We start from the raw sequence: 49,109 nt of genomic DNA on the forward strand, positions 1-49,109 counted from the left end.
CCGACTCGCTCGCGGAGGCGGAGCGCAGCTGCTCGGCGTGCTCGGTGGCCTCCTGGGCCTGCGTGGAGGCGGCGTTCAGCAGCCGCTCGGCCTCCGCGCGGGCGCGGCGCAGGATCTGGTCGGCCTCCGCGCGGGCCGTCTCCGCCTCGCCCTGCACCCGCTGGCGGGCCTCGGCGGCGACCCGCTCGGCCTCCGCGCGGGCGGCGGCCAGCGCCTGCTCGGCCTCGGCGCGGGACTCGTCGAGGAGCCGGCGGGCCTGCTGCTCGGTGCGGGCGCGCAGCTGCTCGGCCCAGGCGACGTTCTCGTTGACGTGGGACTCGACGGTCTGCCGGCGCTCGGCGAGCTCCTGGTCGAGCTGCTGGCGGCGGGTGACCGCCTCCTGGTGCAGCTCCGCCTGGAGCCGGGCCGCCTGCTCGGCGTGCTCCTGGAGGATGCGCTGGGTCTGCGCGCGGGCCTGGCTGAGCTCGCGCTCGGCCTCGGCGCGCAACTGGTCGGCCTGCACCTGCGCCTGGCGCAGCATCTGCTCGGCCTGGTACCCGAGGTCGCCGCCGTCGTAGGCGGGCCGGGACATGAGGGAGCGGCGCGCCTCGTGCAGCTTGGCGCGCAGCACCTCGACCTGGTAGCCGAGGTCCTCGGCGTGCTGGATCGCCTTTTCCCGCTCGGTCTTGAGCCGATCCATCTCGGCCTCGAACCGAGAGAGGTGGTCGACGTCAGCCGCCGGCTCTCGCTCCTGGCGTTCGTAGCCCCGCACTGCGCGGTCCCATCCGTCCCCTGGTCGCAAGCTTCTGGAATACGAGCTCCGTCCAACCGCCGAACGGGGCCCCCGGGGGAATGGTGTCAGATCAACGGCGGAGCGGGCTCGCGCCCTCGCCCTCGTCCCCCGAAACCTGGACCCCGGCCCTCGGATCCCGGCGTCCTGAGTACGGCGGAACCCCGGCCGTCCCCGTGACGGAGGACGGCCGTCCCCAACCCTACCGGCCCTTATGTACGGCGGTCAGTGCTCAGTCGACTCAACTGGCGCCGATGTGACCAGTTCTGTCAGAACGCCATGACAATCCTTCGGGTGCAGGAAGGTGATCCGCGACCCCATGGAGCCGCGCCGCGGCTCGTCGTACAGGACGCGCACGCCCTTCTCCCGGACGTCCGCCGCGTCGGCGTCCACGTCCGCCGTGCCGAAGGCGATGTGATGCACCCCCTCACCGTTCTTGGCCAGCCACTTCGCGACGGTGGAGTCCTCCCGGACCGGCTCCAGGAGCTGGAGGTAGGAGGCGCCGCCGTCATCGGTGCCGTTGATCCTGAGCATGGCCTCGCGCACGCCCTGTTCCTCGTTGACCTCGGTGTGGAACACCTCGAAGCCGTACGTGGCCCGGTAGAACTCGACTGTCCTGTCGAGATCGAAGCAGGCGATCCCGATGTGGTCGATTCGCGTCAGCATGCTGTCAGTGCAGCGCTCCCGGGGCGGTTACGCAACGTGCGCGCGATCACACTCACCGCCCGATGACGGGGTGGCGTACCGCTCAGTACATTCGAGTAAACCCTCGTTCACTCCTCGGCCGCGCAGGCTGGAAGGGGATCGCACCTCATGTCTGGAACGAACGGCAACACCTCGGTGATCGTCGCGGGCGCGCGTACGCCCATGGGGCGCCTGCTGGGTTCGCTGAAGTCCTTCTCGGGAGCCGACCTCGGCGGCTTCGCGATCAAGGCCGCCCTCGACCGTGCGGGGATCACGGGCGACCAGGTGCAGTACGTGATCATGGGCCAGGTGCTGCAGGCCGGGGCGGGGCAGATCCCGGCGCGTCAGGCCGCGGTCAAGGCGGGCATCCCGATGAACGTGCCCGCGCTGACGATCAACAAGGTGTGTCTCTCCGGTCTCGACGCGATCGCGCTGGCCGACCAGCTGATCCGCGCGGGCGAGTTCGACGTCGTCGTCGCGGGCGGCCAGGAGTCCATGACCAACGCCCCCCACCTGCTGCCGAAGTCCCGCGAGGGCTTCAAGTACGGCGCGGTCCAGATGCTCGACGCCATGGCGCACGACGGGCTGACCGACTCCTTCGACGGCGTCGCCATGGGCGAGTCCACCGAGAAGCACAACACCCGGCTGGGCATCGGCCGGGCCGAGCAGGACGAGATCGCCGCCCTGTCGCACCAGCGCGCCGCGGCCGCCCAGAAGAACGGGATCTTCGACGCGGAGATCACGCCTGTCGAGATCCCGCAGCGCAAGGGCGAGCCGGTCGTCCTCGGCAAGGACGAGGGCATCCGCGGCGACACGACACCCGAGTCCCTCGCCAAGCTGCGCCCCGCCTTCGCGAAGGACGGCACGATCACCGCCGGCTCGTCGTCGCAGATCTCCGACGGCGCGGCGGCCGTGGTCGTGATGAGCCGGGCCAGGGCCGAGGAGCTGGGCCTCTCCTGGATCGCGGAGATCGGCGCGCACGGGAACGTGGCCGGGCCGGACAACTCCCTGCAGTCACAGCCGTCGAATGCGATCATGCACGCGCTGGGCAAGGAGGGGCTGCAGGTGGCGGACCTCGACCTGATCGAGATCAACGAGGCCTTCGCCGCGGTCGCGGTCCAGTCAATGAAGGACCTCGGAGTATCCACGGAAAAGGTGAACGTCAACGGCGGCGCCATTGCCCTGGGTCACCCGATCGGCATGTCCGGCGCCCGTCTCGTGCTGCACCTGGCACTGGAGCTGAAGCGGCGCGGCGGCGGTGTGGGCGCGGCGGCGCTGTGCGGGGGCGGCGGGCAGGGCGACGCGCTGATCGTGCGGGTGCCGAAGGCCTGAGCGCTACCGCACGCTGTCGTACGCCCCTCCTCGGACCTCCTCGGAACGGAGCTGTGATGCAGGACGTCTCCTCACTGGTCGCCCAGGCCAGGGAAGGCCGGCCGCGGGCGGTGGCCCGGCTGATCTCCCTGGTGGAGGGGGCGTCGCCGCAACTGCGCGAGGTCATGGCGGCGCTCGCCCCGCTGACCGGCGGGGCGTACGTCGTGGGGCTCACCGGTTCGCCCGGCGTGGGCAAGTCCACGTGCACCTCGGCGCTGGTGACCGCGTACCGCAGGCAGGGCAGGCGGGTCGGCGTCCTCGCGGTGGACCCCTCCTCGCCGTTCTCCGGCGGTGCGCTCCTCGGTGACCGGGTGCGGATGTCCGAGCACGCCTCCGACCCCGGCGTCTACATCCGCTCGATGGCGACGCGCGGCCACCTCGGCGGGCTGGCCTGGGCGGCCCCGCAGGCGGTGCGGGTGCTGGACGCCGCGGGCTGCGACGTGATCCTGGTCGAGACGGTCGGGGTGGGCCAGTCCGAGGTGGAGATCGCCTCCCAGGCCGACACCTCGGTGGTGCTCCTGGCGCCCGGCATGGGCGACGGCATCCAGGCGGCCAAGGCCGGGATCCTGGAGATCGGCGACGTGTACGTCGTCAACAAGGCCGACCGCGACGGCGCGGACGCCACCGCGCGGGAGCTCAACCACATGCTGGGCCTGGGCGAGGCGCGCGGCCCCGGCGACTGGCGCCCGCCGATCGTGAAGACGGTCGCGGCCCGGGGCGAGGGCGTCGACGAGACGGTCGAGGCGCTGGAGAAGCACCGGGCGTGGATGGAGGAGCGCGGGGTGCTGGCCGAGCGGCGGCGGGCGCGGGCCGCCCGGGAGGTCGAGACGATCGCCGTCACCGCCCTGCGGGAGCGGATCGGCGACCTGCGCGGCGACCGCCGTCTGTCCGCCCTCGCCGAGCGCATCGTGGCGGGCGGACTGGACCCGTACCGCGCGGCGGACGAACTGGTGTCGGGGCTCACCGAGGGCTGAGGGAGCCGTGCGGGACGGGCGGGGGCGGCCACCGGTCGGGTGGCCGCCCCCGCCCGTGGCGGCCGCGGCCGCGTGGCTCCCGGCCCGTCCGGCGCCGGCGTTCACCGGGCAGGCCCCGGACGAGGCCCCGCCGACGGCGCTCCCGCCGCCCGCCCGAGCACGGACGTGCGTCAGTCGTCGGAGTCGTCCGAGTGGTCGTCGGAGGCGTCGTCGTCCGTGTCGTCGTCGGCCCGGTCCGCCGTGACCTTCGACGTCTTCAGGTCCACGTCCCACTCGCTCTCCGCTCCGTCGGCACCCGTGGTCTCGATCCGCCACGCGTGGCTGCGGCCGTCGTCGTCCAGGTCGACGGAGGTCACGACGCCCTTCCCGGCGGCGGCCTGCGCGGCCTCGGCGGCCGAGACCGACGTGCCCTTCAGCGCGGCGCGGGCCTCGGCGGCGTCGTCGGCATCGTCGTCGCCCGTCTCGGTGCGGGAGTCGAGGACCTTGCCCGTGCCCGGGTCCACCAGGACGCTGTGCCAGGTCGTACCCGAGGACAGGACGTCCACGTCCCACACCAGGTCGCGGCCCTCGCTGTCCAGCTCGGCGCCGACCGCCGTGCCGGAGGTGTGCTTCAGCGCCGCGTCGATCGCGTCGGCCGCCGTCACCTTCGCCGCGCCGGCCCCGGCCGCGTCGTCGTCCCGGTCGTCCCGGCCGTCCCGTCCGTCGTCGCCGTCGTCACGGTCGTCGTCCCGTGTCTGCACGCTCGACCGCTGCGCGGGCGCCTCGTCGTCGTCCGAGACCGCGAGGGCGGTCGCGGTACCGCCGCCGATCAGGGCGGCTGCCGCGACGGTGGCGATGACGATGTTGCGCTTCATGGTGGTTCCTCCCGAGTGCGACCGATAGCGTTTGCTTTCGACGGGAACCAATCTCCCTGAGGCATGCTGAAGCCGGGCTGAAAGCCCCTGAAGGGTTCTTCAGGTTCCGTTTGGGACGCTGTCCCCATGCGTCTGTTGATCGTCGAGGATGAGAAGCGACTCGCCCTGTCGCTGGCCAGGGGCCTGACGGCCGAGGGGTTCGCCGTGGACGTGGTCCACGACGGCGTCGACGGGCTGCACCGGGCCGGTGAGGGCGGTTACGACCTCGTCATCCTGGACATCATGCTGCCCGGCATGAACGGCTACCGCGTGTGCGCCGCCCTGCGCGCCGCCGGTCACGACGTGCCCATCCTCATGCTCACCGCCAAGGACGGCGAGTACGACGAGGCCGAGGGGCTCGACACGGGTGCCGACGACTACCTGACCAAGCCCTTCTCGTACGTGGTGCTCGTCGCCCGGGTGAAGGCGCTGCTGCGGCGGCGCAGGGCGGCGGGCGTCTCCCCCGTGCGGGTCGTCGGCGACCTCAAGGTGGACACCGCCGCCCGGCGCGTCTTCCTCGGAGAGGACGAGGTCACGCTGACCGCCAAGGAGTTCTCGGTCCTGGAGCAGCTCGTCGTCCGGGCCGGCCAGGTGGTCTCCAAGGCCGACATCCTGGAGCACGTCTGGGACTTCGCGTACGAGGGCGACCCGAACATCGTCGAGGTCTACGTCAGCACCCTGCGGCGCAAGCTCGGCGCCGGGCTGATCAAGACCGTGCGCGGCGCCGGGTACCGGCTGGAGAAGAGGTGAGGCGCCTGCTGGGGTCCGTACGGGCCCGCGCCACGCTGGCCGCCACCCTCGTCGTCGCGGTCGCCCTGGTCGCCGCCGGGGCCGCCGTCCTGATCTCGCTGCGGACCAACCTCATCGACGTCGCCGACGCCCAGGCCGAGAGCCAGGCCCGCAAGGTGGCCGCCGACCTCACCGCCGGCCTGCCGTACGACCAGATCGACCTGCCCGACGGGGACGAGCACCCCGTCCAGGTCGTCGACGAGCGGGGGCGGCTCGTGGCGGTCGCGGACGGTGTCGAGCACATCAGCCTGGTCGACACCGTGCCCGGACCGCCTGTCGAGGGCCCGGCCACGGAGGGCGGCCGGGACGACGCCGACGACGCCGACGACGGGGACGACGACGAGGACCTGCCCGGGGCCGGCGAGATCTCCGATGTGCGGCCCTCCGAGGGCACCGCGACGGTCGACGGCGAGACCGAGGACTACCGGTTCGCCGTGGTCGGCGTGACCACGCCCCACGGGGTCCCCCTGACCGTGTACGCGGGCGCCCCCCTCTCCGCCGAGCAGAGCGCCGTCGGCACCGCGCAGACGGCCATGCTGATCGGGCTCCCCGCGCTGCTGCTCACGGTGAGCGGCGCCACCTATGTCGTGACCCGGCGCGCGCTCCGGCCCGTGGAAGGCATCCGCGCCGAGATGGCCGCCATCACGGCCTCCGAGGACCTCTCCCGCCGGGTGCCCGAGCCCGCCACGCACGACGAGATCGCCCGGCTGGCCCGTACGACCAACGAGACCCTCGCCGCCCTGGAGTCCTCCGTCGAGCGGCAGCGGCGGTTCGTCGCCGACGCCTCGCACGAGCTGCGCAGCCCGATCGCCTCCCTGCGCACCCAGCTGGAGGTGGGCGCCGCGCACCCGGAGCTGCTCGACGTGGAGGGCGCCGTCGAGGACACCGTACGGCTGCAGCGGCTCGCCGCCGATCTGCTGCTGCTGGCGCGCCTGGACGCGGGGGAGCGGCCGCAGGACGCGCGGTTCGACCTGGCGGAACTGGTGCGGGAGGAGACGGAGGGGCGGGACGGCGTCCGTCTCGACGGCGTGACGTCCGTGACGGTGACCGGATCACGCGGGCAGCTGGCGCGCGTACTCGCCAATCTGCTGGACAACGCGCGCCGGCACGCGCGCGAGCGCATCGACGTGGCGCTGCGGGCCGAGGGGGAGTGGGCCGTGCTGGAGGTGGCCGACGACGGCTCGGGTGTCCCGGCCGACCAGCGGGAGCGCATCTTCGAGCGGTTCGTACGGCTCGACGAGGCCCGCAGCAGGGACGACGGCGGGGCCGGTCTGGGCCTCGCCATCGCCCGTGACGTCGCCGCGGGGCACGGGGGCACCCTCACGGTGCGCGAGGCGCCGCGTGGCGGCGCCCTGTTCGTGCTGCGGCTGCCGCTGGGCCGGCCGCCGGGCTGACGCCCGAACGGCGGTCGTTACGGCTTGCCCCGGTGGCCGCGCAGGTGTTCGGCGATCGGGGTGAGGGACTTGTGGAGCTGTTCCAGTGCCTCGGGCGACAGCAGGTCGATGAAGTGCCGCCGCACGGACGCCACATGGTGCGGCGCCACCTTCCGCATCGTCTCCTCGCCGTGCTCGGTCAGCACCGCGAACAGCCCGCGGCGGTCCGACTCGCAGTTCTCCCGCCGCACCAGGTTGGCGTTCTCCATGCGGGTGATCTGGTGCGAGAGGCGGCTCTTCGACTGGAGGGTGGCGGCCGCGAGGTCGCTCATCCGCATGCGGACGCCCTCCGACTCGGAGAGGTTGACCAGGATCTCGTAGTCGTTCATTGTCAGGCCGAACGGCTGCAGATCCCTTTCGAGCTGGTACGTCAACAGCCTGTTGACCTCCAGGTGGGTGCGCCAGGCGCACTGCTCCGCATCGGTCAGCCAGCGGGTGGCCGTCTCGGTCTCCATGAATGAAGTCTACCTAAGAAGTTGAAAGGCGAACTAGTGAGGGTGGCGTGACCCTGTGCACGCGTTCGAGGTCACACTCCGCAGACTACCGCTCACAGCCCGAAGCGACGCTGGAGGTCTCCCAGCTGTCCGGGAAGGCGCGGTGTGCCGCCTTGCTGTCCCGGGTGACCTGTGGTCGCCCCCGACCCCGGTACGCCCGGCTCGCCCGGCACGGCTCCCGTGGCCTGCTCCGCCATGAGGGTCTCGGAGGACTGGAGCAGTACGGTGCCCGCCCCCACGAACTCGAACTGGTGCTCCTCGCCGGAGACCCCGCCGATGCCCGTCATCGCACGTAGACCGCCCATCACGCCGGTCATGTACCCGTGGTCGTAGTGGTGGCACGGCGAGGGGCAGTCGGCCCAGCCGACCAGTGCCTGCGGGTCGACCCGGAGCGGCGGTTCCATGAACACGACGGGCCCGTTCGACGCGGCCACGAACTTGCCGGTACCGATCAGCGTGAGGAACCCCGGAACGATCGACTGCTTGAGCGCGAGACTTGGCTGAAAAGCGAGGAGATTGCCCGAGCGAATGGTCAGATTGCCGTCGTCCAGGTCATAGGAGTTCACGTCGAATGCCCGGTCGGCGAGGAGCATCTTGCCCGAGCCCTCCGCCACGACCCAGTCGCTCGCGTGCAATGGCGAATGAAAGGAAGTGCGGACGAGACGGTCGAGACGCCCGTGTCCGATGCCCTCGAACCGGATGTCGCCGTAGTAGGCGATCATCTTCCCCTTCTGCAGGAACCACTGGCTCCCCTTCAGCTCCACACAGAAGGTGTAGTGATCGACGTTGTCGTCGCTCGGCAGCGTCGTCGGGTCGTGGACGACGGGCCCCGCGCCCGCGTACGTGCTCACAGCTTCTCCTCCGACGCCTGGACGAACACCGCACCGTCGCCGCTCAGCTCCAGCTGGAACGCCTCACCCGAGGAGCGTCCCACCATGTCGCGCCAGCCGAGCGCGGCGGACAGCTTGTTGCGCACGTCGCCGTGGTGGGCCACGTACGCCTGCGGATCCACGTGCACCGGCCGCTGCGGGGTGACGGGCACCTCGATGACCCCGCCGTGCGCCATGACGGCGACCGACCCGTGGCCCTTCAGGGTGGTCGTGAACAGCCCCTGCCCGGTCACCTGCCCCCGCACCATGCCCATCACACCCCCCTGCGATCCCATGAACATCGTGCCCTGCTCCAGCGTCCCGTCGAACGCCAGCAGCCGGTCCGCCTCCACGTACAGCGTGTCGCCCGCCAGCTCGATCACCTGTACATGATGGCCGCCGTGCCCGAACAGCACGGTCCCGTTGCCCTCGACGGTCATCAGCGGCGTGGCCTCCCCGGCCACCCGCCGCCCGATCATCGACATGACCCCGCCCTGCCCGCCCTGCAGATTGGGCGTGAAGGACACGTCACCCCGGTAGGCGAGCATGGCGCCCCGCTGGCTGAACAACCGCTGCCCGGGCGCGACGACAGCCTCGATCATCTTGGAATTGATCTCCCGGAAGGGCATCTCACACATCCCCCGCGATGGTGTTCCGCTCACTCGGCTGCACGTACACCAGCCCGTCCCCCTCGAACCGGATCTGGAAGGCCTCGCCACCGCCCTCGCCCACGAAGGTGCGGAACGTCACGCCCGACTGGAACGACTGCCGCACGTTCCCCTGGTGCGCGATGTACGCCCCCGGGTCCACCACCAGCGGGTACTGCGCGCTCACCCGCAGCACCACGGCCGGCCCGTCCGACAGCAGGGCCGCCTGCCCGTGCCCCTCCACGGTGGTCGTGAACAGCCCGTTGCCCTGCGAGGCGCCGCGCAGCCCGGTGAACGACGTCCCCGTCCTCAGCCCCGCGTCCGTCGCCAGCAGATTGCTCGACTCGACGAACAGCCTGTCCCCCTGCAGGCTCACCAGATTGATCTCGGACGCCCGGTCCGCGAACCAGCACGTCCCGTGCCCCTTCACCTCCATCACCGTCATCTGCTCACCGGTGATCCGCCGGGTCACCATGCCCCGGATCCCCTCCCCGCCGCCGCTGAGCTTCTTGAAGGACATCTGCCCGTCGTACGCGACCATCGAGCCGTTCTTCGCCTTCACGGCGTCCCCGGTCATGTCGACGGCCAGCACCTTGCTGCCTTGAAGTCGGAACATCGCCACGCTGCGACGTTAGCCGCCGCTCCGGCGGGCGCGACAGGTACCGCGGGAGGATCCCGCCCCGGAGGCGACCCGGACGGGTACCCCCTTGCGGCCCCGGCCACGCTCCTGATGTCACAATGGGCGCGCTTGTGCTTGCGTTCACAAGAACGAGAAGCGACGACACTCCCACCGACCGAAGGTGATCCGTGGACATCAAGACCGCCTCCGCCCTCCGCCGTCTGCGCCTCGTCTCCACCGTCGAGGCCGTCTCCTTCCTGCTCCTGCTCGTCTGCTCGGTGCTCAAGCGGACCACGGACTTCAACGCGGTGCCCACCATGGGCGCGATCCACGGCATTCTCGTCGTCCTGTTCCTCATCTTCTGGGCCGACGCCTGGAACCGCACCAAGTGGCCCCTGAAGACGGCGGCGCTCTACCTGGTCCTCTCCGTCATCCCGTTCGGCGGCTTCTACGCCGACCGCAAGCTCAAGCGCGAGGCCGAGGACGCCGTGATCGCCTCCCGCGCCCGTCAGGAAAGGGCCGTCAACGCATGATCGTCGCCTTCTCCGTGACGCCCCTCGGCGTCGGCGAGGACGTGGGGGAGTACGTCGCCGACGCGGTCCGCGTCGTCCGCGAGTCCGGCCTGCCGAACCGCACCGACGCGATGTTCACGTCCGTCGAGGGGGAGTGGGACGAGGTCATGGACGTCGTGAAACGTGCCGTGGCCGCCGTCGAGGCACGCGCCCCCCGCGTCTCCCTGGTCCTCAAGGCGGACATCCGCCCCGGCGTCACGGACGCCCTCACGGCCAAGGTCGAGACAGTGGAACGCCACCTGTCGTCCTGAGCGGCACCGCATGAAGCCCCCGGCCCCGAAGGCCGGGGGCTTCCGCGTACGCCTCCACGGACCGGCAGCCGCGTACGGCGGAAAGGGGGCGTGTCGGGGGGTGTCCGCGCGCAGCGGCCGGCGGTCCACCACGGAGCACTCTCCCAAGGCGGCACGGCACCCCGCCGGACCGAGCACGGACACCCCCCGGCGCGTCCCCGACCCACACCAGACCCCAGGCGCCCCGATCGCCGACCGCCGGAGGTGCACCTCATCGGACCTCCCCAGTTCGACACGCCCCCGTTCGTCCACTTCTGTGGACACAACACCTCGTTCGATCACTGGAGGGTGCTGTGCGGCCGGAGGGCTACGACTACGACACCCACAGCCGACTCGCCGGCCCCCTCACGGAGCCGGAGCCGGAGCCGTCCGGGTCGGCGTACCGGGTGCAGTACACCAAGCTCCTCTCACGTGAGCCGCGCCGAATACGAGCCGTCGCGCTCATGACCCTCGCGCCGCTGCTCACCGGCGCCCTCCTCGTCTACCTCGTCTGGCCGGCCCACTGGGTCGAACGCGAGGGCGGTGACACCTGGCTCATCGGCCTCGACGTCACCATGCTGGTCTCTATCGGGCTCATCGAGCTCTTCATGCTGGTGAACGTCGTCTCGATCGCCCACGCCACGATGGCCGCCCGCGACCCCGTCCCCGTGGCCCCCCTCCCCGGCACCCGCGTCGCCTTCCTGACCACGTACGTCCCCGGCAAGGAACCGCTCTCCATGGTCCGCGCCACCCTGGAGGGCGCCGTCCGCGTCCGCCACGACGGCCCGCTGGACGTCTGGCTGCTCGACGAGGGCGACGACGCCCGCGCGAAGGCCCTCTGCGCGGAGCTCGGCGTCCGCCACTTCACCCGGCACGGCGTACCCGCCTGGAACCGCTCCGCAGGCGTGCACAAGGCCCGCACCAAGCACGGCAACTACAACGCGTGGATCGCGATGCACGGCGACGACTACGACTTCTTCGCCTCCGTCGACACCGATCACGTACCGCTCCCCGGCTTCCTGGAGCGGATGACGGGCTACTTCCGCGACCCGGACGTCGCGTTCGTCGTCGGCCCGCAGGTGTACGGCAACTACACGGCCGCCGTCACCAAGGCCGCCGAGTCCCAGCAGTTCCTCTTCCACGCCCTGATCCAGCGCGCGGGCAACCGCTACCACGCCCCCATGTTCGTCGGCACCAACAACGTCGTCCGCGTCGCCGCCGTCAAACAGATCGGGGGCCTGCGCGACTCCATCACCGAGGACATGGCCACCGGCTTCGAGCTCCACCGGCACCGCAACCCCCGCACCGGCCGGCACTGGCGGTCCGTCTACACCCCCGACGTGCTCGCCGTCGGCGAGGGCCCCGCCACCTGGACCGACTTCTTCACCCAGCAGACGCGCTGGTCGCGGGGCACCTACGAGACGCTCTTCACGCAGTACGGGAAGGCACTGCTCACCATGCCTCCCGGGCGGCTCTTCTCGTACACCCTGATGCTCGTCTACTACCCGATGACGGCCGTCAACTGGTTCCTGGGCATCCTCAGCTGCTTCCTGTTCCTGTGGTTCGGCGCCTCCGGGACCCAGGTGGCCGCGTCCGTCTGGCTGATGCTCTACAGCGACGCCGCCGCCCTCCAGATCGGCCTCTACCTCTGGAACCGCCGGCACAACGTCAGTCCCCACGAGCCGGCGGGCTCCGGCGGTCTCGCCGGCATGGCGATGTCCGCGCTCTGCGCGCCCATCTACCTCAAGTCCCTCGGCGCCGCGCTCGTCCGCAGGCCCTGCCGCTTCGTCGTCACCCCGAAGGGCGGCGACGCCAGCACCGACCGGCTGCGGACGTTCCGCGTGCACCTCTTCTGGGCGGCGGTCCTCGTCGTCTCGCTCGCCGGGTCGTCCGTCCTCGGCCACAGCCATGTGGCCATGCGCACCTGGGCGGTCCTCGCGACGGCGATCTCGCTGGCGCCGGTGGCGGTCTGGACGGTCACGGCCCGGCGGGCGGCGCGCCCCGCACCGGCACCGGAGACGAAGCCGCACCCCGAACCGGCGCCGAGGACGAAGCAGCCGCAGGCCCCCGCGCCCAGCCCCGCCCCCGCACCCGCCCCCGCCCTCATCGCCCCCGCCCCGACCGCGGTCACCGGCACCCCGACAGGAGGCAACTAGCCCATGGCCTACCAGCCCTCGCAGAAGACCAAGAGGACCGTGCTGGGCATCGGCGGTTTCGCCCTGCTCGCCGGACTCAACGCCCCGGCCGCGCTCGGCTTCGCGCAGGAGCGGTACCACGAGTGGAGGATCGCGCAGCCCGCCTACAGGGCGAAGTACGGCTCCTGGGCGCACGTCGACATCCCCGAGAAGTACCGCACGAACGCCATCCACGCCGCCCTGCTGCACACCGGCAAGGTGCTGATCGTCGCGGGCTCCGGCAACGAGCAGCGGAAATTCGACGAGGGCTCCTTCGACACCGTTCTGTGGGACCCGCGGAAGAACACGTTCCGCAAGATTCCGACCCCCGAGGACTTCTTCTGCTCCGGGCACGCCCAGCTCCCCGACGGCCGCCTGCTCGTGGCGGGCGGCACGGCCCGGTACGAGCTGCTCGACGGCGAGGTGGAACGGGCCGGCGGCGCCATGCGGGTGAAGAACGAGAACCCCGCCAAGGCGATGACCCTGAAGAAGGGGACCCGCTTCCGCTCACCCTCGGGCACCGAGTACGTCAGCCGCTTCGACGTGACCGTGCCGAAGGCCGAGGCGTCCCCGCCCGTCCGGTCCGGGCGGACGAGGACCGTCGCAGGGGAGGCCCGCGTCTTCGTCGAGGCCGCCGAGAAGGGCCCGCGGTCGGTCACCGAAGGGCGGGCCCAGTACGGGATCGTCGGTCTGAAGGGGAAGGACGCGCGGAACACGTACGGCCTCGCCGAGAGGATCACCCTGGACAAACAGGACTTCCAGGGCATCAGGGCCGCGTACGAGTTCGACCCGAGGACCGAGCGGTACGTGCCCGTCGACCCGATGGACAAGGCCCGCTGGTATCCCACCCTGGTCGGCCTGGCGGACGGACGTGTCCTCGCCGTCTCCGGGCTGGACGACATCGGGGTCGTCGACCCGGGCGACAACGAGATCTACGACCCGGGGACGAAGAAGTGGGAGCCCGGCCCCAAGCGGTACTTCCCGACCTACCCCGCCCTGTTCCTCACCAAGGGCGGCAAGCTGTTCTACCCGGCCTCCAACGCGGGCTACGGCCCCGCGGACCAGGGCCGCGAACCGGGCCTGTGGGACCTGCGGACCAACACGTTCACCAGAACGCCGGGCCTGAAGGACCTCGACCAGACCGAGACCTCGGCCTCCCTGCTGCTGCCGCCCGCCCAGGACCAGAAGGTGATGATCCTCGGCGGCGGGGGCGTCGGCGAGTCGAGGAAGTCGACCCCGCGCACGGCCGTCGTCGACCTGCGCAAGGACGATCCGGCGTTCACCGACGGTCCCGACCTGCCCCAGGGCACCCGCTACCTGAACAGCGTGATCATGCCGGACGACACCGTGTTCACCAGCAACGGCTCCCGCGACTACCGCGGCCGCAGCGCCAGCAACATCCTCAAGGCCCAGTTCTACGACCCGGGGACCAACGCCTTCCGGGCGGCCGCCGCCCCGCGGGTCGGCCGCAACTACCACTCCGAGGCGCTGCTCCTGCCCGACGGCCGCGTCGTCACCTTCGGCTCCGACCCGCTCTTCGACGACCGGCAGAACACCAAGCTCGGCCACTTCGAGCAGCGCATGGAGATCTACACCCCGCCCGCCCTGCACCGGGACGGGGCGCGACGGCCCGTCCTCGGTGACGGCCCCGAGGAGACGGACCGGAAGGGCCGCGCCACCTTCGCCGCCGAGCGTCCGCGGCAGGTGACGAGGGCCCGGCTGATGCGCCCGAGCGCGGTCACGCACTCGACGGACGTGGAACAGCGCTCCATCGCCCTCGACTTCACCCGTACGAGCGACTCGATCACGGTCGAGGTCCCCCGCGACAGGACGCTGGTCCCGCCCGGCTGGTACATGCTCTTCGTGACGGACGCGCGGGGCACGCCGTCGGAGGCGAAGTGGATCCAGGTGAGGTGAGGTGAGCGGGCGGCCGGGCGGGCGCGCCGGGGGTTACGCGCGCGAGTTGCGGGCGAGTCCCAGCGCGTACTCCGGCCACCACTGCCCGGCCGCCGGGCCGCCGCGGCACGGGCCGTCCGACTCGCCGGGCCGCTTGATCCACAGGTAGGCGTCGAGCGCGGCCTCGCCCGTGTCGGTCGTCGGCGGGGTGCCGAGGGCGCGGCCGGGCGGGTTGCACCAGGTGTCGCCGCGGTCGCCGGCCGGTGGTCCGTTGCCGTTGCGGCTGCTGTCCACGACGAAGTGCTTCCCGCCGAGCTGCCCGGACAGGCTGAGGCCGTACCGCTTGGTGACGGTGTCCGTCTGGAAGTTGGAGACGTTGAGGGAGAAGCCGTCCGCGCCGGCGACGCCGGCCCGCCGCAGCGGCTCCACCAGCTTCCACGGCTCCTCGATCCAGTCCGGGTTGCCCGCGTCCAGGTACACCCTGGTGCGGGGCTGCCGCTTCAGCCGGGTGATCGCCTCGCTCAGCAGCAGCTCACGCTCCGCGTGGTACTCGGGCGGGGTGCAGCCGTCCACGATGTGGGCCACCGCGTCCGGCTCCAGGACGACGATCGCCTCGCTGTCGCCGATCGCGCCGGCGAACCTGCCGATCCAGTCGCGGTAGGCGGCCGCGTCGTGCGCGCCGCCCGCCGAGTGCTGGCCGCAGTCGCGGTGCGGGATGTTGTACGCGACGAAGACCGGCGTCCGGCCCTCCTCGGCCGCCGCCCGCGTGGCCGTGCCGATCACCGGCTCCGGGTGGTCGCCCGCGGGCCAGAGCGCGGCAGGCCGCTCGGCGATCCGGCGCAGCAGCTCGGCGTCCTCCGTCCGGCCCTGCTCCCGCCACTCGTGGATCTGCCGGACGGCCGGGCTCGCCGGGTCCACCCAGAACGGGGACCGGGTGTCCGGGCCCGTCCGCCGGACGGACCTCTCGGTGGCGCCCCCGGGTGCGGGCGCCTCGTCGGACCCGGACCCGGACGAACAGCCCGCCGCGAGTCCGAGCAGCGAGAGCGCCGCGAAGATACGGATCAGCCGGGTCATGCTGCTCCCTCGGTTCCCTGAGCCTGGTGACGAACGCTGACGGAAGGTGACATAAGGTGACGTTCGGTCATCATCTTTTCACAGGAGGCTGTCGTGGAACGCGTGCGACACCGCGGGTGTACACGGGTTGACGTGCCCCTTCGCCCGGTTGACCGGCACGCGCGCGGTGGTTCCGGAGGTGGCCGATCGGCGACGGTCGGCCAGCCGAAAAGCGGGACACGGCTGACCGCCATATGACCGGCCGGTAGGGTCGATGACGTGCCGAAGCCGCTCAGTCTCACCTTCGATCCCATCTCCCGCGCCGACGAACACTGGAAGCAGCGCTGGGGGAACGTCCCGTCCATGGCGGCGATCACCTCGATCATGCGCGCGCACCAGATCCTGCTCGCCGAGGTCGACGCGGTCGTCAAGCCGTACGGGCTGACCTTCGCGCGCTACGAGGCGCTGGTGCTGCTCACCTTCTCCAAGGCCGGCGAGCTGCCGATGTCCAAGCTCGGCGAGCGGCTCATGGTGCACCCGACCTCGGTGACGAACACCGTGGACCGCCTGGTGCGGTCCGGGCTCGTGGACAAGCGGCCCAACCCCAACGACGGCCGCGGCACGCTCGCCTCCATCACGGACAAGGGGCGCGAGGTGTGCGAGGCGGCCACCCGGGACCTGATGGCGATGGACTTCGGGCTCGGCGCCTACGACGCCGAGGAGTGCAGCGAGATCTTCGCCATGCTCCGGCCGCTGCGGGTGGCGGCGGGGGACTTCGTGGAGAGCTGACGGTGCCCGTCGCGCGCACGGGGGCGGGGCGCGCGAAGATCGCGCGCGGCCGGTCGTTACGCTCGTACCCATGAAACCCAGCGTGCTGACCCGCTACCGAGTCATGGCCTACGTGACCGCCGTCATGCTGCTCGTGCTGTGCACCTGCATGGTGTTCAAGTACGGGTTCGGCATGGGCGAGGACCTGACCTTCATGGTCTCCCAGGCTCACGGCTTCCTCTTCATCATCTACCTGGTCTTCGCCTTCGACCTGGGCTCCAAGGCCAAGTGGCCGTTCGGCAAGCTGCTGTGGGTGTTCCTGTCCGGGACCATTCCCCTCGCCGCCTTCTTCGTCGAGCGCAAGGTCGTCCGCGAGACGCTTCCGCTGGTCAGCGACGCACAGCCGGCTCCCGTCAAGGCGTAACCCCCACCGCCGCGAGTCCCTCGTGGCGGTCGCCCATCGACATTTACTTGGACGTCCTAGTAAATTGGTGATATGGACGCTGACGCCATCGAGGAGGGCCGCCGACGCTGGCAGGCCCGCTACGACGCCTCCCGCAAGCGGGAAGCAGACTTCACCACGCTCTCCGGCGATCCCGTGGAGCCGGTGTACGGTCCCCGCCCGGGGGACACCTACGAGGGCTTCGAGCGGATCGGCTGGCCCGGGGAGTACCCCTTCACCCGCGGGCTGTACCCGACGGGCTACCGGGGCCGGACCTGGACCATCCGCCAGTTCGCCGGGTTCGGCAACGCCGAGCAGACCAACGAGCGGTACAAGATGATCCTCGAGGCGGGCGGCGGCGGCCTGTCCGTCGCCTTCGACATGCCGACGCTCATGGGCCGCGACTCCGACGACCCGCGCGCCCTGGGCGAGGTCGGGCACTGCGGGGTGGCGATCGACTCGGCGGCCGACATGGAGGTCCTGTTCAAGGACATCCCGCTCGGCGACGTCACGACCTCGATGACGATCAGCGGGCCCGCCGTGCCCGTCTTCTGCATGTACCTGGTGGCGGCCGAGCGGCAGGGCGTGGACCCGGCCGTCCTCAACGGCACCCTCCAGACGGACATCTTCAAGGAGTACATCGCGCAGAAGGAGTGGCTCTTCCAGCCCGAGCCGCACCTGCGCCTCATCGGCGACCTGATGGAGCACTGCGCCGCCGGCATCCCCGCCTACAAGCCGCTCTCCGTCTCCGGCTACCACATCCGCGAGGCGGGGGCGACGGCCGCGCAGGAGCTGGCGTACACCCTGGCCGACGGCTTCGGGTACGTGGAGCTGGGACTCAGCCGCGGCCTGGACGTGGACGTCTTCGCTCCCGGGCTGTCCTTCTTCTTCGACGCGCACGTCGACTTCTTCGAGGAGATCGCCAAGTTCCGCGCGGCCCGCCGCATCTGGGCCCGCTGGCTGCGCGACGTGTACGGGGCGCGCACCGACAAGGCGCAGTGGCTGCGCTTCCACACGCAGACCGCGGGCGTCTCGCTGACCGCGCAGCAGCCGTACAACAACGTCGTACGGACGGCGGTGGAGGCCCTCGCGGCCGTGCTGGGCGGCACCAACTCCCTGCACACCAACGCCCTGGACGAGACCCTCGCGCTGCCGAGCGAGCAGGCCGCCGAGATCGCGCTGCGCACCCAGCAGGTGCTGATGGAGGAGACCGGCGTCGCCAACGTGGCGGATCCGCTGGGCGGCTCCTGGTACGTCGAGCAGCTCACCGACCGCATCGAGGCCGACGCCGAGAAGATCTTCGACCAGATCAGGGAGCGGGGCCTGCGGGCCCACCCCGACGGACGGCACCCCATCGGGCCGATCACCTCCGGCATTCTGCGCGGGATCGAGGACGGCTGGTTCACGGGCGAGATCGCCGAGTCCGCCTTCCGCTACCAGCAGTCCCTGGAAAAGGGGGACAAGAAGGTCGTCGGCGTCAACGTCCACACCGGGTCGGTCACCGGTGACCTGGAGATCCTGCGGGTCAGCCACGAGGTGGAGCGCGAGCAGGTGCGCCTGCTGGCCGAGCGCAGGGCGCGGCGCGACGACGCGGCCGTGCGCACCGCGCTGGAGGCGATGGTCACCGCCGCCCGCGACGGTTCCAACATGATCGCGCCCATGCTGGACGCCGTACGCGCCGAGGCCACCCTGGGCGAGATCTGCGACGTGCTGCGGGACGAGTGGGGCGTCTACACCGAGCCCGCGGGGTTCTGAGCCGTTCCCGCGATCCCGGGCAGCAGGACCCGGGTCAGGGAGCGTACCCAGGCGGGGTCCACCGGCTCCGAGCCGGCCAGACAGCGGTGGACCACCGCTCCCGCCACCATGTCGAGGACCAGGTCGGAATCGCGCGCCGCCGTCCGGGGGTCCTTCCCGGGCGGCAGCCCGCCGCGGGCCCGGGCGCGGGCGCGGCCCTCCGCCACCAGGCGCTTCCGGGGGCCGACGATCGAGGCGCGGATGCGCTCGCGCAGGGCGTCGTCACGGGCGGACTCGGCGACGACGCCCATGAGGCCGCACCGGGTCTCCGGACGGGCCAGGAGCGCCGCGAACTGCAGCACCACGCCCTCGACGTCGGCGGCCGGACTGCCCCGGTCCGGCATCCGGGAGTTCGCCGGAGAGCTCGCCCACCGCGTCCACGACCAGTTCGTGCTTGTTCGCCCAGCGGCGGTAGAGCGTCGTCTTGGCCACGCCCGCCCGGGTCGCCACGTCGCCCAACGTCAGCCGGGACCGGCCCAGTTCGACCAGCGCCGCGCGCGTCGCCGCCGGGAGCGCCCGGTCCGCGGCGGCGCTGCGCGGACGGCCCGTGGCGCGTGGGGCGGAGGACCGGCTCTGCATCCGGAGACCATACCCGCCGGTACGTTCAACCGAAGTTCGTGTGAAGCGGTGAGGGAGATCACGGGTGCGCTGTTCCCCGGGCCCATGAGGGGCAGTTACGCTACGACCCGTATCGAAAGCGCGAGCGAATGCGCGAGCGCGGGCGACGACCACGGGCGCCGGGTGGGGACCCGGCGCCGCTTCACGCGAACAGGCGGGGTGGGGACCACGCTTTTCGCGGGCGCGCGGTAAGGGGGGAGACTGTACGCATGCAGCCACGGAACATGTCCATGAGCGGAGTCGTCGACCTCGCCGCGGTGAAGGCGGCCCAGGAGGCCAAGGCGAAGGCGGAGCAGGCGCGAGCCGAAGCGGCCCGGCAGGGCGGCGGCGGGGCCGTCTCACCCGCCGACCTGGTGATCGACGTCGACGAGGCGGCCTTCGAGCAGGCCGTCCTGCAGCGCTCCACCGAGGTGCCCGTCGTCATCGACTTCTGGGCCGAGTGGTGTCAGCCCTGCAAGCAACTGAGCCCGGTCCTGGAGCGGCTCGCGGTCGAGTACAACGGGCGCTTCGTCCTCGCCAAGATCGATGTCGACGCCAACCAGATGCTGATGCAGCAGTTCGGGGTGCAGGGCATCCCCGCGGTGTTCGCCGTCGTCGCGGGGCAGGCGCTGCCCCTCTTCCAGGGCGCCGCCCCGGAGACGCAGATCCGCGGCACCCTCGACCAGCTGGTCCAGGTCGCCGAGCAGCGCTTCGGCCTCACCGGCCTGACGGTGGACCCGGACGCGCAGCCGGGCGAGGCGCCGGCGGCCCCGCAGGTCCCGGCCGGCCCGTACGACGCCCTGCTCGAGGCCGCCGTGCAGGCGCTGGACGCGGGCGACCTGGGCGGTGCGGTCCAGGCGTACAACAACGTGCTGAGCGAGGACCCGGGCAACACGGAGGCCAAGCTGGGGCTCGCCCAGGCCGAGTTGCTCCAGCGGGTGCGGGGCGCGGACCCGCAGGCGGTGCGCAAGGCGGCGGCGGAGAACCCCGCCGACGTCCAGGCGCAGATCGCGGCCGCCGACCTCGACCTCGTGGGCGGGCACGTGGAGGACGCCTTCGGGCGGCTGACCGACGCCGTGCGGCGCACCGCCGGGGACGACCGGGACACCGTGCGCAAGCGGCTCCTGGAGCTGTTCGAGGTGGTGGGTGCCGACGACCCGCGGGTGGCCGCGGCGCGGCGGGCGCTGGCGCGCGCCCTGTTCTGACGGGTGGTGAAGCGGCCGCGTTTTACCTAATCTTGGTAAACGCGGCCGCTGTTACTGCGAGTAAGTCGAGCTCGCCGATCTGTCGGATTCCGTCCGGGGATCGGTCATTTCATCGAATCGCTTGCGGCGACATAGGGTCGCGGGGCGATATCGGAGGGTCACCTTCCGGTTATCTGTCCGTTACTGGAGAGTAACGAACCCCCTTGCGGGGTCGGCGAGAATGCACCACGATCAGCCACGCTCGGTCCGATATCCCGTACCCCGCCGGCCAGTCGGGTCAACGGGTTTTCCGGTTCCCCACCGGGCAGAGACGGCGGCAGTGGCGCCGGCTCTTCGGACAGGGGGGTCTCTGCCCCGTGGCAGAGCCTGTCCGGCAGGTTGTGCGTGATGTGCGTCAGGCGCGACCAGTGGTTGTCGCTCGGGGGTGATCGCCGGTGATTCGGGCGCGGTTCGCGCCGCCGAGTGCGGGCGCTCTTCTTCCCGGGGACGTAGCACTTCTCCCATCCCTGCCCGGCCGAGCCGCCGCGAAGGGGCGGTCGGGCCAGGAGATGTACGTCCGAGAAGGAGGAAAACATGGGTTCCACGCCTCGTGGCGGAACCAGATGGAAGCGGTTCGCTGTGGTCATGGTGCCCAGCGTCGCCGCGGCAGCGGCGGTGGGCATCGGGCTGGCGCAGGGCGCGCTCGCGGCGTCATTCACTGTGTCGGGTCAGGAGTTCAAGGTTGCGGCCGGGCATCTCGAGGGCCATGGCTTCTCGCAGTACGGCGGAGTGGTCGAGGGATACGAGACCGTCGAGGGCGGGAAGAAGGTCCCGCGCCCTGTCGCGATCTCGTCGTTCGACCGCGCCGAGATCAATGATCTCTGTCAGTCCCTCGCGACGGAGGTCCCGCTCCTCGGGACCGTCTACATGCGTATCGACGCGGGCAACACCCAGGGGGAGCCGGTCGAGGCGACCCAGCTCTACCTGGACATAGCCAAGCTCGAAGCCGACGCGACGTTCACGAACATGGACATCGGTGTGGCCGTCAAGGACAAGACCAGGGGCCCCGCGAGGGCTTCCGGCGTGAAGGACGGCCAGTTCTCCCAGCAGGCGGAACTGGCGGTGCTCGACAACGCCGAACAGACGGCGTGGGCCACCACCGCAGGCACGTTCACCCTGAGGGGACTGAACCTGCGACTCGGCACCGACCCCAAGATGGAATGCTTCTGACGGTCCCCGTCGCGCCCCGGGCGGGGAGGTCCGCTCCCCGCCCCTCGCGCATCTCCCCCCTTCCCCCCTACGGCATGACCCCGGCACGCACGTCCGCCGGACCCAGGGAGCTGTTTTTCCATGAGTGCTGATACTCCGGTCCAGAGCGCGAGCGCCGGGATCCTCACCCGGATCCGTCTGCGCTTCCGCGACTGGCGGGGCAGCCGGCCGTTCTGGGCGGGGCTGTTCACCTTGCTCGCCGGGGTGCCGATCGCGTACTTCCCGTACGCCACCCTCAACCTGGGCCACATCTCGATAGCCCTGGCGACCACCGGTGGAGCCGGCTCCCTGATCATCGGCGTGCTGTTGGTGACGCTCGGCCTGACCATGTGGTTCCAGCAGGTCATCCGCGTCTTCGCCGGTGTCGCCGCGATCGTGCTGTCACTGGTCTCGCTGGTGGTGTCCAACTTCGGCGGCTTCGTGATGGGCTTCCTGCTCGCCATGATCGGCGGTGCCCTCTCCATCGCCTGGGCACCGGGCCGGGAGGAGCCGCCGGCGACGGCCGCGGACGCCGCGGACGGCGACGCCCACGAAGCGGCGGGTACCGCCCCGGCGAACGGCACCCCCGGGAGGCGGAATGACGACTGACGAGGAGGCCCTCGGCGCTCCGGCGCCGGATTCCGGTACGGGGTCCGGGCCGCGGCACGCGGTGTTCCGGAAACCGTTCCTCGCGCGGTTGCAGGTACCCGCGGGCAAGGCGATGGCCCTGGCGGCGATGCCGACGGCGGTCCTCATGGGCATGGGCATCGCACCCGCGCTCGCCCGGGCCGACGACAAGGCGACGACCTCCCGGAGCCTGACGCTGGAGGAGTACCAGAGCTGCGTCGAGATCCTGGAGGAGGCCCGGGACGACGCGGAGTCGGAGGACGGCGAGAAGAAGGACGAGGAGAAGCCGGAGGAGACCGAAGAGGACGGGGAGGGCGAGGAGGACGGGCAGGACGACCAGGGCGGGCGGAACGAGAAGGCCCCGGTCGTGCCGTCGCCCTCGGTCTCGTCGAGTGTCCCGGCGGCCGGCGGCAGGGAGGAGCAGAGCTCCCCGGGCGGCTCCCCGCCGGACGAGGACTCCCCGGGCGACGGCTCCCCGGAGGACACGTCCCACGAGGGCGGCGAAGCCGCGGACGGCGGCTCTTCGTCGGATTCAGGTTCCGACGACGAGACCGGGTCCGCACCGGCTCCGGCTCCGGTCCCGACCGCGCCGGACGGGTCCTCGCAAAGCGGCGACCGCCCGCGGATCCCCGGGCTGTCCGACCTCGGCGACGCGCTCGAAGGCCTCGGCAGTGCGCTCGAGGACGTGCTCACGCCCCGGGCGGGGGAGTCCGCCTCCCCGTCCGCTCCGGCCGACGAGGACACCGCGGAACCGGCCGAGGGTACGGCGGACGAGGCCACCGGCACCGGGGAGGAGCCCGGGAAGCGCGCGGCGCAGGACGTCACCGGGGACGTGGCCGCTCCGGTGACCGAGCCGGCGCCCGAGCCGGAGGCGGACGCCACGGCGCCGGTCGCGGAGCCGGACGGGGAACCGGCCGAAGAGCCCGCCGAGGAGCCGGCCGGCGAGGTCACCGCGTCGCCGAGCACGAGCACCAGCCCCGGCCCCGGTTCCGGCCCCAGTCCCAGCCCCACCCCGTCCGAGACCTCCACCACCGACCCGGACGACTGCCCGGTCGCCACCGACGCGGAGGGCGGCCTGGAGCAGGACCTCCCGGCGCTGCCCGACGCCCCCTGGTACCTGGACGCCGGCTCGCTGCTGCTCAAGGGCGCCGACTACCAGGGCATCGTGCAGGTGCGGACCGCGAACGGCACGGTCAAGAAGGTGCTGAAGTACGTCATCTCCGACGGCACCGACATCGGCGACCTGCACCAGACGGTCCGTGACGAGCGGACCGGCAAGCTCTACCACGTGCAGGCGGGCGAAGGCACGACCTCCACCATCCGCGACGGCGACACCGTGATGTACACGGAGTCGATCTCCGGCAAGCTGCTGGGCCTCGTCCCGGTCGAGTTCAGCCCGGAGAATCCCCCGCCGCTGGACATCCCCGTCATCTACTTCACCGATGTCCGGGTGGTCCAGGCCGGCCAGTTCGGCGGCACGCTCCACATTCCCGGGCTGCGGCAGTACGTGACGGACTAGAACGACGGGGCGCCCCCTGGTGGACCAGGGGGCGCCCCGTTCGCGGGATCGCGGCGTCAGGCGCGGTTGTCGCCGCCCAGGTGGTGCACCCGGACCATGTTGGTGGTGCCGGCCACGCCGGGGGGCGAACCGGCGGTGATGACCACGGTGTCGCCCTCGTGGAACCGCTTCAGCTTGAGCAGCTCCTGGTCGACGAGCTCGACCATCTCGTCGGTGCTGTTCACGAACGGCACCACGTGGGACTCCACGCCCCAGCTCAGGGCGAGCTGGTTGCGGGTGGACTCGTCCGTGGTGAACGCGATGATCGGCTGGGCCGCGCGGTAGCGGGACAGCCGGCGGGCGGTGTCACCGGACTTGGTGAAGGCGACCAGGCCCCTGCCGCCGAGGAAGTCGGCGATCTCGGCCGCGGCGCGGGCCACGGAACCGCCCTGCGTACGGGGCTTCTTGCCCGGCACCAGCGGCTGCAGGCCCTTGGACAGCAGCTCCTCCTCGGCCGCGGCGACGATCTTCGACATCGTCTTCACGGTCTCGATCGGGTACGCGCCCACGGAGGACTCGGCGGAGAGCATGACCGCGTCCGCGCCGTCCAGGATCGCGTTGGCCACGTCGGACGCCTCGGCGCGGGTGGGGCGCGAGTTGGTGATCATCGACTCCATCATCTGGGTCGCCACGATCACCGGCTTGGCGTTGCGGCGGCACAGCTCGATGAGCCGCTTCTGCACCATGGGGACCTTTTCGAGCGGGTACTCGACGGCCAGGTCACCGCGGGCCACCATCACGCCGTCGAACGCCATCACGACGTCCTGCATGTTCTCGACGGCCTGCGGCTTCTCCACCTTGGCGATGACGGGGACGCGGCGGCCCACCTCGTCCATCACCTTGTGGACGTCCTGGACGTCGTCCGCGTCCCGCACGAACGACAGCGCCACCAGGTCGCACCCCATGTTCAGGGCGAACTTCAGGTCCTCGACGTCCTTCTCGGACAGCGCGGGCACGTTGACGGCCGCGCCGGGCAGGTTGATGCCCTTGTGGTCGGAGACCACGCCGCCCTCGATGACCACCGTCTTCACCCGGGGACCGTCGACCTCGACGACGCGCAGCTCGACGTTGCCGTCGTTGATCAGGACCTGGTCGCCCTTGGAGACGTCACCCGGCAGGCCCTTGTACGTCGTCCCGCAGATGTGCCTGTCGCCCGGCACGTCCTCGGTGGTGATGGTGAACTCGTCACCGCGCACCAGCTCGACGGGACCCTCCGCGAAGGTCTCCAGGCGGATCTTGGGGCCCTGGAGGTCGGCGAGGACGCCGATGGCCTTCCCGGTCTCGGCCGAGGCGGCCCGGACGCGGTCGTACCGGCCCTGGTGCTCTTCGTGCGAGCCGTGGCTGAAGTTGAAACGGGCCACGTTCATGCCCGCCTCGATCAGCGCGACGAGCTTGTCGTGGGAGTCGACGGCGGGGCCGAGAGTACAGACGATTTTCGAACGGCGCATGGGGCGATCCTATCGGTTTGTTTCGCTACGGAATTTTCCGTCTGGCGGAAGACACAAATGGGCGGCCGGGCGCTCAGCTGTGGCGTGCGTCACGCCGTCCGCCCTCTCTTCTCATTCCCGTCCGACCAGCGCGTAGGTCTGCGTGGCGATCTCCAGCTCCTCGTCGGTGGGGACCACGGCGACCGCGACCCGCGCGGAGTCCGGGGATATCAGCCGCGCCTCGTCGCCGCGCACGGCGTTCAGGTCCGCGTCGACCGCGAGCCCCAGTCCTTCCAGGCCCGCGACCGCCGCCTCGCGCACCGCCGCCGCGTTCTCGCCGACCCCGGCCGTGAAGGCCACCGCGTCCACCCGGCCCAGGACGGCGTAGTAGGCACCTATGTACTTCTTCAGCCGGTGGATGTAGATGTCGAAGGCCAGCTTCGCCTGCTCGTCCCCCTCCTCGACCCGGCGGCGGATCTCCCGCATGTCGTTGTCGCCGCACAGGCCGAACAGGCCGCTCCTCTTGTTGAGGAGAGTGTCGATCTCGTCCATGTCCATTCCGCCGACACGCGCCAAATGGAAGATGACGGCCGGGTCCAGATCACCGGACCGCGTACCCATCACCAGTCCCTCCAAAGGCGTCAGTCCCATGGAGGTGTCGACGCACACGCCGCCCCGTACGGCCGACGCGGACGCGCCGTTGCCGAGGTGCAGCACGATGACGTTCACCTCCGACGGGTCCTTGCCCAGCAGCCGCGCCGTCTCGCGGGAGACGTACGCGTGCGAGGTGCCGTGGAAGCCGTAGCGCCGGATGCGGTGCCGGTCGGCGATCCTCGGGTCGATCGCGTAGCGCGCCGCGGACTCCGGCATCGTCGTGTGGAACGCCGTGTCGAAGACCGCGACCTGCGGCAGGTCGGGGCGGAGCTCCTGCGCGGTGCGGATGCCGGTGAGGTTGGCCGGGTTGTGCAGCGGCGCGACGGGGATCAGCCGCTCGATCTCGATGAGCACGGTGTCGTCGACGACGGTGGGCTCGGTGAAGAACTCCCCGCCGTGCACCACGCGGTGCCCGATCGCGGCCAGCTCCGGCGAGTCCAGGCCCAGGCCGTCCTTGGCGAGCTCCCCGGCGACCGCCTTCAGGGCGGCGCCGTGGTCGGCCATCGGCCCGTTCTGCTCGCGGGTCTCGCCGCTGCCCACGCAGGTGTGCTTCAGGCGGGAGGTCCGCTCGCCGATGCGCTCGACCAGCCCCACCGCCAGCCGGCTGCGGTCCCGCATGTCCAGCAGCTGGTACTTCACCGACGAGGAGCCGGAGTTGAGGACGAGGACACGGGTGGGTGAGGTCACTGCTCGGAGGCCTTCTCGTTCGGGTGCTGCGACGGGTTGGGGTTCGGGTTCTGGGACTGGATCGCGGTGATGGCGACGGTGTTCACGATGTCGCCGACCAGCGCGCCGCGCGACAGGTCGTTGACCGGCTTGCGCAGGCCCTGGAGGACCGGGCCGACGGCGATCGCGCCGGCCGAGCGCTGCACGGCCTTGTAGGTGTTGTTGCCGGTGTTGAGGTCCGGGAAGACCAGCACGGTGGCCTGGCCCGCGACCTCGGAGCCCGGCAGCTTGGTCGCGGCGACCGTCGGCTCGACGGCGGCGTCGTACTGGATCGGGCCCTCGATCTTCAGGTCGGGCCGCCGGGATCGCGCGATCTCCGTCGCCCGGCGCACCTTGTCGACGTCGGCGCCGGAGCCGGAGGTGCCCGTCGAGTACGACAGCATCGCGATCCGCGGCTCCACACCGAACTGCGCGGCCGTCTCCGCGGACTGGATGGCGATGTCGGCGAGCTGCTCGGCGTCCGGGTCCGGGTTGACCGCGCAGTCGCCGTACACCAGCACCTTGTCGGCCAGGCACATGAAGAACACGGACGACACGATCGAGGCGTCCGGCTTGGTCTTGATGATCTCGAAGGAGGGACGGATGGTCGCGGCCGTGGAGTGCACCGAGCCCGACACCATGCCGTCCGCGAGCCCCTCCTGCACCATCAGGGTGCCGAAGTAGTTCACGTCCGAGACGACGTCGTACGCCAGCTCCACGGTGACGCCCTTGTGGGCGCGCAGCGCCGCGTACCGCTCGGCGAAGCGGTCCCGCAGCGGGGAGGTCTGCGGGTCGACGAGGTCGGCGTCACCGAGGTCGATGCCGAGGTCGGCGGCGTTCTTGCGGATCTGGTCGACGGGCCCGAGCAGGGTCAGCGCGCACACGTCGCGGCGCAGCAGCACCTCGGCGGCGCGCAGCACGCGCTCCTCGGTGCCCTCGGGCAGCACCACGCGGCGCCGGTCCGAGCGGGCCCGTTCCAGCAGCTTGTGCTCGAACATCATCGGCGTGACCCGGTCACTGCTCGGCGCCGACACCCTGGTCAGCAGTGCGCCGCCGTCCACGTACCGCTCGAACAGGCCGAGCGCGACCTCCGCCTTGCGGGGCGTGACCGCGCTCAGCTTGCCCTCCATGGCGAAGAGCTCGGACGCCGTGTCGAAGGAGCCCGAGGCGACCGCGACCACCGGGGTGCCGGGGGCGAGCCGCGCGGCCAGGGTGAGGACCTCGTCGCTGGGCCGCTCGTCGAGGGTGAGCAGCACACCGGCGATCGGCGGGGTGCCGGCGCTGTGCGCGGCCAGCGCGCCCACGACCAGGTCGGCGCGGTCGCCGGGGGTGACGACGAGGCAGCCGGGGGTCAGCGCGTTCAGGAAGGTCGACAGGGTGGCGCCGCCGAAGACGAAGCCCAGCGCGTCGCGCGCGAGCCCCGCGTCGTCGCCGAGCAGCACCTTGCCGCCGAGCGCGTGGGTGATCTGGGCGACGCTCGGCGCGGACAGGGCGGGCTCGTCGGGCAGGACGTAGGCGGGCACGGGCAGGCGGGCGTCGAGGCCCTCCGCTATCGCGGCCCGGTCGGCCGGGTCGACCCGATTGGTGATCACGGCGATGACGTCGCAGCCGAGCGCCTCGTACGCGCGGTGGGCGTTCCTGGTCTCCGCCAGCACGGAACCGGGGGTCTGCTTGCGGCCCCCGACCACCGGGAGCACCGAGGCGCCGAACTCGTTGGCCAGCCGCGCGTTGAGCGCCAGCTCGTCCGGAAACTGGGTGTCGGCGAAGTCGGTGCCGAGGACGAGCACCACGTCGTAGTCGCGGGCCACCCGGTGGAAGCGGTCCACGAGCGTCGACACCAGCTCGTCGGTGCCCCGCTCGGCCTGGAGCGCGGACGCCTCCTGGTAGTCCATGCCGTACACGGTCGCCGGGTCCTGGGAGAGCCGGTAACGGGCGCGCAGCAGCTCGAAGAGCCGGTCGGGGGTGTGGTGGACGAGCGGGCGGAACACCCCCACCCGGTCGACCTGGCGGGTCAGGAGCTCCATGACTCCCAGCTCCACGACCTGGCGGCCGTCGCCGCGGTCGATCCCGGTCACGTACACGCTGCGCGTCACGCGTGGTTCTCCGTTCCGTGTCGTCGTGGGGTGCCCCCGGTGCGGGGGAGGGCGGCCACTGTGAGGCGTTTCCGTTGTGCGCGAAATCCGCCCGCCGTGACGGACGGAACCCCCTTGACAGTACCTCCCTGGATGGATAAGGAACCCGCCAGGGCGAGGTGGGGCGAGGTGCTGTATCCGGTGCGCGGGGTACGCGCGGGGTACACGGGATGTACAAGGGTCGGCAACGGAGGTGCCTCGTGGGGCGTGAAACAATCGGACCGGCGCACCAGTAACACCAGTACCCGTCATGGCTCCGGGTCACCGGCCACGGACCAGCACCGAGCAGGAGACACAGCACGATGCGTATCGGAGTCCTCACCGCAGGCGGCGACTGCCCGGGTCTGAACGCAGTGATCCGGTCGGTCGTGCACCGCGCGGTCACGCAGTACGACGACGAGGTGATCGGTTTCGAGGACGGCTACTCGGGGCTGCTGGACGGCCGCTACCGGGTGCTCGGCCTCGACGACGTCAGCGGCATCCTGGCCCGCGGCGGCACCATCCTCGGCTCCTCCCGGCTGGAGCGGGACCGGCTGCGCGAGGCCTGTGTCAACGCCAGCGACATGGTCCGCGAGTTCGGCATCGACGCGCTGATCCCGATCGGCGGCGAGGGCACGCTCACCGCGGCCCGGATGCTCAGCGACGCGGGCCTGCCGGTGGTCGGCGTCCCCAAGACGATCGACAACGACATCTCCTCCACGGACCGCACCTTCGGCTTCGACACGGCGGTCGGCGTCGCCACCGAGGCCATGGACCGCCTGAAGACCACCGCCGAGTCGCACCAGCGCGTGATGGTCGTCGAGGTCATGGGCCGGCACGCGGGCTGGATCGCGCTGGAGTCCGGCATGGCGGCCGGCGCCCACGGCATCTGCCTGCCCGAGCGCCCCTTCGACCCCGCCGACCTGGTGAAGATGGTCGAGGAGCGCTTCTCCCGCGGCAAGAAGTTCGCGGTCGTCTGCGTGGCCGAGGGCGCCCACCCCGCCGAGGGCACGATGGACTACGGCAAGGGCGCCATCGACCAGTTCGGCCACGAGCGCTTCCAGGGCATCGGCACGGCGCTCGCGTACGAGCTGGAGCGGCGCCTGGGCAAGGAGGCCAAGCCGGTCATCCTCGGCCACGTCCAGCGGGGCGGCACGCCGACCGCGTACGACCGGGTGCTCGCCACCCGCTTCGGCTGGCACGCGATCGAGGCCGCGCACCGGGGCGAGTTCGGCATGATGACCGCCCTGCGCGGCACGGACATCGTGATGGTGCCGCTCGCGGAGGCGGTCACGGAGCTGAAGACGGTGCCGAAGGACCGCATGGACGAGGCCGAGTCGGTCTTCTAGGAGCCCTGCGTGCCCGGGTCGGCCGCCGCCCAGAACCGTTCGGCGATGTGATCGAGGAAGTCGCGGGCGGCGCCCTGGTCGGCGGCCGCCGTCCGGTACGTGGCGTGCAGCTCCTGGAGGACCCTCTCCAGGAGTCCCCGGTCCAGCGGCACCAGCTTGGCCAGCGGACGCGCGGACACGGGCCGGCGCGAGGCCACGGCGCCGCGCAGCAGCTCGGCCAGCTTCTCCTCCCGCCCCGTGACGGTGACGAGGCCGCGCGGGGACAGGTCGAACAGCTCGGCGAGGGCGGTGGTCTGGCGCTCGGTCCCGCGCCACCGGCCGGACTCCTCCATCCGCCGGTAGGCGACGGGGTCCAGACCGGTACGGCGGGCCACGTCCTCGGGGGCGAGGCTCCGGGCGAGACGGTGCTCGCGCAACGTGCGGGGTTCCCCGAGGAGCTCGCCGGCGGAACACCACAGCACCCCGGCGAGGGCGGCCAGCTCGGGGCCGGTGGGCGCGACGACGCCTCCCTCCCAGCCGAGGACCAGGTCAGGGGTGACGTAGGGCAGTCCGTACGAGGAGCGCATGCCGTACGCGACATGCTCGACCCCCATGCCGAGCCCGGCACGGAGCCTGCGGGCGGCCAAGGGGTCGAAGGGGCGGGTGGAGGGGATGTCCTGTGTCTCGTGCTGCGCTGATGGTCGGTGCACGCGGGACACGGTAGGGGGCGTGGGGCTGCGGTGACTACCGTCCGTGCGTTAACTATTACGGATTGTAGGAACCTACGGTAGGTGAGGGGGGCTCTGTTTTCCCTTCCCTCTGACCCTTGCCCTTCTCTTCTTTCTCCTCCTTCTCCTCTTTCTCCTCTTTCTCCTCTCCGTCCCGCTCCCGTTGCTCGTCCGGCTGCGCCGGTTCCAGCAGCTCGCGCGTGACGGTGAGGTTCTTGGCGACGCGCTCCGCGCCCTCGCGGTCACCGAGGGCGCGGAAGGCGGTGAGGGCCTCCTCGTAGGCACGCTGCGCGTCCTCGAGGCGGCCGGCCCGCAGGAGGGCGCCGGCGAGGTTGTTCAGCGTGCGGGCCCGGCCGAGCGTGTCCCGGGTCGCGCGGGCCCTCCCCACGGCCCGCTCGAACAGGGAGACGGCTTCGTGGGCCCGGTCGGCCAGGAGGTAGGCGCTGCCCAGGTTGGACAGCGTCGAGCCCAGCCGGGGATGGTCCTCCGGGAGGTCGTCGATGGCCCGGTGGCCCAGCTCGATGGCCTCGGTGAGATCGCCGTCGTACCCCGTGTGCGTCTGCCGCGTGTGCTCGTGGCGCACCCGCAGCGCGCTGCTCAGGCTGGCGAGGGCCGCTGCCCGCTGCGGCAGGCCGACGGGCAGGTGGACCACCGCGTGGCGGCCCCAGGAGATGGCCCGGTCCAGGTCCTCCGTGGTGCCGTAGACCTCGGCCCTGGTGTGGAGGGCGCTGATCAGGTTGGGGATCGAGGCGCTCAGGGCGGGAGGAGTGCCGTGGGCTCCCCGGCCGAGCTGGGCCGTCACGGCCTCGGCGAGGTGGGTGATCGCCCGGTTCAGGTCGTCGCGGTCGGCGCTGTGCCGGAAGCGGGCCAGCCGCAGCAGGCCGAGGGTGGAGAGGATCGTCGCGCGCAGCGGTTCCTCGTGGGTCGCGGGGAGCACCCGCTCCAGCGGCTCCAGGGCGCGGTCGGCCTCCTCGACGCCGGCGACGTCCTCCGGGGGTGTCCGCAGGATCTCCACCGCGCGGAGCTGGGTCGCGGGGTCGATGTCGGGGCGGCTACTCATGACCCAGGCCCAGTCCCTTCAGATGCGCGTTGATGATGTAGCGGGCCAGGCCCTCGTCGTAGATCTCGATGTACCGCTGATGGGCGATCTCCACCCGGATGATCACACCGGACGGCTGCGGGCCGTGGCGCGGGACGTCGTCGGGCGGCGGTTCGGCCCGCGGGGACGCCGGTTCGGCCGGCGGTGCGCTCGGCGGAGGCGGTGGCCCGGGGGGCGGGTGGACGTGGAGGTTGGTGACGTCCCTGACCTGGACGGTGCTGCCCTGGATCCGGGGTGTGCCCTGAACGGTGTTGGTGTGGCTCTGAGGTGAGGACGGGGGCGGGGAGGGTGGCGGCACCGCGGGCCCGTCCCGGAAGTCGTGGCGGCCGTGGGTCTCCCCCAAGTCCTCCCCGGCGCCGTCCACTTGATCCAACCCCCGTCGTCACTGCCGTACCTCAGTGCAGTCTGACCGTCAGGAGGCGGGTACAGCAACCGGCGGACCGTGACGGCCCGGCGGGCGCCGGACACTCACCCCTTCACCGCCCCGCCCAGCGCGAAGCCCCCGCCCAGCTTCCGGGACACCAGGACGTAGAGCGCCAGCACCGGCGTCGAGTAGATCACCGAGAACGCGGCCAGCTGTCCGTACACCACCGTCCCCCGGTTGCCGAAGAACTCGTTGATGCTCACGGCGGCGGGCATCTGGTCCGGGGTCAGCAGGAGCATGAAGGGGACGAAGAAGTTCCCCCACATCAGCACGAACGAGAAGACCGTCACCACGGCGACCCCGGGGCCCATCAGCGGGAGCACGATCCGCAGCAGGGACTGGAGCGACGACGCGCCGTCCGTCCACGCGGCCTCCTCCAGCTCCCTGGGCACGCCGTCCATGAAGTTCTTCATCAGCCAGACGGCGAACGGGAGCTGGGACGCGGCGAAGAAGAAGATCGTGCCCTGCATGGTGTCGATCAGGTTCACCTGGACGAACAGGGCGTACACCGGAACCATGATCGCCGTTATCGGCAGACACGTGGCGAAGAGGATTGTGAGCAGGAACGGCCGGTTGAGGCGTGAGCTGAAGCGGGACAGGGGGTAGGCCGCCAGGGCCGCGCAGACGACCGTCAGGGCCGTGCCCCCGCCGCACAGGATCAGGCTGTTGAGGAGGGGCCTGAAGGTGATCTCGGGGGTCAGGACCGCGTCGAAGTTGCCGAGGGTGATGCCGCTCGGCGCCTTCACCCGCAGGTCCGCGTCGGTGTCCAGGGACGAGAGGACCACCCAGGCCAGGGGGAGCGCGAAGCAGGCGGCCACGGCCAGCAGGCCCGCGTCCGCCGCCAGCCGGCGCTGTGCCCGGCGGGCCGGGAGCGTGGGGGTAGGGGGCATCGGGTCTCAGACCTCCGTCCGCAGCAGCCGCAGGTAGACCAGCGAGAACAGCGAGCCGACCACGAGCAGCAGCAGCGCCACGGCCGTGCCGTACCCGATCATGCTGTTCTGGAAGGCCTGCTCGTACATGAACAGGGGGAGGGTCTGGCTGCGGTTCCCCGGGCCGCCCCGGGTCATCACCCAGATCAGCCCGAAGACGGACAGCGTCTGCAGGGTGTTGAGCATCAGGTTCGTGCCGATCGAGCGGCGGATCATGGGCAGGGTGATGTGCCAGAGCCGGCGCGGGCCGCTCGCGCCGTCCACCTCCGCCGCCTCCGTGACCTCCTTCGGGATCTCGGCCAGCGCCGCGGAGTAGACCAGCATCGAGAAGGCCGTGCCCCGCCAGACGTTCGCGAACGACACCGCGAGGATCGGCAGGGTGAACAGCCAGTTCTGGGACGGCAGGTGCAGCCAGTCCAGGATGGCGTTCAGGGTGCCCTCGCGGCGGAAGAACGCGTACAGCAGGAAACCGGCGACGACCTCCGGCAGCACCCACGCCGTGACGACCACGCCGCCCGCCAGCGTGCGCACGGGCTTCGAGGCGCGCCGCATCAGCAGGGCCAGGGCGAGCCCCAGGGTGTTCTGGCCGACGAGCGAGGACAGGACCGTGAAGACCAGGGTCAGCAGTACCGCGTTGCGGAACGCCTCGTCGCCGAAGGCCGTGCGGAAGTTCTCCAGACCGACGAACGACGCGCTCGCCTGGCCGGTGAGCTGGAGGTCGGTGAAGGCGATGTACGCGCAGTACGCGATCGGGCCGGCGAGGAAGAGGAGCAGCAGGACGACGGCGGGGGTGACCGGCAGGGCGCGGGTGAGGGAGCGCAGGGCGCGGTGGGGGCCGGTGCGGTGCGGCGGGTGCGGGGTGCGGGACGGTGGTGCCGGGTCGGTGGAACGGTTCCGGTCGGCCCGGTCGTCGCCGTCGTGTCCGTCGTGTCCGTCGCTCCTGCCGCCCCCGTCGCTTCCGCCGTTGCCGTCCTTCTCGGCGAAGCCGGGGCCGGGGAGGGGTGTGGTCGTCATGGGCGGCGGCTCACCCCTCGGTCACCTGGTCGTCCGTGGCCGCCCGGAGCTCCTCGTCGTAGCCCTCGACCGCCTCCTTCACCGACAGGTCGCCCGTGGTGACTCCCTCCATGGCCTCCTGTATGGCCGTGGAGACCCTGGGATACGCGGGGTAGGCGGGCCGGTAGTGGGTGACGGGGACCAGACCGGTGAAGAACGCGAGACCGGGCCGGGCCTTCAGGTACGCGGGATCCTCGGCGACGTCCTCGCGGACCGCGATGCCCGCGTTGGCGAGGTACCACTTCATCGCGTTCGCCTTGGTCTGCATCGTCTTGATGAACTCGAAGGCCAGGTCGGGGTTGCCCGCCTTGGCCGGGACGGCCCAGGTCCAGCCGCCGGACATGCTCACCCTGCCGGGCGCCTGGCCGGCTTGCGTGGGCATGGCCGCGAGGCCGAGCTCCTCGGACCAGGTCGGCCACGCGTGCCCCGCGCCCTCCCCCCAGTCCTGCGGCAGCCAGGAGCCGTCGAGGGCGATCGCGAGCTTCCCCTCCGGGAGGAGTTCACCGCGGACGTGCGTCTGCATGTTGGGGTCGAGGGCCTCGGAGACGTCCGGGCCGAGCTTCTCCGCGTACACGGTGCGGACGAAGCGGAGAGCGTCCTCGAAGCCCCGGCCCGCCGTGACCCACTTCTGCGACCCCTCGTCGTACAGCGGGCCGGTGCGGCCGTCGCCCGTGCCGTACAGGAGCATCTGGAAGGTCTGCATCGTGGCGGCCTCGCCGGCGGCCTTCCCGGTGTAGACGTTCAGCGGGATGACGCCGGGCACCTTCTTCTTGACGGTGCGGGCGGCGGTGAGGAGGTCGTCCCAGGTCCTCGGCTGCCAGTCGGCCGGCAGTCCGGCCTTCGCGAGGATCTTCTTGTTGAACCACAGGCCGCGGGTGTCGGTGCCGTCCGGTACGCCGTACGTCCTGCCGTCCTCCGCCCGGGCCGCCGCCTTCGCCGTCTCGGCGAAGTGGTCCCAGTCCTTCCAGCCGTCCAGGTACTCGTCGAGCGGCTTGAGGTAGCCGCTGGTGATGTCGGAGTTGATGAGGAAGGTGTCCTCGTAGACCAGGTCCGGCGCCGTCCTCGGGGAGCGCAGCATCTGCTGGACCTTGGTGTAGTACTCCGCGTCCGGGGCCTTGACGGGGAGCAGCTCGACCTTCTTGCCCGGGTGCGCCTTCTCGAACTGCTCCTTCATGTCGGCCAGGTAGTCGTCCATGACCCGGACGTTGTTGTCGGTCGACTGTTTGAAGGAGACCTTCAGGGTGTCCGGGTCGCTGCCGGCCCCGCCGCCGCAGGCGGTGAGCGTGCCGGAGGCGGCCACGGTGAGCAGGGCGGCGAGGAGGAGCGGCGGGGCTGTGGTGCGGGAGCGGGCGGCGGTGGGGCGCACGGGCACGACCTCCTGGGGGCCGACGTCTTTGTGGCCGGGTACTGCCTGCTCCGTGAACGTAGGAGAACTGGTCTAGTCAGGTCAATGACCCTCGCACCGGTCGGCGCGGTGCCCGCGAGGCGAATGTCCCACCGCGACACATGTCCCAATGAGACACAAGAGGAGTATCGTTGCCCGACGTGAAGGCGAAGAAGCCCACCGCCCCGGCCGGGGAATCCGGGGCAGCCCGCGAGGACCGCAGGCGGCGCAGGGCGCGGCGGACGCGGGACGCGATGGCGTCCGCCGCCCTGGACCTGGCCCTGGAGCACGGTCTCGCGGCCGTGACCGTGGCCGCCGTGGCGGAGCGCGCCGATGTCACCCGCCGCACCTTCAGCCGCCATTTCGCCGGCAAGGAGGACGCGGTCCTGGACTTCGTCCGCGACGACGGCGCCCGCATCAACGCCGCGCTGCGCGCCCGGCCCGCGGACGAACCCCCGCTGCTCGCGTTCCGCAGGGCCGTGGGCGAGTGGCTGGCCGACGAGGAGCACCCCGCCCTGCACCGGCGCCCGCGCATGCGTGAGCTGCTGGCCCTCATCGACACCGAGCCCGCCCTGTTCGCCGCGTACCAGCGCATCCGGGCCGACGCCCAGGAGGACTCGGCCCGCATCATCGCCGGCCGCCTCGGTGCCGACGCCGTACGGGACACGCGCCCGGCCGTCGTCGTGGAGACCGCGGCCGGTGTCCTCGTCGCCGCCCAGCGCCTGTGGGCGCGCGGCATCGGGGACGACGACCCCGATGCCGCGGACCTGCCCGAGCTGGTGGAGCAGGCCTACGAGGCCCTGACGGGGGAGGCCGCCGCGGCCGCCCGTGCAGCCACCGGCGGCGACGACACAGACGCCGACGCCACCGTCGGAAGAACCGCACACAGGAAGTGAGTACCACCATGAGCATCCCCACCCCCGTTCCGGACCACGCCACGGAGTTCGCCGGGCGGACCGTCCTCGTCACCGGCGGCGCCTCCGGCATCGGCCTGGCCACCGTCCGCCGCCTCGCCGCCGGCGGCGGACACGTCGTCGTCGCCGACTACAACGCGCAGGGCGCCGAGCAGGTCGCCGCCGAGCTGACGGAGCAGGGCCTCAGCGCGGCCGGTGTCGCCCTGGACGTGACGGACGCGGCGTCCGTCGAGGCGGCCGTGCGCTTCGCCGTCGACACCTTCGGCGCGCTGCACCTGGCCGTGAACAACGCGGGCATCGGCGGCCCGCTCGCCCCCACGGGCGAGTACGACATCGAGGGGTACGAGCGGGTCATCGCCACGAACCTCAACGGTGTCTTCTACTCGATGCGCTACGAGCTCCCCGCCATCGAGGCGGCCGGCCGGGGCGGCGCGATCGTCAACGTCGCCTCCGTCCTGGGCACCGTCTCCTCCCGGGGCTCCGTCGCCTACGTGGCCGCCAAGCACGGTGTGGTGGGCCTGACCAAGACGGCCGCCGCCGAGTACGCGCCGAAGAACATCCGCGTCAACGCCGTGGGCCCCGGCTTCATCGAGACGCCGCTGCTCGCCGCCGTGCCGCTGGAGCAGGCCGCGCACGACGCCCTGGTCGCCGCGCACCCGGCCGGCCGCCTCGGCCGCTCCGAGGAGGTCGCCGAGCTGATCGTCTTCCTTCTCAGCGAGCGCGCCTCCTTCGTGCACGGCAGCTACCACCTGGTGGACGGCGGGTACACGGCCGTCTGACGACGGCGCCGCGACGATGCCGGGCGCCGCGACCCGCGGCGCCCGTCAGGGTCTCTCCCGGTCCCGCACCCACCGGTACTGCAACTCCGGCCGGCCCACCTGCCCGTACTGCGGGCTGCGCGCGGCCCGGCCCGCCTCGACCAGGTGCTCCAGGTAGCGGCGGGCCGTGATGCGGGAGATGCCGACCGCCTCGGCGACCCCGGCCGCCGTCAGCCCCCCGGAGGTGTCCCGCAGCGCCCGGGTCACCCGCTCCAGGGTCGGCCCGCTCAGCCCTTTCGGCAGGGCCGCCGGGCCCGGCGCGCGCAGGGACGCCAGCGCCCGGTCCACCTCGTCCTGGCCGCTCGCCTCGCCCGCCGCCGCGTGGTACTCCGCGTACCGCACCAGCCGGTCCCGCAGCGTGGCGAACGTGAACGGCTTCAGCACGTACTGCACGACCCCCAGCGACACGCCCTCCCGCACCACCGCCAGGTCCCGCGCCGACGTCACCGCGATCACGTCCGCGTGGTGGCCGGCGGCCCGCAGCGTGCGGGCGAGCTGCAGACCGTGCACGTCCGGCAGGTGCAGGTCCAGCAGGAGCAGGTCCACCGGGAAACGGTCCAGCGCACGGCGGGCCTCCGCCCCGGTGTGCGCCTTGCCGACCGCCGTGAAGCCGGGCACGCGCTCCACGTACATCAGGTGCGCGTCGGCGGCGACGGGGTCGTCCTCCACGACGAGGACGCGGATGGGGGCCGTCGTCCCGGGTCTCGGGTCGGTGCTCATACGGTGCCGCCCCGTCCCGCCCCGTGGCGCTCGGCCCGTCCCACGTGTGTGGCCCTCTCCATGGTCTCGGTCGTCCCGGTGATCGCGGTGGTGTCGGTGGCCTGCGCGGCGGCGCGGGCGGCCCCCACCGTAGGCAATGGCAGCCGCACCTCGAACACCGCCCCACCCCCTTCGGCCCGCGCGACCGTCAGCGTGCCCTCGTGGCGGCGCACGGTCTGGCGTACGAGGGCGAGGCCTAGCCCCCGGCCCCCGGGACCCGCCGGCTTGGTGGAGAAACCGCGCTCGAAGACCGCCTCCGCGTGCGCCGGGTCCACGCCCGAGCCCGTGTCGGTGACCCGCACGAACAGCTCCGTACCGGCCGTGTACGCCGTCACCGTCACCCGCGCCCCGGCCGACCCCTGGGCCGCGTCGACCGCGTTGTCGATCAGGTTGCCGAGGACGGTGACCAGGTCACGGGCCGGCAGGGACCGCGGAAGCAGGCCGTCGTCGATGCGGCTGTCCGCCGAGACGACCAGCTCCACGCCCCGCTCGTTCGCCTGGGCCGCCTTGCCGAGGAGCAGGGCGGCCAGGACCGGTTCGCCGACCGCCGCGACCACCTGGTCGGTCAGGGCCTGGGCCAGTTCCAGTTCCGCCGTGGCGAACTCGACCGCCTCGTCCGCGCGGCCCAGCTCGATGAGGGAGACCACCGTGTGCAGCCGGTTCGCCGCCTCGTGCGCCTGCGAGCGCAGGGCCTGGGTGAAGCCGCGCTCCGAGTCCAGCTCGCCCATCAGCGACTGGAGCTCGGTGACGTCGCGCAGGGTGACCACCGTGCCGCGGCGGTGCCCGCCCGTCACCGGGGACGTGTTGACCACGAGGACGCGCGTGGCCGTCAGGTGCACCTCGTCCACCCGGGGCTCGGAGGCGAGCAGCGCACCGGTGAGCGGCAGGGGCAGCCCGAGGCCGGCGACCGAACGGCCCACCGCCTCCTCGGTCAGCTCGAGCAGTTCCCGCGCGCCGTCGTTGAGCAGCGCCACCCGGTACTGCCCGTCCAGCATCACCAGACCCTCGCGCACAGCGTGCAGCGCGGCCTGGTGGTAGTCGTGCATGTTGCTGAGCTCGGCGGCGTTCATGTTGTGGGTGTGGCGGCGCAGCCGGGCGTTCACGACGTACGTGCCGACGCCACCCAGCACCAGGGCGCCCGCCGCCACGCCGAGCAGCGCCGCGAGCTGCTCCCGCACCCGGGCGCTGATCGCCTCCACCTTGATGCCCGCGCTGACCAGCCCGACGATCCGGGCGCCGTCCCGGACGGGCGCGACCGCGCGGACGGACGGGCCGAGCGTGCCCGTGTACGTCTCGGTGAAGGACGTGCCGCGCAGCGCCGGCTCGATGTGGCCCCAGAACCGCTCGCCGATCAGGTCCGGATCGGGGTGCGTCCAGCGGATGCCCTCGGGGCTCATGATCGTGACGAAGTCCACGTCCGTGTCGCGCAGCACCGCCAGCGCGTACGGCTGGAGGGTGCGCGTGGGGTCGTCGGTGCGGACGGCCTCGCGCACGGTGGGCGCGTCGGCGACCGCGCCGGCCACGGCGGTCGCCTGCCGCCCCGCCGCCTCCTCGGCCTGGGCGCGGTCGCTCACGTAGCTGAACAGCGCGTACCCGGTCACGACGACCGCGAGCAGCACGGCCTGCACGGCGAAGAGCTGGCCGGCCAGGCTGCGGGGGCGGAGGACGCGGGGGAGGCGCATGCCCACAGTCTGCCTCCGCTCGCCGGCGTGAACTAAATGAACGGAAGGGTGACCGGGCTCACAGGGCGGGAGATAGTCACCCAGTCACCCATAACCCCAGGGAGCCGCCGCCGCGCGCGGAACCGGTCTCCCGCCCCGGAGAACCCGCTCCCCGACCCATCGGGACCGTTCTCCGGCTCCGGGAGTCCGCTCCCACCCCTGAGATCCGCCGGGAGCGCAGAGCGCCCCCGACATGCCCGGACGTGAGCCGCACGCCGGAGAAGCCGAGAGCCGACGACGTCGTCGAGGAGGGCAGCCGTGGCCAGCACATCTGAGACGGGAACCAAAGCACCCGCCGCCAAGCGGGACCGCACCCATTACCTGTACATAGCCGTGATCATCGCGGTGGTCCTCGGCATCGCCGTGGGTCTCATCGCCCCGGACTTCGCGGTCGAGCTGAAGCCCATCGGCACGGGCTTCGTGAACCTGATCAAGATGATGATCTCGCCGATCATCTTCTGCACGATCGTGCTCGGCATCGGTTCCGTGCGGAAGGCCGCCAAGGTCGGCGCCGTCGGCGGCATAGCCCTGGTGTACTTCCTGATCATGTCCGTCGTGGCGCTCGCCATCGGCCTGGTCGTCGGCAACATCCTGGACCCGGGCACGGGTCTCGCCGTCACCGACGCGATCAAGGAGACCGGTCAGGCGCAGGTCGAGCCGGAGGCCAAGGGCACCACCGAGTTCCTGCTCGGCATCATCCCGACCACGTTCGTCTCCGCGTTCGTCTCCGGCGAGGTGCTGCAGGCGCTGTTCGTCGCGCTGCTGGCCGGTTTCGCCCTGCAGGCCATGGGCCAGGCCGGGGAGCCGATCCTGCGCGGTATCGGGCACATCCAGCGGCTGGTCTTCCGCATCCTCGCCATGATCATGTGGCTCGCCCCGGTCGGTGCCTTCGGCGCCATCGCCGCGGTCACCGGCTCCGCCGGCATCGACGCCCTGAAGAGCCTCGCCGTGCTGATGATCGGCTTCTACATCACCTGTGTGCTCTTCGTCTTCCTCGTCCTCGGCGCGATGCTGCGCTTCTTCGCCGGGGTCAACGTCTGGTCGCTGTTCAAGTACCTCGGCCGCGAGTTCCTGCTGATCCTGTCCACCTCGTCGTCCGAGTCCGCGCTGCCGCGCCTCATCGCCAAGCTGGAGCACCTGGGCATCAGCAAGCCGGTGGTCGGCATCACCGTCCCGACCGGCTACTCCTTCAACCTCGACGGCACCATGATCTACATGACCATGGCGTCCCTGTTCATCGCCGACGCCATGGGCACGCCGATGTCGATCGGCGAGCAGATCCCGCTGCTGCTCTTCCTGCTGGTCGCCTCGAAGGGCGCGGCGGGTGTCACCGGCGCGGGTCTCGCGACCCTCGCGGGCGGTCTGCAGTCCCACAAGCCGGCCCTGGTGGACGGCATCGGCCTGATCGTCGGCATCGACCGCTTCATGAGCGAGGCGCGCGCCCTGACCAACTTCGCGGGCAACGCCGTCGCCACCGTCCTGATCGGCACCTGGACCAAGGAGATCGACAAGGAGCGGGTCGACAAGGTGCTCGCGGGTGAGATCCCGTTCGACGAGAAGACGCTGCTCGACGACGGACACGGCGGACACGGCGGGCACGACTCCTCGGACGGCGCGGAGCCGGCTCCGGCCGCCGGCCGGGACGGCGAGAAGGAACTGGCGAAGGCGTAGCCGCCACCCGCGGGGCACCGCCCCGCACGGGACATGGCCCCGGCCGCGTCCCCCGCACCGCGCCGAGCGGTCGAGTGAACCCCCGTCACCCGGCCGCTCGGTCTTCCCCGGCCCGGCCGGGCGGGGCCTCCCCTCCCCGCCCGGCCGGGCCCGTACGGGTCCGGCCGGTGCTGTGTCCCGGTGGCCCGGCGAGTAACGCGGAAATCCCCCGAGCAATTGCGCTCGGGGGATTTCTTTGCGTATATTCAATGGTTCGCGACTTCGAAATGGCGGGGCCGCGTTGAAGTTCGATAGCCATAGTATATCCGGGCGGGAGTGGAATTGTCAAACAGGGGCTCGCACAAAGAATTTCCGGACGCTGAATTGCGGAGTGAACAGGAATTCATCGACGCGATGTACGCGCGTGTGGACGCCCTGCGCGAGGACACCGAGACGTCCGTCTCGGAGGCGCTCGCACAGGGCAGCACCCCGATGCAGGCGCGGCTGGAGCGGGACATCACCGTGGCCGAACGCTCCCGGCAGCTCGCCGCGCTGAACGCCGTGGACGGCTCGCTCTGTTTCGGCCGCATCGACACGACCTCGGGCACCAGCCACCACATCGGCCGCATCGGGCTGCGCGCCGACGACACCGACCGCACCCCGCTGCTGATCGACTGGCGGGCCGACGTCGCCCGTCCCTTCTACCTGGCCACCGGCCACACCTCGATGGGACTGCGCCGCCGCCGGCACCTCACCACCGAGGGCCGCCGGGTCACCGCCCTGCACGACGAGATCCTCGACCTCGGTGACGAGACCCGCACCGGCCACGAGGACCCCACCGGCGACGCCGTGCTGCTGGCCGCGCTGAACTCGGCCCGCACCGGCCGCATGAGCGACATCGTGCAGACCATCCAGGCGGAGCAGGACCGGATCATCCGCGCCCCGCACCGCGGCGTCCTGGTCGTCGAGGGCGGGCCCGGCACCGGCAAGACCGCCGTCGCCCTGCACCGCGCCGCCTACCTCCTCTACGAGCACCGCGACCTGCTCGCCAAGCGCGCCGTCCTGATCGTCGGACCCAACCCCGCCTTCCTCGGCTACATCGGCGAGGTGCTGCCCTCGCTCGGCGAGACCGGCGTGCTGCTGGCGACCGTGGGCGAACTGTTCCCCGGGGTGCGGGCCACCGCCAAGGACAGCCCCGCGGCCGCCCGGGTCAAGGGCCGCGCCGCCATGGCGGACGTGCTCGCGGCCGTCGTACGGGACCGGCAGGCGCTGCCCGACCCGGTGATCGCCGTCGAGCACGACCGCGAGGTGCTCATGCTCGACGACGACCTGGTCCGCGTCGCCCGTGAGCGCACCCGCGCGGCGGACCTCCCGCACAACGTGGCGCGCGAGCACTTCGAGGGCCACATCCTCAACACGCTCACCGACCTGATGGCCGAGCGCATCGGCACCGACCCCTACGACGGCTCGAACCTGCTCGACGCGAGCGACATCACCCAGATCCGCGACGAGCTCGCCGAGAACCCCGAGGTGTGGGCGGCGATCGACCGGCTGTGGCCGCGGCTCACCCCGCAGCGGCTGGTGGCCGACTTCCTGGCCGCGCCCGACGGGTACGTGTCCCCGGAGGACGCCGACGCGATCCGCCGCTCGGTGACCCGCGCGTGGACCACCTCGGACGTGCCCCTGCTCGACGAGGCCGCCGAACTGCTCGGCGAGGACGACCGGGTGGCGCGGGCCGCCGCCGAGCTGGAGCGCGAGACGCAGATCGCCTACGCCCAGGGTGTCCTCGACGTGTCGTACGCCTCCCGCACCTACGAGTTCGACGACAAGGAGGAGGACGACCCCGAGTCGTCGGAGGTGCTGTCCGCGCACGACATCATCGACGCCGAGCGGTTCGCCGAACGGCAGGAGGAGGAGGACCACCGCAGCGCCGCCGAGCGCGCGGCGGCCGACCGCACCTGGGCCTTCGGGCACATCATCGTCGACGAGGCGCAGGAGCTGTCGCCGATGGCGTGGCGGCTGCTGATGCGGCGCTCGCCGACCCGCTCGATGACCCTCGTCGGCGACCCGGCGCAGACCGCCGAGGAGGCGGGTGTCGGTGCCTGGTCGGACATCCTCGCCCCGTACGTCGAGGACCGCTTCGAACACACGCGCCTGGGCGTCAACTACCGCACGCCCGCCGAGATCATGGAGCTCGCCGCGGGCGTCGTACGGGCCGAGCACCCGGACTTCGAGCCGCCGAGCTCGGTCCGCTCCACGGGCGTGCGCCCCTGGGCGCGCCGGACGGCCGACCTGCCGGCAGAGGTGGCCAAGGCGGTCGCCGAACTGACCCCGTCCGAGGGACGCCTCGCCGTGATCGCGCCCCGCGACCTGCACCGGACGCTCGCGGCCCGCCTGGACGGCGTCACGGCGGGCGCCGAGCCGGACCTCACCCGGACGGTCGTGCTGCTGGACCCCCGGCAGGCCAAGGGACTGGAGTTCGACTCGGTGCTGGTGGTGGAGCCCGGCCGGTTCGGCACGAGCGACCTGTACGTGGCGCTCACCCGCGCGACCCAGGCGCTCGGCATCGTCCACACGGGGGAGCTGCCGTCGGCCCTGGCCCCGGCGGCGGAGCGGCACTGAACGGCTCCCGGCGGGCGCGCGGCACGGGCCGCGCGCCCTTGCCCCGGTCGGCTACGCCGGACGCAGCCAGACCGTCGCGAGCGGCGGCAGCGTCAGCCGGATGCTGGCCGGGCGGCCGTGCCACGGCAGGGCCTCCGGCTTGACCGGGTGCCGCGTGCGGATGTCGCCGCCGCCGTAGTCCGCGGCGTCCGTGTTGAGGACCTCCTGCCAGGCCGGGACGTCGTCCGGCACACCGAGCCGGTACTCGTGCCGGACGACCGGCGAGAAGTTGGACACCGCCAGCAGCGGCGTGCCGTCGACGCCGAAGCGCAGGAACGCGAGCACGTTGTCCTCCGCCGCGTCCCCCACCACCCAGGAGAACCCGGAGGGAACGGTGTCGCGTTCCCACAGGGCCGGGGTGTCGCGGTACACGGCGTTGAGGTCACGGACGAGGTCGCGCACCCCGCGGTGGTCGGGCTCCGCCCCGTACGCGGGGTCCAGCAGCCACCAGTCGGGGCCGTGGCTCTCGGACCACTCGGCACCCTGCGCGAACTCCTGGCCCATGAACAGCAGTTGCTTGCCCGGGTGGGCCCACATGAAGCCGAGGTAGGCGCGGTGGTTGGCGCGCTGCTGCCACCAGTCGCCGGGCATCTTCGACACCAGGGACCGCTTGCCGTGCACGACCTCGTCGTGGGAGATCGGCAGGACGTAGTTCTCGCTGTACGCGTACACCATCGAGAAGGTCATCTCGCCGTGGTGGTGCTTGCGGTACACGGGGTCCTTGCTCATGTAGCCGAGCGAGTCGTGCATCCAGCCCATGTTCCACTTCAGCCCGAAGCCGAGACCGCCGAAACCGCCCGGGCCGGTGTGGTGCGTGGCCCGCGTGACACCGTCCCAGGCCGTGGACTCCTCCGCGATGGTGACCACGCCGGGCACCCTGCGGTACAGCGTCGCGTTCATCTCCTGCAGGAACGCCACCGCGTCCAGGTTCTCCCGCCCGCCGTGCTCGTTGGGCGTCCACTGCCCGGGCTCGCGTGAGTAGTCCAGGTACAGCATGGAGGCGACGGCGTCGACCCGCAGGCCGTCGATGTGGAACTCCTCGCACCAGTACACGGCGTTCGCCACCAGGAAGTTCCGCACCTCCCGCCGTCCGTAGTCGAACTCCAGCGTCCCCCAGTCGGGGTGCGCGGCCCGCAGCGGATCCTCGTGCTCGTACAGCGGACGGCCGTCGAACTCCGCCAGCGCCCAGTCGTCCTTGGGGAAGTGCGCGGGCACCCAGTCCATGATCACGCCGATCCCGGCCCGGTGCAGGGAGTCGATCAGGTACTTGAAGTCGTCGGGACCGCCGAGCCGGGCGGTGGGCGCGTAGAAGCCGGTGACCTGGTATCCCCATGACCCGCCGAAGGGGTGCTCGGCGACCGGCATCAGCTCCACGTGCGTGAACCCGAGCTCCTTGACGTACGCGGGCAGCTGCTCGGCGAGCTGACGGTACGTGAGCCCGGGCCGCCAGGACGGCAGGTGCACCTCGTACACCGAGAACGGCGCCTCGTGGGCGGGCCGGTCCGCGCGGTGCGCCAGCCACTCCTCGTCGCCCCACTCGTAGTGGGAGGCGTGGACGACGGAGGACGTGTTCGGCGGGACCTCGGTGCGGCGGGCCATCGGATCGGCCCGCAGGGTGGTCGTGCCGTCCGGCCGTACGATCTCGAACTTGTACAGCTCGCCCTCGTGGATCGACGGCACGAACAGCTCCCACACGCCGGAGGAGCCGAGCGAGCGCATGGGGAAGCCGGTGCCGTCCCAGAAGTTGAAGGTGCCCGCCAGCCGCACGCCGCGCGCGTTCGGCGCCCATACGGTGAAGGCGGTGCCCCGCACGCCCTGGTGCACCATCGGCCGGGCGCCGAGCGCCTGCCACAGCTGCTCGTGCCGTCCCTCACCGATCAGGTGCAGGTCGAACTCGCCGATGGTGGGCAGGAAGCGGTACGCGTCCTCGGTGTCCTGCACCGTCCCCTCGTAACGGACGAGCAGCCGGTACGACTCCGGCACCTCGGTGAGCGGCAGCACGGCCGAGAAAAATCCGTCCCCGTCGTCGTGCAGCTCGGCGCGCAGCTCGTCCGTCACGACGGTGACCCCGAGGGCGTACGGCCGGAAGGCCCGGAACACGACACTGCCCGGCGCGGGATGCGCGCCGAGCACGGAGTGCGGATCGTGGTGCGTGCCGTGCAGCAGCCGCTCCCGGTCACCGCCGTCGACCGCGGGGGAGAAGGGGGTGCGCGGCTCGGGAACGCGGGAGGTCCCCGTCCCGTTGCCCTGGCCGTCCTCGGTGCGGGGCTCGGGAATCCGCGCGCCGGGGGCGCCGCCCTGCGCCGGGACCACGGCCGGCTCACTCCCGCCCCGCTCCACGACGGTGGTACCGGTCCCCACGGAGCCGGTGGCCACCTGCCCGGCCCCGCCCCGGCCGCCCGCGGCCGCGTCGTCCCCGATGCCGCCGACTGCGGCGCCGCCGACGACCGCATCGTGGGCCGCCGCCGCACCGCTCGCCGCGTCGGTGAGCGCGTTGCCTGCGGCCACGTTTTTGGCTACCGCTCCGTCCGCGACCGCATCGCCGACGGCCCCCCGGCCGGCGGTCACCTTCTTCGCGGGAGCCTTCTTGGCCGTGGCCTTCTTCGCGGCCACCTTCTTGGCCGCGTCCTTCTTGGTGGTGGCCTTCTTCGCCGCCACCTTCTTGGCCGCGGCCTTCTTCGTGCTCTTCGTGCCCTCCGCACTGCCGGGGCTGCCGGTGGTCTCCGCCATGCCCGGGGGCTTCTCCACGGACGCGGCGGCTGTCTTCCTGACGGCCGTCTTCCTGGCCGCCGCCTCCGGCGCGCCGTCCACGGTGGTCTTCTTCGCAGCCGCCTTCTTCGCGACCGTCTTCTTCTCGGCCGCCTTCTTGGTGACCGCCTTCTTGGTGACCGTCTTCTTCTCGGCCGCCTTCTTGGTGACCGCCTTCTTCGCAGCCGCCTTCTTCGCCACCGCCTTCTTCGCGGCGGCCTTCTCGGTGACCGCCTTCCCGGCGGCAGCCGCCTCCTGTTCGTTCGGGGAGACGCCGTTCTGTCGCGTCTGCGTACTGTCGTCGGACGGGGGGCGGGGGGTCACAGGTACGGCCTCCTCGGCACGGGCAAGGCGGGGCGGTGGGCGGGGTGCGGGGTGATCAGGTGAGGTCCTCGTTCGCTGCCAGCCGGCGTATCGCCGCCATCGGCACGGGCAGCCAGTCGGGGCGGTGCCGGGCCTCGTAGACGACCTCGTACACCGCCTTGTCCGTCTCGTAGGCGCGCAGCAGCACGGGGTCCGTCCGTGGGTCGCAGCCGGAGACCTCCGCGTACCCGGAGCAGTAGGCGGCCCGGCACTTCGCTGCCCAGTCCGCGGCCGTCGGGACGGAACCGTCGCCGGGAACCGGGGCGCGGGGCACGGAGTGGGACGCGTAGTCGAAGGAGCGGAGCATGCCCGCGACGTCCCGCGCGACCGGCTGCGGCATCCGGCGCTCGGCGAGCGGCTTGGACGGCTCGCCCTCGAAGTCTATGAGCGACCACGCGCCGTCCGGTGCGCGCAGGCACTGGCCCAGGTGCAGGTCGCCGTGGATGCGCTGCGCCGTCCAGGTGCGGCCCTCCGCAGCCAGGTCGGCCAGCGCCGCGAACGCCGTGCGCAGCGCCGGGGCGTACGGCCGCAGCACCGGCACCGCCTGGACGGCGAGCTCCAGCCGCTCGGTCATGCCGTCCACCAGCAGCTCGAGCTGCTGCCGCCCCAGGGTGACCGTGGGCAGGGCCCGCGCCAGCGCCGTGTGCACCTCCGCCGTGGCCCGCCCGAGCGCCCGCGCCTCCGCGGCGAAGTCCTGGCCCTTGGCCAGCTCGCGCAGCGCCAGCTCCCAGCCGTCGGCCGCCCCCTTGAGGTAGGGCTGGAGGACACCGAGGACGTACGGCTCGTCCGGCGGGGCGTTCTCCGCCAGCAGCCAGCCCGCGGGGGCCGGGACCCGGGGGCAGCCCTCGCGGGCGAGCGTCAGCGGCAGCTCCAGGTCCGGGTTGGTTCCGGGCACGATCCGCCGCAGCAGCTTGAGGATGAACGTATCGCCGTACACGATCGAGGAGTTGGACTGCTCCGCCGTCACCAGGCGCGGTACCAGTCCGGCGCGGATGTCCTGGCGCATGTCCCGCTCGAAGCGCAGGTCGCCGACGCGGGCCCGGGTGCGCAGCGCCTCCAGGAGCACCTCGGCGGGCCGCGGGTCGTACAGCGCCTCGTACACCGTCAGCCCGGCCAGCGGGCCCTCGGCCGGCCGGCCGATCAGCGCGGGCGCGAGCCGTGGCGGCAGGGCCTCGCGCACACCGAGCAGCAGCTGGTAGCAGTCACCGGGGTGCGGGCCGGGCCCCTGGGTGGGCAGGACCGGCTGGTGGGCCCGCACCAGCAGGTGGAGCAGCCCGAGCTTGGCGCGCACGGGGAGCAACTCGGTCGCCGCGACGAGCGTGAATCCGGTGACCGGGCGGCCCTTGCCGGCGAACCAGCGCTGCCGCGGCAACCACTCGCGCAACAACGGGTCCAGCGACGCGAGCAGCCCTGAGCCGACGCCGGAACTGGTCGTCGCTGCGGGGTACGCGGAGTGGATGGCGGCTTCCGACATGGCGTCGTGTCCTTTCCCCGGTGACCGTGACCCGGAAGACCAGGGGAGTCGGGGTGTTACTGATGCGTGGTGCCCCGGGCGACGCGGGCAAAACCGCCCCGCCCGGGATCCACGCCGGGATCCGCGGTGACTACGCGGTGTCCTTGCGGAGGCGGAACCAGTAGAAGCCGTGGCCCGCGAGGGTGAGCAGGTACGGCAGTTCACCGATGGCGGGGAAGCGGACCCCGCCGATGAGCTCGACCGGGTGGCAGCCGTCGAAGGCGCGCAGGTCGAGCTCGGTGGGCTGGGCGAAGCGGGAGAAGTTGTTCACGCACAGCACCAGGTCGTCCTTGTACTCCCGCAGGAAGGCGAGGACGGCGGGGTTGGAGGAGGACAGTTCGGTGTAGGAGCCGAGGCCGAAGGCGGGGTTCTGCTTGCGGATCTCGATCATGCGGC

The 49,109-nt window shown here is 71.9% G+C and carries 42 protein-coding genes and 1 pseudogene (1 of these 43 cut by a window edge); 20 read left to right on the forward strand and 23 right to left on the reverse strand.

Features of this window, described 5'->3' with window-relative positions:
- Window positions 1-751 carry the 5' portion of a polarized growth protein Scy gene (scy, locus tag IEZ04_RS04680; RefSeq protein WP_189215282.1) on the reverse strand. 3,227 nt of this gene lie to the left of the window's left edge, so only the first 751 of its 3,978 coding nucleotides appear in the window; it begins with the start codon at window positions 749-751; the stop codon falls past the left edge of the window.
- Between the two features lie 243 nt (window positions 752-994).
- Window positions 995-1,435: a methylmalonyl-CoA epimerase gene (gene mce, locus IEZ04_RS04685; RefSeq protein WP_189215283.1), complete on the reverse strand. Its 441-nt coding sequence runs from the start codon at window positions 1,433-1,435 to the stop codon at window positions 995-997.
- A 147-nt stretch (window positions 1,436-1,582) separates the two neighbouring features.
- Between mce and IEZ04_RS04690 the strand changes: the two genes are divergently transcribed.
- Window positions 1,583-2,785 carry an acetyl-CoA C-acetyltransferase gene (locus tag IEZ04_RS04690; RefSeq protein ID WP_189215284.1) on the forward strand — a complete coding sequence of 401 codons (1,203 nt, stop codon included), beginning with the start codon at window positions 1,583-1,585 and terminating at the stop codon, window positions 2,783-2,785.
- Window positions 2,786-2,841: 56 nt separating this feature from the next.
- Window positions 2,842-3,798, forward strand: a complete 957-nt coding sequence (gene meaB, locus IEZ04_RS04695; protein WP_189215285.1) for a methylmalonyl Co-A mutase-associated GTPase MeaB — start codon at window positions 2,842-2,844, stop codon at window positions 3,796-3,798.
- Window positions 3,799-3,968: 170 nt separating this feature from the next.
- On the opposite strand, the gene IEZ04_RS04700 is transcribed toward meaB, so the two are convergent.
- Complete coding sequence (locus IEZ04_RS04700) at window positions 3,969-4,652, reverse strand: PepSY domain-containing protein (RefSeq protein ID WP_189215286.1); 684 nt, start codon at window positions 4,650-4,652, stop codon at window positions 3,969-3,971.
- Between the two features lie 126 nt (window positions 4,653-4,778).
- Between IEZ04_RS04700 and IEZ04_RS04705 the strand changes: the two genes are divergently transcribed.
- Both IEZ04_RS04705 and IEZ04_RS04710 read left to right on the forward strand, forming a co-directional pair.
- Window positions 4,779-5,441 (forward strand): response regulator transcription factor, encoded by a 663-nt coding sequence (locus IEZ04_RS04705; protein ID WP_189215287.1) that lies wholly within the window; start codon window positions 4,779-4,781, stop codon window positions 5,439-5,441.
- Window positions 5,438-6,874 carry a HAMP domain-containing sensor histidine kinase gene (locus tag IEZ04_RS04710; protein WP_189215288.1) on the forward strand — a complete coding sequence of 479 codons (1,437 nt, stop codon included), beginning with the start codon at window positions 5,438-5,440 and terminating at the stop codon, window positions 6,872-6,874. Before IEZ04_RS04705 ends, IEZ04_RS04710 begins: the two co-directional genes overlap by 4 nt.
- Before the next feature lie 17 nt (window positions 6,875-6,891).
- Here the strand turns inward: IEZ04_RS04710 and IEZ04_RS04715 are convergent, their stop codons facing one another.
- The 4 genes from IEZ04_RS04715 to IEZ04_RS04730 form a co-directional block, all read right to left on the reverse strand.
- Window positions 6,892-7,368, reverse strand: a complete 477-nt coding sequence (locus IEZ04_RS04715; RefSeq protein ID WP_189215289.1) for a MarR family winged helix-turn-helix transcriptional regulator — start codon at window positions 7,366-7,368, stop codon at window positions 6,892-6,894.
- Between the two features lie 92 nt (window positions 7,369-7,460).
- Complete coding sequence (locus tag IEZ04_RS04720) at window positions 7,461-8,258, reverse strand: AIM24 family protein (protein WP_189215290.1); 798 nt, start codon at window positions 8,256-8,258, stop codon at window positions 7,461-7,463.
- Entirely contained in the window at window positions 8,255-8,905 is a 651-nt protein-coding gene (locus IEZ04_RS04725) for an AIM24 family protein (protein WP_189215415.1), read from the reverse strand. The genes IEZ04_RS04720 and IEZ04_RS04725 overlap by 4 nt, the downstream gene beginning before the upstream one ends.
- Before the next feature lies 1 nt (window position 8,906).
- Entirely contained in the window at window positions 8,907-9,539 is a 633-nt protein-coding gene (locus IEZ04_RS04730; RefSeq protein ID WP_189215416.1) for an AIM24 family protein, read from the reverse strand.
- 191 nt (window positions 9,540-9,730) lie between these two features.
- On the opposite strand from IEZ04_RS04730, the gene IEZ04_RS04735 reads away from it, so the two are divergent.
- The 4 genes from IEZ04_RS04735 (at window position 9,731) to glxA (ending at window position 14,474) form a co-directional block, all read left to right on the forward strand.
- A complete protein-coding gene (locus IEZ04_RS04735; RefSeq protein ID WP_189215291.1) occupies window positions 9,731-10,075 on the forward strand; it encodes a DUF3817 domain-containing protein in 345 nt (114 codons plus the stop codon).
- Window positions 10,072-10,365 carry an MTH1187 family thiamine-binding protein gene (locus IEZ04_RS04740; RefSeq protein WP_189215292.1) on the forward strand — a complete coding sequence of 98 codons (294 nt, stop codon included), beginning with the start codon at window positions 10,072-10,074 and terminating at the stop codon, window positions 10,363-10,365. Before IEZ04_RS04735 ends, IEZ04_RS04740 begins: the two co-directional genes overlap by 4 nt.
- Window positions 10,366-10,697: 332 nt before the next feature.
- Window positions 10,698-12,539 (forward strand): glycosyltransferase family 2 protein, encoded by a 1,842-nt coding sequence (locus IEZ04_RS04745; protein WP_189215293.1) that lies wholly within the window; start codon window positions 10,698-10,700, stop codon window positions 12,537-12,539.
- A 3-nt stretch (window positions 12,540-12,542) separates the two neighbouring features.
- Entirely contained in the window at window positions 12,543-14,474 is a 1,932-nt protein-coding gene (gene glxA, locus IEZ04_RS04750) for a radical copper oxidase GlxA (RefSeq protein ID WP_189215294.1), read from the forward strand.
- A gap of 33 nt (window positions 14,475-14,507) precedes the next feature.
- On the opposite strand, the gene IEZ04_RS04755 is transcribed toward glxA, so the two are convergent.
- A complete protein-coding gene (locus IEZ04_RS04755) occupies window positions 14,508-15,527 on the reverse strand; it encodes a glycoside hydrolase family 6 protein (protein WP_189215295.1) in 1,020 nt (339 codons plus the stop codon).
- A 258-nt stretch (window positions 15,528-15,785) separates the two neighbouring features.
- On the opposite strand from IEZ04_RS04755, the gene IEZ04_RS04760 reads away from it, so the two are divergent.
- The 3 genes from IEZ04_RS04760 to icmA all read left to right on the forward strand — a co-directional run bounded on the left by IEZ04_RS04760 (window position 15,786) and on the right by icmA (window position 18,471).
- On the forward strand, window positions 15,786-16,295 hold the full coding sequence (locus IEZ04_RS04760) for a MarR family winged helix-turn-helix transcriptional regulator (RefSeq protein ID WP_189215296.1): 510 nt from the start codon (window positions 15,786-15,788) through the stop codon (window positions 16,293-16,295).
- Window positions 16,296-16,365: 70 nt separating this feature from the next.
- On the forward strand, window positions 16,366-16,698 hold the full coding sequence (locus tag IEZ04_RS04765) for a DUF3817 domain-containing protein (protein WP_189215297.1): 333 nt from the start codon (window positions 16,366-16,368) through the stop codon (window positions 16,696-16,698).
- 72 nt (window positions 16,699-16,770) lie between these two features.
- On the forward strand, window positions 16,771-18,471 hold the full coding sequence (gene icmA / locus IEZ04_RS04770; protein WP_189215298.1) for a coenzyme B12-dependent isobutyryl-CoA mutase large subunit: 1,701 nt from the start codon (window positions 16,771-16,773) through the stop codon (window positions 18,469-18,471).
- Here the strand turns inward: icmA and IEZ04_RS04775 are convergent.
- Window positions 18,447-19,089 (reverse strand): annotated as a pseudogene (locus IEZ04_RS04775) (TetR/AcrR family transcriptional regulator). The gene icmA and the pseudogene IEZ04_RS04775 sit on opposite strands and share 25 nt — an antisense overlap.
- A gap of 248 nt (window positions 19,090-19,337) precedes the next feature.
- Between IEZ04_RS04775 and IEZ04_RS04780 the strand changes: the two are divergent.
- The 4 genes from IEZ04_RS04780 to IEZ04_RS04795 all read left to right on the forward strand — a co-directional run bounded on the left by IEZ04_RS04780 (window position 19,338) and on the right by IEZ04_RS04795 (window position 23,685).
- Window positions 19,338-20,312, forward strand: a complete 975-nt coding sequence (locus IEZ04_RS04780) for a tetratricopeptide repeat protein (RefSeq protein ID WP_189215299.1) — start codon at window positions 19,338-19,340, stop codon at window positions 20,310-20,312.
- Window positions 20,313-20,885: 573 nt separating this feature from the next.
- Window positions 20,886-21,521 carry a DUF6230 family protein gene (locus tag IEZ04_RS04785; protein WP_189215300.1) on the forward strand — a complete coding sequence of 212 codons (636 nt, stop codon included), beginning with the start codon at window positions 20,886-20,888 and terminating at the stop codon, window positions 21,519-21,521.
- Window positions 21,522-21,641: 120 nt separating this feature from the next.
- Window positions 21,642-22,148 (forward strand): DUF6114 domain-containing protein, encoded by a 507-nt coding sequence (locus tag IEZ04_RS04790; RefSeq protein ID WP_189215301.1) that lies wholly within the window; start codon window positions 21,642-21,644, stop codon window positions 22,146-22,148.
- The gene (locus IEZ04_RS04795) at window positions 22,138-23,685 is read left to right on the forward strand and encodes a hypothetical protein (RefSeq protein WP_189215302.1); all 1,548 of its coding nucleotides are present in this window, start codon (window positions 22,138-22,140) and stop codon (window positions 23,683-23,685) included. Before IEZ04_RS04790 ends, IEZ04_RS04795 begins: the two co-directional genes overlap by 11 nt.
- A gap of 56 nt (window positions 23,686-23,741) precedes the next feature.
- Here IEZ04_RS04795 and pyk read toward each other — a convergent pair whose 3' ends face one another.
- The 3 genes from pyk to pta form a co-directional block, all read right to left on the reverse strand.
- Entirely contained in the window at window positions 23,742-25,172 is a 1,431-nt protein-coding gene (gene pyk, locus IEZ04_RS04800) for a pyruvate kinase (protein ID WP_189215303.1), read from the reverse strand.
- A 111-nt stretch (window positions 25,173-25,283) separates the two neighbouring features.
- Complete coding sequence (locus tag IEZ04_RS04805) at window positions 25,284-26,492, reverse strand: acetate kinase (RefSeq protein WP_189215304.1); 1,209 nt, start codon at window positions 26,490-26,492, stop codon at window positions 25,284-25,286.
- On the reverse strand, window positions 26,489-28,603 hold the full coding sequence (gene pta / locus IEZ04_RS04810) for a phosphate acetyltransferase (RefSeq protein ID WP_189215305.1): 2,115 nt from the start codon (window positions 28,601-28,603) through the stop codon (window positions 26,489-26,491). Before pta ends, IEZ04_RS04805 begins: the two co-directional genes overlap by 4 nt.
- A gap of 341 nt (window positions 28,604-28,944) precedes the next feature.
- On the opposite strand from pta, the gene IEZ04_RS04815 reads away from it, so the two are divergent.
- Window positions 28,945-29,970 carry an ATP-dependent 6-phosphofructokinase gene (locus IEZ04_RS04815; RefSeq protein ID WP_189215306.1) on the forward strand — a complete coding sequence of 342 codons (1,026 nt, stop codon included), beginning with the start codon at window positions 28,945-28,947 and terminating at the stop codon, window positions 29,968-29,970.
- On the opposite strand, the gene IEZ04_RS04820 is transcribed toward IEZ04_RS04815, so the two are convergent.
- The 6 genes from IEZ04_RS04820 to IEZ04_RS04845 all read right to left on the reverse strand — a co-directional run bounded on the left by IEZ04_RS04820 (window position 29,967) and on the right by IEZ04_RS04845 (window position 35,548).
- The gene (locus IEZ04_RS04820) at window positions 29,967-30,659 is read right to left on the reverse strand and encodes a helix-turn-helix domain-containing protein (RefSeq protein WP_308429777.1); all 693 of its coding nucleotides are present in this window, start codon (window positions 30,657-30,659) and stop codon (window positions 29,967-29,969) included. The two genes, IEZ04_RS04815 and IEZ04_RS04820, sit on opposite strands and share 4 nt — an antisense overlap.
- A 55-nt stretch (window positions 30,660-30,714) precedes the next feature.
- Window positions 30,715-31,737 (reverse strand): tetratricopeptide repeat protein, encoded by a 1,023-nt coding sequence (locus IEZ04_RS04825; RefSeq protein ID WP_189215307.1) that lies wholly within the window; start codon window positions 31,735-31,737, stop codon window positions 30,715-30,717.
- A complete protein-coding gene (locus IEZ04_RS04830) occupies window positions 31,730-32,119 on the reverse strand; it encodes a hypothetical protein (protein WP_189215308.1) in 390 nt (129 codons plus the stop codon). The genes IEZ04_RS04825 and IEZ04_RS04830 overlap by 8 nt, the downstream gene beginning before the upstream one ends.
- Before the next feature lie 125 nt (window positions 32,120-32,244).
- The gene (locus tag IEZ04_RS04835) at window positions 32,245-33,090 is read right to left on the reverse strand and encodes a carbohydrate ABC transporter permease (RefSeq protein ID WP_189215309.1); all 846 of its coding nucleotides are present in this window, start codon (window positions 33,088-33,090) and stop codon (window positions 32,245-32,247) included.
- A 6-nt stretch (window positions 33,091-33,096) separates the two neighbouring features.
- Window positions 33,097-34,143, reverse strand: a complete 1,047-nt coding sequence (locus IEZ04_RS04840; protein ID WP_229820823.1) for a carbohydrate ABC transporter permease — start codon at window positions 34,141-34,143, stop codon at window positions 33,097-33,099.
- 10 nt (window positions 34,144-34,153) lie between these two features.
- Window positions 34,154-35,548, reverse strand: coding sequence for an extracellular solute-binding protein (locus tag IEZ04_RS04845; protein ID WP_189215310.1), 1,395 nt, complete (start codon window positions 35,546-35,548; stop codon window positions 34,154-34,156).
- A gap of 179 nt (window positions 35,549-35,727) precedes the next feature.
- Between IEZ04_RS04845 and IEZ04_RS04850 the strand changes: the two genes are divergently transcribed.
- Together IEZ04_RS04850 and IEZ04_RS04855 are read left to right on the forward strand one after the other, a co-directional pair.
- Entirely contained in the window at window positions 35,728-36,462 is a 735-nt protein-coding gene (locus IEZ04_RS04850) for a TetR/AcrR family transcriptional regulator (RefSeq protein ID WP_229820848.1), read from the forward strand.
- A gap of 8 nt (window positions 36,463-36,470) precedes the next feature.
- Window positions 36,471-37,259 (forward strand): SDR family NAD(P)-dependent oxidoreductase, encoded by a 789-nt coding sequence (locus IEZ04_RS04855; protein ID WP_189215311.1) that lies wholly within the window; start codon window positions 36,471-36,473, stop codon window positions 37,257-37,259.
- 45 nt (window positions 37,260-37,304) lie between these two features.
- Here the strand turns inward: IEZ04_RS04855 and IEZ04_RS04860 are convergent, their stop codons facing one another.
- Together IEZ04_RS04860 and IEZ04_RS04865 are read right to left on the reverse strand one after the other, a co-directional pair.
- On the reverse strand, window positions 37,305-38,018 hold the full coding sequence (locus tag IEZ04_RS04860; RefSeq protein ID WP_189215312.1) for a response regulator: 714 nt from the start codon (window positions 38,016-38,018) through the stop codon (window positions 37,305-37,307).
- The gene (locus IEZ04_RS04865) at window positions 38,015-39,739 is read right to left on the reverse strand and encodes a sensor histidine kinase (RefSeq protein ID WP_189215313.1); all 1,725 of its coding nucleotides are present in this window, start codon (window positions 39,737-39,739) and stop codon (window positions 38,015-38,017) included. The genes IEZ04_RS04860 and IEZ04_RS04865 overlap by 4 nt, the downstream gene beginning before the upstream one ends.
- Before the next feature lie 297 nt (window positions 39,740-40,036).
- Between IEZ04_RS04865 and IEZ04_RS04870 the strand changes: the two genes are divergently transcribed.
- Window positions 40,037-41,449 carry a cation:dicarboxylate symporter family transporter gene (locus tag IEZ04_RS04870; protein WP_189215314.1) on the forward strand — a complete coding sequence of 471 codons (1,413 nt, stop codon included), beginning with the start codon at window positions 40,037-40,039 and terminating at the stop codon, window positions 41,447-41,449.
- A 363-nt stretch (window positions 41,450-41,812) separates the two neighbouring features.
- Complete coding sequence (locus IEZ04_RS04875) at window positions 41,813-44,050, forward strand: HelD family protein (protein ID WP_189215315.1); 2,238 nt, start codon at window positions 41,813-41,815, stop codon at window positions 44,048-44,050.
- Window positions 44,051-44,101: 51 nt separating this feature from the next.
- Here the strand turns inward: IEZ04_RS04875 and glgB are convergent, their stop codons facing one another.
- From glgB to IEZ04_RS04890, 3 genes are all read right to left on the reverse strand, one after another.
- Complete coding sequence (glgB, locus tag IEZ04_RS04880) at window positions 44,102-47,161, reverse strand: 1,4-alpha-glucan branching enzyme (RefSeq protein WP_189215316.1); 3,060 nt, start codon at window positions 47,159-47,161, stop codon at window positions 44,102-44,104.
- A 55-nt stretch (window positions 47,162-47,216) separates the two neighbouring features.
- Window positions 47,217-48,674 carry a maltokinase N-terminal cap-like domain-containing protein gene (locus IEZ04_RS04885; protein WP_189215317.1) on the reverse strand — a complete coding sequence of 486 codons (1,458 nt, stop codon included), beginning with the start codon at window positions 48,672-48,674 and terminating at the stop codon, window positions 47,217-47,219.
- Window positions 48,675-48,804: 130 nt separating this feature from the next.
- On the reverse strand, window positions 48,805-49,109 hold a 305-nt coding region (locus IEZ04_RS04890; RefSeq protein ID WP_189215318.1), incomplete at its 5' end, for an alpha-glucosidase C-terminal domain-containing protein.

The organism is Streptomyces ruber (genome assembly GCF_014648075.1).
Taxonomy (GTDB): Bacteria; Actinomycetota; Actinomycetes; order Streptomycetales; family Streptomycetaceae; genus Streptomyces; species Streptomyces ruber.

Coding starts and splice junctions, on each gene's coding strand:
- IEZ04_RS04780 (WP_189215299.1), top strand. CDS start 19,338: ATGCAGCCACGGAACATGTCCATGAGCGGAGTCGTCGACCTCGCCGCG.
- pyk (WP_189215303.1), bottom strand. CDS start 25,172: ATGCGCCGTTCGAAAATCGTCTGTACTCTCGGCCCCGCCGTCGACTCC.
- meaB (WP_189215285.1), top strand. CDS start 2,842: ATGCAGGACGTCTCCTCACTGGTCGCCCAGGCCAGGGAAGGCCGGCCG.
- IEZ04_RS04815 (WP_189215306.1), top strand. CDS start 28,945: ATGCGTATCGGAGTCCTCACCGCAGGCGGCGACTGCCCGGGTCTGAAC.
- IEZ04_RS04855 (WP_189215311.1), top strand. CDS start 36,471: ATGAGCATCCCCACCCCCGTTCCGGACCACGCCACGGAGTTCGCCGGG.
- IEZ04_RS04860 (WP_189215312.1), bottom strand. CDS start 38,018: ATGAGCACCGACCCGAGACCCGGGACGACGGCCCCCATCCGCGTCCTC.
- IEZ04_RS04835 (WP_189215309.1), bottom strand. CDS start 33,090: ATGCCCCCTACCCCCACGCTCCCGGCCCGCCGGGCACAGCGCCGGCTG.
- glxA (WP_189215294.1), top strand. CDS start 12,543: ATGGCCTACCAGCCCTCGCAGAAGACCAAGAGGACCGTGCTGGGCATC.
- IEZ04_RS04795 (WP_189215302.1), top strand. CDS start 22,138: ATGACGACTGACGAGGAGGCCCTCGGCGCTCCGGCGCCGGATTCCGGT.
- IEZ04_RS04725 (WP_189215415.1), bottom strand. CDS start 8,905: ATGCCCTTCCGGGAGATCAATTCCAAGATGATCGAGGCTGTCGTCGCG.
- IEZ04_RS04755 (WP_189215295.1), bottom strand. CDS start 15,527: ATGACCCGGCTGATCCGTATCTTCGCGGCGCTCTCGCTGCTCGGACTC.
- IEZ04_RS04785 (WP_189215300.1), top strand. CDS start 20,886: ATGGGTTCCACGCCTCGTGGCGGAACCAGATGGAAGCGGTTCGCTGTG.
- IEZ04_RS04705 (WP_189215287.1), top strand. CDS start 4,779: ATGCGTCTGTTGATCGTCGAGGATGAGAAGCGACTCGCCCTGTCGCTG.
- mce (WP_189215283.1), bottom strand. CDS start 1,435: ATGCTGACGCGAATCGACCACATCGGGATCGCCTGCTTCGATCTCGAC.
- IEZ04_RS04885 (WP_189215317.1), bottom strand. CDS start 48,674: ATGTCGGAAGCCGCCATCCACTCCGCGTACCCCGCAGCGACGACCAGT.
- IEZ04_RS04790 (WP_189215301.1), top strand. CDS start 21,642: ATGAGTGCTGATACTCCGGTCCAGAGCGCGAGCGCCGGGATCCTCACC.
- IEZ04_RS04865 (WP_189215313.1), bottom strand. CDS start 39,739: ATGCGCCTCCCCCGCGTCCTCCGCCCCCGCAGCCTGGCCGGCCAGCTC.
- IEZ04_RS04765 (WP_189215297.1), top strand. CDS start 16,366: ATGAAACCCAGCGTGCTGACCCGCTACCGAGTCATGGCCTACGTGACC.
- IEZ04_RS04700 (WP_189215286.1), bottom strand. CDS start 4,652: ATGAAGCGCAACATCGTCATCGCCACCGTCGCGGCAGCCGCCCTGATC.
- IEZ04_RS04740 (WP_189215292.1), top strand. CDS start 10,072: ATGATCGTCGCCTTCTCCGTGACGCCCCTCGGCGTCGGCGAGGACGTG.
- IEZ04_RS04715 (WP_189215289.1), bottom strand. CDS start 7,368: ATGGAGACCGAGACGGCCACCCGCTGGCTGACCGATGCGGAGCAGTGC.
- icmA (WP_189215298.1), top strand. CDS start 16,771: ATGGACGCTGACGCCATCGAGGAGGGCCGCCGACGCTGGCAGGCCCGC.
- IEZ04_RS04690 (WP_189215284.1), top strand. CDS start 1,583: ATGTCTGGAACGAACGGCAACACCTCGGTGATCGTCGCGGGCGCGCGT.
- IEZ04_RS04825 (WP_189215307.1), bottom strand. CDS start 31,737: ATGAGTAGCCGCCCCGACATCGACCCCGCGACCCAGCTCCGCGCGGTG.
- IEZ04_RS04730 (WP_189215416.1), bottom strand. CDS start 9,539: ATGTTCCGACTTCAAGGCAGCAAGGTGCTGGCCGTCGACATGACCGGG.
- IEZ04_RS04840 (WP_229820823.1), bottom strand. CDS start 34,143: ATGACGACCACACCCCTCCCCGGCCCCGGCTTCGCCGAGAAGGACGGC.